Origin of the sequence: Paenarthrobacter sp. TYUT067 (genome assembly GCF_023656375.1) — a bacterium.
In the GTDB taxonomy this organism is placed as follows: Bacteria; Actinomycetota; Actinomycetes; order Actinomycetales; family Micrococcaceae; genus Arthrobacter.
This window is the reverse complement of record NZ_JAMOIT010000018.1, coordinates 1-55,555: the sequence shown is the minus strand read 5'-3', so window position 1 is coordinate 55,555 and position 55,555 is coordinate 1. Positions and strand designations below refer to the sequence as shown.

Here is a 55,555-nt window from a genome sequence, read left to right as displayed (position 1 = left end):
CACGCCGGCTTCAGCAAGCTTGCGGCCCACATCCACGGCCATCTCGTAGTACTCGGATCCGGGTTTGGTCCGCGCGGAGCCAAACACACTAACGGCAGGACCCAGATCAGCCAGGGCTCCGAAGCCCTCTACGAACTCACTCTGGATTCGCAGGACACGCCACGGATCGGTGTGGATGAACTGCCCGGCACCGCTGGTATCCAGCAAATGCTGGTCCGACATTCCCGTGTCAGCCTGTTTGCGCCGAAGCTCAAGGGAGCCTTTGTGCTTGGCGGGGGCGACCTCCGAAGGGAGGGGCACATGGGTGCCCGTGACGCGGCCGTTGGCATCCGGACGGGGAACGTGGTGCTGGCTCATGCTCATTGCCCAAGGCTAGCGCGGATGAAGGCGCGCTCCGTGGCAGCGACCCGCATCTTGCATTGCAGTCTGGTATATCGCTGTGGGGCAGGTTTCTGTTCAGTCACGATCTTCAGGAAGTTGCCGTGACCGTGGTCATATTTGCTTCTTTGTTCGCTAGATTCGTCGTATGACTACTCAAGCGTCCGGCGATGCCCTCGTCTCCCTGAACGGCGTCAATAAGCACTACGGTCAATTGCATGTCCTCAAAGACATCAACCTTCAGGTTAAGAAGGGTGAAGTGGTGGTGGTTATCGGACCATCCGGATCCGGTAAATCCACTCTCTGCCGTGCGATCAACCGCTTGGAAACCATCGACGACGGCGACATCGCCATCGACGGGAAGAAGCTTCCCGAAGAAGGCAAGGACCTCGCGCACCTGCGTGCCGACGTCGGCATGGTCTTCCAGTCCTTCAACCTGTTCGCCCACAAGACGATTCTTGAGAACGTCACGCTGGGTCCCATCAAGGTGAAGAAAGTGGCCAAGGGTACGGCCGACAAGGAAGCCATGGCCCTCCTGGAACGCGTAGGCGTTGGCCACCAAGCCCCGAAGCTTCCCGCCCAGCTCTCAGGCGGCCAGCAGCAACGTGTGGCCATTGCCCGCGCTCTTGCCATGAAGCCTAAGGTCATGCTGTTCGACGAACCTACGTCGGCACTGGACCCCGAGATGATCAACGAAGTGTTGGACGTCATGATCCAGCTGGCCAAGGAAGGCATGACCATGATCGTGGTCACCCACGAGATGGGCTTCGCCCGCAAGGCTGCCGACCGCGTGGTGTTCATGGCTGACGGCCAGATCGTCGAGGACGCCACCCCCGAGGAATTCTTCACCAACCCGAAGAGCACCCGCGCAAAGGACTTCTTGTCCAAGCTCTTGACCCACTAGCTCCTTACCGCCAGCACCCCCGGCCGTAAGGCGGCCACCCATATGAAAGGAACACCATGAAGTCTCTTATTACCCGGAGGAAGTCACTCCTGGTGGCCGCATCGGCTGCGCTTGCTCTCTCGCTGAGCGCTTGCGGCGGCGGCAGCACCACAACTACTCCCCCGGTTGCTTCGGCAAGCTTCGAAGCCGGCACCACCATGGAGAAGCTCAACAAGGCCGGGACCATCAAGATCGGAACCAAATTCGATCAGCCGTTGTTCGGCCAGAAGGGCCTTGATGGCAAGCCTGTCGGTTTCGACGTTGAAATGGGCAAGGCAATCGCCGCAAAACTGGGCATCGCCGCGGACAAGATCGAGTGGGTAGAGACGGTCTCCCAAAACCGCGAGTCGTTCATCGAGCAGGGTCGCGTGGACCTCGTTATCGCCACGTACACCATCAACGATGCCCGTAAGGAAAAGGTCTCCTTCGCCGGACCGTACTACGAAGCTGGCCAGGCTCTGCTGGTGAATAAGGACGACAACTCCATCACCAAGCCTGAAGATGTTGCCGGCAAGAAGGTCTGCTCCGTTACGGGTTCCACCCCGGCCAAGACCATCGCCGAGAAGTACAACGCAGAGGTAGTCCCCGCGGCCACCTACACCGCTTGCCTGGAACCGCTGCGCAACAAGCAGGTCGTCGCGGTCACCACTGACAACGTGATCCTTGCCGGCTATGTGGACAAGGAACCGGATGCTTTCAAGCTCGCCTCGGATGAAACCTTCACCAAGGAGCCTTACGGCATCGGTCTGAAGAAGGATGACACTGTCTTCCGCAACTGGATCAACGATCAGCTTGAGGGCTTCGCCAAGGACGATACCTACAAGAAGGCTTGGGAAGCCACAGCAGGCAAGGTCATCAAGACCGCACCTGAACTTCCTACGATCAACCGCTACTAGTCGGGACCCGTCAACTGCCGCCGCCCCCTCCGGGCGGCGGCAGTTGACGAATCCAGGACCCTGTTCCCTGATTAGCTGCAGCCAAAGGAAGCCATGGACGCCGTCATAGCAAGCCTCCCCGAATACTGGGACGGATTTCTCCGAACCCTGTATCTCTCCGTAATTTCAGGAATCATTGCCCTCATTGTCGGCACACTCCTGGCGGCCATGAGGGTTTCCCCCGTGGCAGCACTTCGCGGTTTCAGCATGTTCTATGTTGAAGTGGCGCGTAACACCCCGTTGACCATCATTTTCTTTTTCGCCGCCATTGTTTTGCCCCGATTGGGCGTCAAGTTCGAACAATTCGAAGTTGCTGCCATCATCGCGTTGAGCAGCTACACGGCCGCCTTCATCGCCGAAGCGGTCCGTTCCGGTGTCAACAGCGTGCCTGTGGGCCAGGCAGAAGCTGCCCGCAGCGTCGGCATGACCTTCACCCAGGTCCTCGGCTTCATCGTCCTCCCCCAAGCCGTGCGGACCGTCATACCCCCGTTGATCAACATCCTGATTGCCTTGGTCAAAAACTCCTCGGTGGCCGGCGCATTCTTCGTCCTGGAGCTTTTCGGTTACGGCCGGCAGCTCTCCAACGACTACGGCAACCAGGTCCTCTGGATCCTCCTCGGGGTGGCGTTCTTCTACCTCTTGATCACAGTTCCCTTGGGACTCCTGGCGCACTTTGTTGAACGAAAGGTGGCGATTGCCCGATGACATCGGTCCTTTACGACGTCCCCGGGCCCAAGGCCCGCCTCTATTCGCTCATCGGCTCTGCCGCCGGCGTTCTGATCATTCTTGGCATCCTGGCTATCGCTGTCATAACGCTGGCGCAGCAGGGTATCTTCGATGCCGACCGCTGGGAGATTTTCTACGGCCCCATGGCGCCGGACGTCTGGAACCTGATCGGCCAGGGCATCGTTTCCACCCTGACCGCTGCTGCCGTTGCAGCCGTGATCGCGTTCCCCCTGGGTATCGCGCTCTGCCTCCTGCGCATCTCCCTGATTCCCTGGGTCCGTATACCAACGCAGGTAGTGCTGGAGTTCCTCCGCGGCATGCCTGTGGTGCTCATGATGTTGTTCGTCCTGCTGGTTTTCGCCACGGGACAGTTCCAAGCCGTTGTTGTTGGCCTGGTTCTCTACAACGCCGCTATCTTCGCTGAAATTCTCCGTGCCGGCATCCAGTCCCTCCCCAAGGGACAACGCGAGGCTGGTTTGGCCATTGGCCTCCGCAGCTTCCAGTCACGGATGTCCATCGAATTCCCGCAGGCTGTGCGCCGCATGCTTCCCTCATTGGTTGCCCAGTTGGTGGTTCTGCTCAAGGACACCTCGCTGGGCTACATCGTCGGTTACGAGGAACTGCTCCGGAAGATCCAGATCATGGCCGACTTCCTGGGCCCGGACTTCCTGTTCCCGGCGTTCTTTGTGGGCGCGGCCATCTACATCCTGATCAACCTGACAGTGTCGCGGATTGCCATCTGGATTGAACGCCGCGGTTCCAAAAAAACCGCTGGCGGCACGGCCAAGGCGACCGCAGCCGGAGCGGTTCCCACCGCCAAGTAGTTCTCTGGCAAGCAAACGGCGGGTCCGGTTCCAATGGAACCGGACCCGCCGTTTTTGATTTCTTGAACGTGCTCGGGACTACGGCGCCAGCCACGTCCTCAGTGCACGGAGGCACTCACGGATGGCATCGGCGTCGACGTGCTCGTTGTCCTTGTGCGCCAGCAAAGGATCGCCGGGGCCGAAGTTCACCGCCGGGATGCCCAGTTCACTGAAACGCGCGACGTCGGTCCATCCGTATTTGGGTTTGGGCTCGGCACCCACTGCGGCGACGAAGGACGCGGCGGCGGGGTGACTAAGTCCGGGCCTCGCGCCGGCAGCAGCGTCTGTACGGACGACGTCGAATCCTTCCAGAAGCTCCCTGACGGTGGCCTCTGCCTGGTCCGGATTCTTGTCCGGAGCGAAACGGTAGTTGATCTCCACCACGCAGCGGTCCGGGATGACGTTCCCTGCCGTGCCCCCGTTGATTTTCACGGCGTTCAGGCTTTCGCGGTAATCCAGGCCGTCCACGTTGATGGTCTGTGGCTCGTAAGCGGCGAGCCGCGCCAGGATGGGTGCCGCGGCGTGGATCGCGTTGACGCCCATCCAGGCACGCGCAGAGTGGGCTGTTTCGCCGATAGTGGTGGCCTCGAAACGGCTGGTTCCGTTGCAACCACCTTCCACCGTGCCGTGGGTTGGCTCCAACAAGATTGCGAAGTCACCCTTCAGCAGATCTCCGTGGTTCCGAACCAACCTGCCGAGTCCGCTCTTGACCGCTTCCACCTCTTCATGGTCATAAAAGACGAAGGTGACGTCCTTGTCCGGCTGCCTACCGTCGTCGAACAGTGTTGCCGCAAGCGCCAGCTGCACCGCCACGCCGCCCTTCATGTCCGTGGTTCCACGGCCATACAGCACGCCTTCACCAGGAACGCCGGACTCCCAGGTGGCCGGAACTGTACCCAAGGAGCCCTCAACCGTGGGCAGGGGCACGGTGTCCAGGTGTCCGGCCAGGATGACACGCTCCGAGCGCCCGAGTTCGGTCCGTGCAATGATGGCGTCGCCGTCCCGGATCACGGTATAGGCAGGAATGGCGCGCAAAGCTGCCTCGACGGCGTCGGCGAGTTCGGTCTCGTTGCCGGAAACGCTGTTGAAGTCGATGATCGCAGCCGTCAGCAAGGCAACGTCCTGGCGCAGGTCAAGGAGGGCGGGGGCAGGGTTCAAAGTCACCCGTCCAGCCTAATGCCCGCAAATGCGACTTCTGTGGTGTGAGACAGGTTTTAACCGACCTCCGCCTGCTGGATAGACTTGGCGCATGACTGAAACTGCTTCCTCTGCTGTGCCCGCAACCGCGCCCGCCAACCCCCGATCGGCTTATGGCTTCGGCCTGGCCACCATCGCCACCTCGGCTTCCGGGGAAGCAACCGTGCTGGACGTCTGGTACCCGGCACCCGCACTTGGCGTTGCGGCCGAAACCCTCCGTGACGTTGAGAATGCCGACCCCGCGCTCACTGCACTGGCCAACGACGGCAAGGATGCCGCCCGCGGGACGGAGCAGAAAGTGGTCTTCGCGCAGATCGACCTCGACGCCGCCCCGGCAGACACTGCCGATGCTTACCTGCGTTTGCACCTCCTCTCCCACCGCCTGGTCAAACCGAACAGCATCAATCTGGACGGCGTCTTCGGCAAGCTGCCCAACGTGGTGTGGACCAACTTCGGCCCCGCCGCCGTTGACGGCTTCGAGTTGACCCGCGCACGCCTTCGCAAGCGCGGCAACGTTGTGGTGTACGGCGTGGATAAGTTCCCGCGGATGGTTGACTACGTGGTTCCCACGGGTGTGCGCATTGCCGACGCCGACCGCGTCCGCTTGGGTGCCCACCTCGCCGAGGGCACCACTGTGATGCACGAAGGCTTCGTGAACTTCAACGCCGGCACCCTGGGCACCTCCATGGTGGAAGGCCGCATCTCTGCTGGCGTTGTTGCCGGCGACGGTACAGACGTTGGCGGCGGAGCATCCATCATGGGCACGCTCTCCGGTGGCGGCAAGGAAAAGATCGCACTGGGCGAGCGCGTCCTGCTCGGTGCCAACTCCGGCGTAGGCATCAGCATTGGTGACGACTCCGTGGTGGAGGCCGGACTCTACGTCACCGCCGGTACCCGTGTCCGCGTTCCGGGCCCCAAAGACGAAAACGGCGAGGACACCACCAAGATCATCAAAGCCGTGGAACTCTCCGGCGTTCCCAACCTGCTCTTCCGCCGCAACTCCACCACCGGCGGCGTGGAAGTACTTCCCCGCAAGGGCCAAACGGTGGAGCTGAACGAGGCTCTCCACGCCAATTAGCAGGAGAGAATCAATGCGCCGGTTCCGCCGCGCCATAGTTGCGGTGCTGGCTTTGGCCCTCGTAGCAGGTGCCATTTACGCGATAGTTGCAGTGCTGCAGCGCTCCGAGACACTTGTCACGGAGCGCTGCCTCGCCATGGTCGGTCCCGAAAGCCACGAGCTCGCCACGGATCAGACAGCCAATGCTTCACTCATCTCCGCAATCTCCGTCCAGCGAGGGCTTCCACCACGGGCAGCAACCATTGCCCTGGCCACAGCCATGCAGGAATCCAGGCTGCGGAACATCAACTACGGCGATGACGCCGGCCCGGACTCCCGTGGACTGTTCCAGCAAAGGCCCTCGCAGGGATGGGGAACCGAAGAACAGGTCATGGACCCCGTCTACGCATCAAACGCGTTCTATGACGGCTTGGTGAAGGTCCCAGCCTACGAATCCATGGAAATCACGCAGGCAGCACAGGCTGTCCAACGTTCGGCGTTTCCTCGCGCTTACGCCCAACACGAAGGCATGGGCAGGGCCTTCGCTTCTGCTCTCACCGGGCACTCCGAGGCTGCCCTGCACTGCGAACTGCGCATGCCCGAGGCGGCTGGTGACCCTGCCGCCGTCGTTGATGAACTCACGACGGCGTTCGGCACCCAAGCGGCCACCGTACAGGGCCGCTCGGTGCAGCTGGACATCGATGGAACACTGGCCTGGGCTGTGGCCCATTGGGCAGTGGCCAACGCCAAGACGCTGTCCATTACCCAGGTGGACGTTGCTGGCCAGACGTGGAACCGGGAGAAACGGGACGGCTGGCAACCTTCTGCCGCCCCACCTGAGATGGTCACCATCACGGTCTCCGCCCCCGCCACCTGAGTTTTTGTACAGCTCCCGCCCTTATACGCGCGTCTTAAGGGCCGTATCTGTCCAAAAACTCGCTCAGGCGAGAATCTCCACCACAGGTTGGACGTAGCTGCGGAACACATCGGGCTCGGAGAGCAGCTGGTGGCTCATGATCATGGTGCTCGGTTCCAGATACCAGGCACGGGGTTCATTGAGCGGCAACTCAATAATGGTGAGTTCGAAGTCACGGGAACTGCGGCCAACTTCAAGAAGCCTGTCCTCCACCATTTCGCTCAGCACCTGTGTCATCCCGTTGGCTTCACGGGTGGCCTCAAGGTTGGCATACTCATCGATCCTGTCGGTGGCCCACCCCAAGGCAGAGCCAAAATGAGCTTGCAGAACGCGTTGAAGGGCCGGTGAGTTGCCAAAAGCCTTGAAGCTGGGCGGCGAGAGCTCCGGGGCCGGATGGGGATAGGACTTCACCAGACTCTCCCACCAAGCCTCCCACTCGGTCTTCAGTGCAGGGAGGCCACCCACATCAGAGGTGAGGTGTTTATGGTCTGCATGCCGGACTTTTGGTGTTGCGTGCGAGAGTATGGGTTTTCCGGCGCCATCAAGTCCGGCTACGTCGCGCAAGTACAGGGCGATGAGCATCGGCCCCGACGTATCCATAGTGATGCGCCATCCCGGGCCGCCTGACTCGTGCATGCGAATTCCTCCCTTTGGCAGGTCCCCGACACGTTCCAGTCTATTCCCGATGACTCCGCACGGTAATGGCGTCATCCGCCTCTTATGGGGCTCGGCCGACGCAATGACGCTTAGCGGCTGGATGGCGCGGCCCTGAGGGACCGCAGGTGAGCCGTGAGGACGTCGCTGCACATCTCTGCGGTCATCCACTCGGGCTGCAGCAATGCGTGCATGCACAAGCCGTCCATGGTGGCAAGGAGCCTCTCCGCTTCAGTCACAAGGGTTTGCCGGGCGTCAGCTTCACCGGGGTTAAGGATCAGGATGAGGCGACCGACGACGGCGGCCACGGTGCGGTGGCTGCGCTCGGCTTCAGCGGCCAGGACCGGCCTGATCCGGGCAGCCTGCCGGAACGCCATCCATACACAAGCGTCTACCGCCAGTTCCTCGTCCAACGGCAGGAACTGGCCGAGGAGGTATAGCACGGCGTCGTGTTGTTCGGCGCTGTCCGGCGACGCATCCTCGACCGATGCAAGTGCCGCTTCAAGGCGGCCTACGATGCGATCGATCACTGCCCCGAAGGAGAAGACCAAGAGCTCATCGCTGCTTGCGAAGTAGTGGCGCACCGAACCAACAGCCAGTTCTGCTTCGTCAGCCACTTCCCTCAGTGATGCCCGTTCCAAGCCATCGCTGGCAATGATCCGGAAGACGGCTTGGACAACTTCATGGCGCCGGGCTTCGGCATCAACAATTTTGGGCACTAATTGTTTTTAGCACGAACGTGCTTCAACACCGCTCAACAGAGAGCGGCGTGGCTCCAATTTCCGATAGCGTAGGAACCATGAAAATTCTTGTCACGGGTGGCACCGGCTACATCGGTTCCCACACCGTTTTGTCCCTCCAGGAAGCCGGCCACGACGTCGTTGTGCTCGACAACCTCGTGAACTCCAGCGAGGAATCCCTCCGCCGCGTTTCCGAGCTCACCGGCAAGACCGCCGCCTTCCACAAGGTTGACCTGGTAGATGAGCCCGCAGTTGAGGCGGTCTTCGACCAGCACCAGATCGACGCCGTGATCCACTTCGCCGGCCTGAAGGCCGTGGGCGAGTCCGTCCAGGAACCCCTGGCCTACTACTACAACAACATTGTGGGCACCCTTAACCTGCTCCGCGCCATGGACAAGCACAACGTCCGCTCCATCGTCTTCAGCTCCTCCGCCACGGTCTATGGTGAGCACAACCCCATCCCGTACATCGAGAAGATGGAAATCGGCGCCAACAACCCGTACGGCCGCACCAAAGAGCAGATCGAGGACATCCTCTCTGACCTTGGCAACGCGGACGACCGCTGGCATATCGCACTGCTGCGCTATTTCAACCCCGTGGGAGCACACCCGTCCGGCCGCATTGGCGAGGACCCCCAGGGCATCCCCAACAACCTTGTCCCCTTCATCGCGCAGGTAGCCGTGGGACGCCGCGAGAAGCTCATGGTCTTCGGCGGAGACTACGACACCCCCGATGGCACAGCCCAGCGCGACTACATCCACGTGGTTGACCTGGCCGATGGGCACGTAGCAGCCCTGAACTACATCGCTGAGCGTGCCGGCGTCCGCCGCTGGAACCTTGGCTCCGGCCGTGGCTCCTCCGTCCTGGAGGTCCTGCGGTCCTTCGAGAAGGCCGTGGGCCAGCCCATCCCCTACGAGATCACCGGCCGCCGGGCCGGCGATCTCCCCGCTTTCTGGGCGGACGCTTCCTCCGCCCTTGCAGACCTCGGTTGGTCCACCACCAAGACGGTGGACCAGATGTGCGAGGACCACTGGCGCTGGCAGAAGAACAACCCCTACGGCTACAACTCTGCTCAGCCTGCAGCGGCGAACAACGCCTAGTCTGCAAGCACCGCAACCAACGACGGCGGCCGTGTCAGTTGGCCGGGTAGTTGCGCTCCGGCTCCCCTGTGTAGAGCTGCCGCGGACGGCCGATCTTCGTCTGGGGATCGTTGATCATTTCGCGCCACTGGGCAATCCAGCCCGGGAGGCGTCCAATGGCGAACAGTACGGTGAACATCTTCTCCGGGAAGCCCATGGCCTTGTAGATGAGGCCGGTGTAGAAGTCGACGTTCGGGTACAGCTTGCGCTGGATGAAGTAGTCGTCAGCCAGGGCCTTCTCTTCCAAGCGCATGGCGATGTCCAGCAGTTCGTCGTTGCCGCCGAGCTTGCCCAGAACTTCGTGTGCCGTTGCCTTAATGATCTTGGCGCGGGGATCGTAGTTCTTGTAGACACGGTGTCCGAAGCCCATGAGGCGGACGCCGTCTTCCTTGTTCTTGACCTTCTCCATGTAGTCCTCGGGCTTGATGCCGTCGGCCTGGATCTGGCGGAGCATCTTCAGCACGGCCTCGTTGGCGCCACCGTGTGCGGGGCCGAAGAGGGCGTTGATGCCGGCGGACACCGACGCGAAGAGGTTGGCGTTGGACGAGCCCACAAGACGCACGGTGGACGTGGAACAGTTCTGCTCGTGGTCTGCGTGCAGGATGAGCAGGAGGTCCAGTGCCTTGACCACTACCGGATCCATTTCGTACTGCTCGGCCGGAAGGCCGAAGCTCAGGCGCAGGAAGTTCTCCACCAGGTTCATGGAATTATCCGGGTAGAGCATCGGCTGGCCGATGGACTTCTTGTGCGCGTAGGCAGCAATGACCGGCAACTTGGCCATCAGGCGGATGGTGGAAACTTCCACGTGCTCCGCGTTGAAGGGATCCAGCGAGTCCTGGTAGAACGTGGACAGCGCAGAAACAGCCGAGGAAAGCACCGGCATGGGGTGGGCGTCACGCGGGAACCCGCCGAAGAAGCCCTTGAGCTCTTCGTGCAGGAGCGTGTGGCGACGGATCTTCTGATCAAACTCTTCCAGCTCCGTGGGAGTGGGAAGGTTGCCGTAGATCAGCAGGTAGGAAACCTCGAGGAAGCTCGAGTGCTGCGCGAGCTGCTCAATGGGGTAACCGCGGTAGCGCAGGACACCTGCGTCGCCGTCGATGTAGGTGATGGCCGAGGTGGTGGCCGCTGTGTTCATGAAGCCGGGGTCATAGGCAACGGCGCCCGTCTGCTTCAGCAGCTTGGAAACGTCGTAGCCTTCGTTTCCTTCTACAACCTTGATGCGCGGCAGTTCGAGTTCGCCGCCGGCATGGCGCAGTGTCGCGCTGGTGGTCTCAGTCATGGAGTCCCCTTCATGAGGCCTCAGGGCCTCTATCGAACGCTTGTCCAACCACCTTCTGGTGTCGCCGCCTTCGGCCCTACTGTTGCAGGGCTCCAACGGCCGAAGTGCTTTCTTAGAGAAGGCCACCATTGATAGTCAGTTAAAAAGCTACCGCCAGTAACCCTGCGGAACTAATCCGTACCGTCCGGTTACTGGCGGAATGACGCTATAAGTGGCGCAAGTCACAGCATTGTTATGAGGCTGTGGCAAGCCGTTCAACTGCGGCATCGATTCGTTCGTCACTGCCGGTGAGGGCCACCCGGATGAATCCGTTACCGGCGTCTCCATAGAACACGCCCGGGCCCACCACAATGCCGAGGTCAGCGAATCGAGCCACGGTGTCCCACGTGGCTTCTCCGGCCGTGGACCACAGATAGAGCCCGGCCTTGGATTCGTGGATGGTCAGCCCGAACTTCTCCAGCGCAGGCACAATCCTCTCGCGGCGTCCGCGGTACAGATCCTTTTGGGCCAGCACGTGGCTGGCATCGCCCAGTGCAACGCGCATGGCTTCCTGCACGGGGTAGGGAACAATCATGCCCGCATGCTTACGGCTGTTCACCAGGTTGGCCATAATGGCCGAATCCCCGGCAACGAAGGCTGCCCTGTATCCGGCAAGGTTGGATTGCTTGCTCAGCGAGTACACGCACAGCAGGCCGTCCGTGGAGCCGCCGGTGACGCGGGGATCCAGGATGCTGGGCACAGCTTCTCCCCCGCGTTGGGCATCCCATACGCCCCAACCCAGCTCGGCGTAGCATTCATCCGAAGCCACCACCGCGCCGAGCTCGCGGGCCTGGCCCACGATCCGCTGCAGTGACTTAACATCACGGACGCTACCTGTGGGATTGCCGGGCGAGTTGATCCAGATCAAACGAACCTTCGCGCGGGTGGCTGCATCAAGTTCGTCGAGGTCATCCGCAGCAACCGCCGTGGCACCTGCAAGTGAGGCGCCGATATCGTACGTCGGGTAGGCAACGGTAGGCCTAACAACAACATCGCCGGCGCTCAAACCGAGCAGGAACGGCAACCAGGCCACGAGCTCCTTGGAGCCGACGGTTGGCATGACGTCCTTGGGGTCCAGCCCCGGCACACCGCGGCGGCTGGCGAACCAGTCCACTACGGCTTGGCGCAGGGCCTCGGTGCCGTGCACCGTGGGGTAGCCATGGGCGTCCGAGGCCGCAGCAAGGGCCTCACGGATGAGTCCGGGAGTGGGGTCCACCGGCGTGCCGATGGAAAGATTCACTGCGCCACCGGGGTGTTTAGCGGCTGTGGCAACATACGGCGCCATAGCCTCCCACGGGTAGTCAGGCAGGTTCAGGCCGAAAGCCGGCGCCGCGGAAATCAAGGAAACAACCGCCCTTAGTGGTCTTGGTTCTGCGGGGGCAGTGCAGCGATATACGGGTGGTCCTTGCCCGTGTTTCCGATCTTGGCGGCTCCGCCAGGGGAACCCAGGTCATCAAAGAACTCAACGTTGGCCTTGTAGTAGTCGGCCCATTCTTCCGGGGTGTCATCCTCGTAGTAAATGGCCTCAACAGGGCACACAGGTTCACAAGCACCACAGTCGACACATTCATCGGGGTGGATATAGAGGGAACGCTCACCTTCGTAAATGCAGTCGACAGGGCACTCTTCAATACATGCCTTGTCCTTGACATCCACACACGGCTGCGCGATTACGTACGTCACGTCCCAGACCTCTCCACGGTTTGTCCCGGCGATGGCCGGGGTAACACTGCCGGCATCATGCCGGGCACTCAACTTCCGAGCCTATTATCCAACAGTGCGCTAACGCCAACCTAGCCCGCGTCTTAGTATGAAACGGTGACTCCCCCGAATGTGCCGCCCCAACAGTTCCTCCTCAACGCAGAGCCAGGAATCCGGGTAGTGGTCCGGTACAGGATCGAGGACGGTTTGACGGACGCACTCGGCTATCTGGTAGGAACCACCGAAGGCGCCTGTACAGTCCGGACCCGCACGTCCGACGTCGACATTCCGCTGGCAATGGTTATCGCCGCGAAAGAGGTTCCACCTCCGCCGCCGCGCCGGCAATCCGTGCGCGCCGCGTCCGACTGACGGGCAGCCGACTGATGACCACAAGCATGATTAACGTCACTCCGCCGATGCCGAAAACCCAGACGTTCCCCACGGCGTCGCCCGGAATCAACTGCTTGGCCGGACCGGCTGAGGACAGGATTCCGACGACGGCGTAGCTCACCACGCCTGCCACCGCCGCCGGTACCACCGAGCGGCACCAGGCAGCGAGCCACAACTGTACGGACGCCACGAGCAGCAGAGCTGCGGCCACGCCCCATGGGAGCTCAACGCCGGACCACAGTACGGTCTGCCGATGGAGCGCTGTTCCGGCGAGGGCAACAAAAAGAGCCGCCGGCACGGCCGCAGCAATGCTGCGTGCCATACCGGCGGCTCTCTTCTTCATTCAGCTGTTCCTGACTGCGTCAGAAAGTCCAGGCTAGGACTTGGCGCGGGCGCGGTTGGCCTTGGCGCGCTCGTTCGAGTCCAGGATGACCTTGCGGATCCGGATGGATTCCGGGGTGACCTCAACGCATTCGTCCTCACGGGCGAATTCCAGGGACTCTTCGAGGGTCAGGTCGCGCGGCGGCGTCAGGTTCTCGAAGGTGTCGGAGGAAGCCGCACGCATGTTGGTGAGCTTCTTTTCCTTGGTAATGTTCACGTCCATGTCATCAGCGCGGGAGTTCTCGCCCACGATCATGCCTTCGTAGACCTCGGAGGTGGGCTTCACGAAGAAGGAACCGCGTTCCTGCAGGTTGATCATGGCGAACGGCGTAACAACACCGGCACGGTCGGCGATCATGGAACCGTTGGTACGGTACTCGATCGGGCCGGCCCACGGTTCGTAGCCTTCGGAAATGGAGGCAGCAATGCCGGCGCCGCGGGTGTCCGTGAGGAACCGGGTGCGGAAGCCGATCAGGCCACGTGCAGGAACGATGAACTCCATGCGGCACCAGCCGGTCCCGTGGTTGGCCATGTTGGTCATGCGACCCTTGCGGGCAGCCATGAGCTGGGTGACGGCGCCGAGGTATTCTTCCGGCACGTCGATGGTCATGTGTTCCATCGGCTCGTGGAGCTTGCCGTCGATGGTCTTGGTAACAACCTGCGGCTTGCCAACGGTCAGTTCGAAGCCTTCACGGCGCATCTGCTCAACCAGGATGGCCAGCGCGAGCTCACCACGGCCCTGAACTTCCCAGGCGTCGGGACGCTCGGTGGGGAGAACCTTGATGGAGACGTTACCGATCAGTTCCTTGTCCAGGCGATCCTTCACCTGGCGGGCCGTAACCTTGGCGCCCTTGACCTTGCCGGCCAGCGGCGAGGTGTTGATACCGATGGTCATGGAGATCGCGGGATCATCCACGGTGATCAGCGGCAGCGGCTGCGGGTTCTCGGCATCCGTCAAGGTTTCACCGATGGTGATCTCCTCGATACCGGCAACGGCAACGATTTCACCCGGGCCGGCGGACTCGGCTGGAACACGAGTCAGAGCCTTGGTGGCCAGCAGTTCGGTGATCTTGACGTTCTTGAGCTCACCGTTTGCGCGCGCCCAGGCCACGGTCTGGCCCTTGCGGAGCGTGCCGTTGTAGATGCGGAGCAGGGCGAGGCGACCAAGGAACGGCGATGCGTCCAGGTTGGTCACGTGTGCCTGCAGCACGCCGTCCGGGTTGTACGTGGGAGCGGGGATGTGCTCGATGATGGTCTTGAAGAGCGGCTCGAGGTCCTCGTTCTCCGGAGCGGAACCGTTATCCGGCTGCTCCAGGGAAGCGCGGCCAACCTTGGCGGCAGCGTAAACGACGGGGACTTCGAGGACCTTGTCCAGGTCCAGGTCCGGAACTTCGTCAGCGAGGTCGGAAGCGAGGCCGAGGAGCAGGTCCATCGACTCGTGGACAACTTCGTCGATGCGGGCATCGGGACGGTCCGTCTTGTTGACCAGGAGGATCACTGGCAGGTGTGCGGCAAGGGCCTTACGCAGCACGAAGCGGGTCTGGGGCAGGGGACCCTCAGAGGAGTCGACCAGCAGGACGACGCCGTCAACCATGGACAGGCCGCGCTCTACCTCGCCACCGAAGTCGGCGTGGCCGGGGGTGTCAATGACGTTGATGGTGATGGTCTCGCCGTTGGACGACGGGCCGTTGTAGGCAACCGTGGTGTTCTTGGCGAGGATGGTGATGCCCTTTTCGCGCTCCAGGTCACCGGAGTCCATGACACGGTCCTCAACCTCACCATGGGAAGCGAAGGAGTTGGTCTGCTTGAGCATGGCGTCGACCAGCGTGGTCTTGCCGTGGTCAACGTGTGCGACGATCGCGACGTTGCGCAGATCGCTCCGCGACGCAGTGTTGGTGATGGTTTCAGACATGCGTTAATGACTCGTTTCAGTGGTGAAGTCAGCTGTTTGTATCCGCGCGCATACCTGATCGACTTGATCGGAACACACAGCGAAAAGACCCCGGGACACAGGGCACCTGCATCCAGTCTAAACGCAGTTGCATTTATGAGCCTAAAAAGCAAGCCATTCACCCCCCGAATGTGGCACTGCTCACACTCCCGCGTTGTGACGTAAACGCAAGTCAAGATGCTGGATTTTCGCGGTCGCGTGCAGCATGATTGGCTCCAGAACCAGTGCCACGTGGAGAACAATAGATGCGACAAGCTCCGGCCGCGTTCCGCATGCTCGCACCACTGATCGCCTCCGGCGTTCTCCTGGTGGGCTGCGGATCAAACCCAGCGCCAATCACCGCCCCCTCTGGATCAGTCGCGCCCGTGCCCGCGCAGACAGCGGCCGCCGATAAACCGCTACGAGTGGCCCCTGCCCCCAGTTCCCTCAACCTACCGGTGGGCTCGCTGTACAAGAACCCGGCGAATAACCGCAGCGAGCTGGTCCTGGCGGACGTTCGCCACACCGCTGTACTCATCGGCGATTCCCAATCCATGCCGAAGGATTCATGGCCGCAGCAAGGAATTGCTGCGATGGGCTACAAACTGCACGTCGTGGGCATGGGCGGCACAGGATACGTAGCAACCAACGGGAAAACCGGCAACTACATCGATGCGTTGCAACGCGGAGACTGGGTGTTGCCCTTTGGCGATCCACCGTTGATCGTGATCCAGGGTGGCGGCAATGACGCCACCCAACGCGCCACGGACGCGCAGATCACCAGCAATGCCGAGCGGCTCCTCGCTGCCCTCAAGAAGCGCTACCCGGGAACCACTTTCGCCATGATTGGAACCCTGGCCAGAGGCGTGAGCAATGGCGGCGGACGCCGTACGGAAATTGACGCCCTCTTGGGACGTATCGCGGCCAAGCACGCCATCCCGTTCGTCAGTGCAGGCGACTGGCTCACCCGCTACGACGCGATCGCGGATCTCCAGGATGGCGTGCACCTGAAGCCTGCCGGGCACGCGAAACTGGGCGCAGCATTGGCTCGCGAATTCGCGGCCCTTGGCCTCACGGCCCGCCCGGATACCGCCCCGCCGGCGAAGTAGCCCGCGCCGTCGTCAACCCGAGCGTTGTGAGGCCCGCTTTGCATGCTTTGTGAGCGCCTTGGCATGCAGAGCGGGCCCCGCAACACGTGCCTTAAACGGCAAGAGCCGGTGGTTCCCTTCGCAGGGAACCACCGGCTCTGTTGCGTTACGGCGAAGAGAACGTACGACGCCGGTCAGGCCACCTCTGGCGGCAAGAGCAGCGAACCACCCGGAATGGCGTCCAGGAGTGCCTGGGTGTATGCCTCTCGAGGGTTGTCGAAGACATCATCCGTGCTGCCGGTCTCCACGAGCTTGCCCTTCTGCATGACACAGACGTGATCGGCAATTTGCCGGACCACGGCGAGGTCGTGGGTGATGAACAGGTACGTCAGGCCGAGGTTGTCCTGAAGATCAGCCAGCAGGTTCAGCACCTGTGCTTGGACAAGCACGTCCAATGCTGAGACCGCTTCATCGCAGATGATGACTTCAGGGTCCAAAGCCAAGGCTCGTGCAATGGCAATACGTTGCCGCTGGCCACCCGAGAGCTCGTTGGGGTACCGGCGCATGGTGGACTGCGGCAGGGCCACCTGGTCCAACAGCTCACGGACCTTCTTCTCACGACTGGCCTTGTTGCCGATCTTGTGTGTTCTCAACGGTTCTTCAATGGTGCGGAAGATGTTGTACATGGGATCGAGGGAACCGTAGGGATCCTGGAAGATCGGCTGGACCCGGCGACGGAACTTAAACAGGTCCTTGCTGCTGAGCGTCGACGTATCCACGCCGTCAAAGATGATCTTTCCCGACGTCGGTTCCAACAGGTTGAGAACCATTTGCGCCACAGTCGACTTGCCGGATCCGGACTCGCCAACAATGGCCGTAGTGGTTCCGCGCTTAACGGCAAAGGAAACAGAGTCGACTGCAGTGAAGTCCGTGGACTTGCCAATGCCGCCACGAAGTTTGAAGACCTTCGTCAAGTCCTCAACTTTCAGAACCTCCTCCGGCAGGGCTGCCTCGACGACCACCGGTTCTGCAGGAGCCAGCAGCTCCTCAGATTCGATCCCCTGCTCCTTAGCCACTTGGATACGACGTGAAGCCAGCGACGGCGCCGAAGCGACCAGTCGCTTCGTGTAGGGGTGCCGTGGGTTGCGGAGCAGCTCCAGCGAAGGCCCGGACTCCACAACCTGGCCCTTGTACATGACAACCACCTTGTCCGCACGCTCGGCGGCGAGGCCGAGATCGTGGGTGATGAGAAGCACGGCTGTACCCAGCTCGGACGTCATCTTGTCCAAGTGATCCAGAATCTGCCGCTGGACCGTAACGTCAAGTGCCGACGTCGGCTCATCCGCGATCAGCAGGCGCGGCTGGCATGAAAGTCCGATGGCAATGAGCGCACGCTGACGCATGCCTCCGGAGAACTCATGCGGGTACTGCTTGGCTCTGCGCGAAGCGTCGGGCAAGCCTGCCTCGGAGAGGACCTTGGCGACGTCCTCGGGCCCTGAGGGGAGCCCGTTCGCTTTCAAAGTCTCCTTGACCTGGAATCCGATTTTCCACACGGGGTTCAGGTTGGACATGGGGTCCTGAGGAACCATGCCAATGGAATTGCCGCGGAGCTCGATCATGCGCTTCTCGCTCGCGTGGGCAATGTCCTCGCCGTCAAAGAAAATTTCTCCGCCAGCCACCCGGCCATTTCCGGGAAGTAGTCCAATGGCAGCCAGGGCTGAGGTTGATTTTCCTGAGCCCGACTCCCCCACGATTGCGACAGTCTCGCCGGGCATGACCGTCAGATGAGCGTTCCTTACTGCGTTGACCTCACCATTACTGGTGGTGAAGTTGATTGCAAGGTTTCTGATCTCCAGCAGCGGACGCTCAGAGCCGGCGACTTCTTCCTTGATGTGAACTGAAGAGTTCATGGCTTCGCCTTTCATCGTTTACGCGCCTTGGGGTCCAGCGCATCCCTCAGGGCGTCGCCCAGCATGATGAAGCTCAAGACTGTGATGGATAGAGCTATTGCCGGGTAAAGCAAGGGCATCGGATTGGATCGCAAGGATGCCTGTGCGGCCTGAATATCATTGCCCCACGACATGACACTCGGTGGCAACCCGATTCCAAGGAAGGAAAGGGTCGACTCGGCAACGATAAAGGTGCCGAGGGAGATGGTTGCCACGACGATGATCGGAGCCAGCGAGTTCGGCAGCACATGGCGCAGCAGCGAACGGAAACGCGAAACACCAAGGGATCGCGCGGCCACCACAAAGTCAGCATTTCTGACCTCGATCACTGCGCCTCGGGTGATGCGGGCAATCTGCGGCCACCCGAAGACGATAAGAATCAACACCAGCGTCCATACCGTACGGTTCGCACGGAAAACGGGGAGCTGCATCATCACGATTGCGCCAAGGATCAGCGGCAGTGCGAAGAAAATATCCGTCAGGCGGGCCAGCAGTGCATCCGCCCAACCGCCGTAGTATCCGGCGAGGGCACCAACGATGCCCCCGAACAGGACGACGCCGATGGTCGTGAACAGGCCGACGGTCACCGACGATCGGGTACCGAAAATGACGCGAGCGTAAACGTCGCAGCCCTGTTGCGTGAAGCCAAGAGGGTGACCCGATGCAGGTCCGCCGTCTGAGTTGGACAGCTGGCAGGCTTCGTTGGAGGGATCAATTTGAGAGAACAAACCCGGGAAGAGGGAAACCACTACTACGGCCAGGATCATGATGGCCGAGATGATGAACAATGGCTGCTTGCGCAGGTTCTTCCATGCCTCACCCCAAAGGCTGGAGGGAGCGCTGTCTTCCTTGACCTTGTCGGTTGCCTGCAGCGGCGTTTCGTCAAGATCGGCAACGAAGTGCTCAATGTGTCGCCGGGTGGTGTCCTGCCCGGTCAGGTTACTTTCAGGCGTCATAGCGGATCCTCGGGTCAAGCCAGGCGTAAAGGAGGTCAACAAGCAAGTTGGAGAGGCAGTAGATCAACACCAACACCGTGACAATGGAGACCACCGTGGGTCCCTCACCCGACAGGACGGCCCGATAAAGCCTGTTGCCTACGCCGGGAACGTTGAAGATACCTTCTGTGACAATCGCTCCTCCCATCAGGGTGCCAAGGTCTGCGCCCAGGAACGTCACCACTGGAATAAGCGAGTTACGCAAAATGTGGACGTTGACCACCCTGAAACGGGACAACCCCTTTGCCGTGGCTGTCCGGACGTAGTCGGCATTCATGTTCTCGATGACGCTGGTCCGGGTCAAACGGAGAACGTAAGCGAACGACGCGAGGCCAAGAACGATTGCAGGCAGGATCAAGTCCTGCACTGTCGCGGCCGCACTGACAGTTGGTTTAGCCCACCCCAGCTGCACACCGATGAAGAATTGAAGAATGAAGCCGAGCACGAAGATCGGGATACCGATGACGATTAGCGAGGCGATCAGGACGGTGCCGTCGAAGAGCTTTCCCTTGCGAAGACCGGCGATGAGGCCGAAGGCGATGCCGAAGACCGCTTCAAAAATCAGAGCCATCACGGCAAGCCGGGCTGTGACTGGGAAGACCTCGCCGAGGACGGCGGCAATGGGCCGGCCGGAGAAGTCCTGGCCAAGGTCGAAGGTGAAGATGCTCTTGAGGTACAGCAAATACTGGATGAAGAAAGGCTGGTCCAGATTGTACTGAGCCCGTAGTTTCGCAGCAACCGCTTCGTTAACCGGTTTATCACCGAACAAGGCGGCAATGGGGTCGCCGGGAAGGCTGAAAACCAGGAAGTACACCAGCAGTGTGGCCCCCAGGAAAACTGGAATCAGCTGGAGGAATCGTTTGAGGATGTATGTGGCCATCAGCGCATCACACCCCGATCAGCAGGCACCCTGTCCAGGGGTGCAGCGGAGTTGTTCATCAAAGAACCTTTTCGTCTGATGTGCAAACGTTCCCTGCCGGGGCAAGTAGGCCTGCACAAGGACGCCCAACCGTAGTTGGGCGTCATTGATTTGCAACGTGATACGGCGGCGGACATGCTCAGCTGAGCACCCCCGCCGCCGTTTCGCGGTTACTTGCCAGTGATGTTGTAGTACAGCGGAACGCCGTCCCAGCCGTAGTCAACATTGGAGACGCCAGTGCTCCAGCCACCCTGTGAAACCTGGTACCACAGCGGGATGGCGGGAAGATCCTGCAGAAGGATTTCCTGTGCCTTGTTCATTGCCTTGTTACCTTCGGCAACGGAAGGTGCGGAGAGTCCGTCAGAGATAGCCTTGTCAAAGGTGGGGTTCTCATAGCGGGCATCGTTCGAGCCAGCGCCGGTCTTGTAGATCGGGCCGAGGAAGTTGTACAGCGACGGGTAGTCTGCCTGCCAGCCTGCGCGGATGGCGCCAGTGAGCTTGCCGGTGGTTGCAAGATCGCGTGCTTCCTTAAACGTTGCGAAGGGAAGTCCCTCGGCCTTGATGCCGAGGTTGTTCTTCAGCTGGTTGGTGAGAGCCTCAACCCAAGCCTTGTGGCCGCCCTTGTCAGCGTTGTACGCAATGGTGAAGGCCGTGTTCGGGTCCCACTTCTGGATGGCATCTGCCTTGGCCCAGAGGTCCTTGGCCTTGGTGGCGTCGAACTTCAGGTTATCCGAGCCCGGGATGCTGTCGCTGTAACCGTCGAGGACGGGGGCAGTGAAGTCCTTGGCCGGCTGGCGGCCACCGCTGAAGATCACCTTAGTGATCTCTTCCCGGTTGATGGCCATGGAGATTGCCTGACGGCGGAGCTTGCCAGCCTCGCCACTCCATTCCGGAAGGTACTCCGGGATAGCAATGGTCTGGTTGCCTGCGTACGGCTTCTCAATGAATCGATCGCCAAGATCAGACTTGAAGTTCTTGAGGGCGCTCGTGGGGATGACCTGCAGAATGTCCAGGTTGTTGGACAGCAGATCCTGGTAGGCAGCGTCATCGTTCTGGAAGATCTTGAACGTCACGCCACCGTTCTTTGCCTTACGGGGACCGTTGTAATCGGGGTTCGGGACCAGTTGGATCTGCACGTTGTGCTGCCAACCGTTCTCCGCCATCTTGTACGGGCCGTTGCCCACGGGCTTCTCGCCGTAGGTCTTGGGGTCGGCAAGTGCTGCCGCCGGAACCGGCATGAACGCCGTGTAACCGAGACGGAGCGGCCAGTCAGATTCCGGCTGCTTGAGTTCGACGGTGAAGGTGGTGTCATCCACAACCTTCAGGCCGGACAGCGTGTCCACCGTGGAACCCTCTGCACTGGCTTCGTCGTAACCCTTGATGCTCTCAAAGAAGGTGGCGCTCAGTTGCGCGTTCTTTGCCGCTGCACCGTAGTTCCAGGAGTCAACAAAGGTCTTGGCCGTGATGGCGTCACCATTGGTGAACTTCTGGTCCTTCTTGATCTTGATAGTGAAGTTCTGCGCGTCAGGCGCCTCAATGGACTCCGCCAACTCGTTCACCGGCTTGCCGGAAGGGTCATAGCTGACAAGGCCAGAGAAGATCAGCGTGGCAATCTTGCCACCGCCGACTTCGTTGATGTCAGCCGGCATGAGCGGACGCTGCGGCTCGGAGCCGTCGGCAATGATGACCTTGTTCGGGTCGCCCGCGGATGTACCGGAGTCGTTGCTGCCGCCGCCACCGCAACCGGTAGCTGCGAGGGCGATGATCGCCGCTACGCCTAGAGCTTTGGAAGTGCGCGAGAAACGCATTCCGCCTCCTATGAGTCGTGGAGTTGAGCAGGGAAAATTCGTGATTTCCCCCAGGCACAGGCACAGTTTCCTACTGTGACGTTGCCTACATGTGAGTGTAAGCCTACCCACATTGTGTCCAGATGATGGGACATGCTGGCCAAACTGTAACCGTTCCGCAACCTACACATGCCTAATTTGCCGCGGATTTCAAGTCAAACGTTACTCGGTGGTAGCATACGCTGTCTGACAGCAGGACAGGACGATTTTCAGACGAAAAAGGAGCCCCGGTCCGCGCTGAACATACAGTGGATCGAGGCTCCTGATAGAGGAACTAGTTGATCGATCGGATAAGGTGCTCTATCGTCGGTAAGTCAGCGTCGAGGGTGTCCCAGACCGCGTCGTAGTCTGTCCCCTCATAGTGATGCGCGAGCCGATCCCGCATTCGCTTGATCAGAGACCACGGAACTTCGGGGTACCGATCGGTCGTCTCGATGCTCAAGCGAGCGACATTTTCTCCGATTTTGATGATCAACGACTCCGCCGCCAAGCCCGGCACATTGTCAGCGTCGCCGACGTACCAGGCACGGCCGCGCTTGACGAGGGCAGCCCCGACGCCACACAAACGGACGATCTCTCTGAGTGCGGCTGCGTCCCTTTGATTCATAGGGCGACCGCGGTGGTCAGGATTTCGTGATCTTCCCGCAAGCCGCCATCGGTGACGACGTCAACTTCTACCCCCAACAATTCACTTGCTTCGGCGGCAAACGCCGCGACAGTCAATAACCCGACGCCGGGTGATCGTGTGACCAGGATGTCCAGATCGCTTCCTGGGCGATCGAGTCCGCGGGCCACAGAACCGAAGACGCGAACATTGCTGAAACCATAGCGCAGTGCCAGCTGAAGCAATTCCTGGCCCCGCGATGCAAGGACTTCATGCGGCAAAGGGCGCGCTGCTGCACGAAGACGGTCCAACATCACCGGGGATGCCGTGCGCCGACCAGCTTCGTAAGCAGCAATGTTTGGCTGGGCCACCCCAGAGCGCCGAGCCAACTCGCCCTGGCTGATGCCAGCAGCCTCACGGACTTCCCTCACCGCGTTTCCCATGCAGCCATGATATCGCGTGATATGTCGTCGCTGGCTTTTAGCCAATCAGGTAGACCAGCCCGCGACCGACGGCCGCCAGATCCGTGACGAAAACCCGGGCCTGTTGGAGATAGCCAACACCGTACGGGACATTCGAGTCCCTCTCGGTCGGCAAGTACTCCTGCAGCCAGTCGCCGAACTCCGAGTCAGATACATCGTGCAGATCCTCGGCAATGGCCACCACGTCGGACGGAGGAAGGACGCGCACCCATGATTCCCACCCGTCATGATGCATGGTCACTGCACCTTCAAACATGCGAAACGCAGGCCTTGCTTCGCCTCCGGCCCTTGAGGGCGCGGAGAAGGCCTGCAAGTAGCGCCATGCTTTGTCCAGGTAGAGCATGTCGCACTCCGGTACGGCTTGTTCGAAGGTGGCGATCTCAAACCCGTCGGCAGCTTTGAGACCCCAAGCGTCAGCAATTGGGTCTGTCGATAAAAAGCGTCTCGGATCGGCGAGGACTAAGTCCGTGACGTCAGCGTCGAAGGCATATGCGTAGTATCTGATTCCCATTTGCCAAGTATGGCCACTGGCTGACCTCGGAAGGCCCGGCCAGTGGCCATATGTGGATAACGCATGGTCTGCGAGCGGACCAAGGATTTTTTGGCTGTGGACCTACACGTTGAAGCGGAACTCCACCACGTCGCCGTCGGCCATCACGTACTCTTTGCCTTCAATGCGAACCTTGCCGCGGGACTTGGCCTCAGCCATGGAACCGGCGTCGATGAGATCGTCGAAGGAGACAACTTCAGCTTTGATGAAGCCGCGCTGGAAGTCGGAGTGGATCACGCCGGCGGCCTGAGGCGCAGTGTCGCCTTGGCGAATGGTCCATGCACGGGTTTCCTTGGGACCGGCTGTGAGGTAGGTCTGCAAGCCAAGGGTGTGGAACCCAACGCGGGCCAACTGGTCCAGGCCGGATTCGCTTTGGCCGTTCATTTCCAGCATTTCGCGGGCTTCTTCCTCGTCCAGTTCAACTAGGTCGGATTCGAGCTTGGCATCAAGGAACACCGCATCAGCAGGGGCCACCAAAGCACGCAGCTCATCCTGCTTTTCCTGGTCACCAAGGATGCCCTCATCGGCATTGAAGACGTAGATGAAGGGCTTGGCAGTCAAGAGCCCGAGCTCCTTGAGGTGCTCCATCTCCAGTTTGTCGCTCTTGATCGAGGAGAAGATGGTGTCGCCGCGTTCCAGGACTGCCTGGGCTGCCTTGATGGCGGCCAGTTCAGCTGCTTCGCGCTTTTTGATCTTGACTTCTTTTTCGATACGCGGGATGGCGTTTTCGATGGTCTGAAGGTCTGCCAGGATCAGCTCGGTGTTGATGGTTTCCATGTCCGAGCGCGGATCAACCTTGCCATCAACGTGGATGACATCCGGGTCATCAAAAACGCGAACCACCTGTGCAATAGCTTCTGCTTCGCGGATGTTCGCAAGGAACTTGTTGCCCAGGCCTTCGCCCTCGGAGGCGCCCTTCACGATGCCGGCGATGTCCACGAAGGACACCGGAGCGGGAAGCAACTTCTGTGAACCGAAGATCTCCGCCAGCTTCGCCAGACGGGGATCAGGAAGGTTGACCACTCCGACGTTGGGCTCGATGGTTGCGAACGGATAGTTCGCAGCGAGCACCTGATTGCGGGTCAGTGCGTTGAAAAGAGTTGATTTGCCGACGTTGGGCAGTCCGACGATGCCAATAGTAAGAGCCACGAGCATTGATTCTACCCGTTGCAACCACGTGCGGGGTTGTCAGGGCCCGCGAAAGGGGCGCACGCGTACAGCCTCGCTAAAACTGTCGTACCCCTGTGACAGGGTTGCCACATGGATGGATTTGGATTGGTATTGGCCCTGCTCATGCTGCTGATTGGCGCCGCGGTTGGGCTTGCGGCCGGCTATATTGTCTTCCGACGCCGGGGCGCTGGCTTGGAGGAGGACTTCGATGCCGTTTCGTCACGGCTTTCGGAAGTGACGGCACAGCTGGCAGCCGCCGACGCCGAGCGCAGGCTTTTGTTTACACAGAACCGCGAGTTGAGCGCAGCAAGGAACTCCGACGGCAGTGTTTTGCGCGCGCTCGCTCCCGTGGCCGAAAAGCTCACGGCGGTGCAGCAACAGGTATCGCTGCTCGAGCGGGACAGGGTGGAGCAGTACGGCCAACTGGCCCAGCAATTGCAGGATGCGCGTTCATCCGACGAACAGCTCTTGCGGTCAACGCACGCCTTGGCCTCAGCACTCCGTTCCAACAGTGCGCGCGGCCAGTGGGGCGAGGTTCAGCTCCGCAGAGTGGTGGAGGCCTCTGGAATGCTCAAGCACGTGGATTTCCATGAGCAGGTTCATTCGGGCCGTAACGACAACACGCTGCGGCCGGACCTGGTGGTTCAGCTTCCTGGTGGTAAGCAGCTGGTAGTAGATGCCAAGGTGCCCTTGGCTTCCTACCTCGCTGCGCAGGAACAACTCCACGGAGACGGATCCTTCGGTGAGTCCGTAGGTCCTGCCATCAGCCATGACTCCAAGACGCTGCTGGCACAGCATGCAAAGGCTCTCAAGGCCCATATCGATGCGTTGGCGGCCAAGAAGTACTGGGACATTCCTGGGAACTCCCCCGAGCTGGTGATCTGCTTCCTTCCGGCAGAGTCCATTCTGGCGTCAGCCCTTGAAACCGACCCTGCCCTGCTGGAACACGCTTTGTCCAGGAATGTAGTTCTCGCCTCGCCAGGCACCCTGCTGGCGGTCCTCAAGTCCGTAGCCTTCACTTGGCGACAGGATGTCCTCACCGACAGCGCCCATGAGCTGTTCGAGCTCGCCAAGCAACTGTACGAACGCATGGGCACCCTAGGGGACAATGTCAGCAAGCTGGGAAGCTCATTGAAGACCTCCGTGGATCGCTATAACGCCATGGTGGGCACGTTGGAGGCCCGGGTTCTCCCGACGGCGCGAAAGCTCAACACCATGGACGATGCCGGCCTGTCCGCACCGATATCCGTCGAGGTTGTCCCCCGCGCGTTGGCAGCCCCGGAGTTGCTGGCGGATGACACCCTCGGACATCAGGAGACAGCCCGCGACCAAGATGACAGCGACGACCGGGAGTCGGCAGCCTAGAAGATATGCCGCTTAACTGAACTGGCCCGCAGTGGAGATTTTCCCGAAGGAAGGTAACCACTGCGGGCAAGTTGTCTAGCAACTGTTTGCTAGGACGTTGTGCGGTTTCCGCGACCACCAAGGGCGCGTGTGACGTCGCCGGCCTTCTTCAAGGTGGCCCGCAGTTCCTTGGGAAGCGAGAAAAGCAGGTCTTCCTCTGCTGTCACCACTTCCTGGACCTCACCGTAACCGTAGTCAGCCAGAAGCCGCAGAACATCCTTGACGAGCACTTCAGGAACGGAAGCGCCGGAAGTCACGCCCACGGTGGCAACGCCCTCGAACCAGGACTCGTCCACTTCATTGGCAAAATCCACGCGGTACGAGCTCTTGGCACCATATTCCAGCGCTACTTCAACCAAGCGCACGGAGTTGGAAGAGTTGGCCGAACCAACAACGATCACGAGGTCAGCCTGCGGGGCGATCTTCTTGATAGCCACCTGCCGGTTGGTGGTGGCATAGCAAATGTCATCGCTGGGCGGATCCTGCAGGGTGGGGAAACGGTCCTTGAGGAGGCGAACGGTTTCCATGGTTTCGTCCACGCTGAGCGTGGTCTGAGAAAGCCAGATGGTTTTCTCAGGGTCACGGACGGTGACCTTGTCCACTTCATGGGGCCCGTTAATGATCTGGATATGCTCCGGAGCTTCGCCGGCTGTTCCTTCGACTTCCTCGTGGCCTTCGTGGCCAATGAGCAGGATGTCGTAATCTTCCTTGGCAAAGCGCACAGCTTCCTTGTGCACTTTGGTGACCAGAGGGCAGGTTGCATCGATGGTGCGCAATCCGCGATCCTCGGCTGACTGCACCACTGCGGGTGAGACGCCATGTGCGGAGAAGATGACCAGTGCGCCTTCGGGGACCTCGTCGGTTTCCTCAACGAAGATGGCGCCTTGCTCCTCCAGGGAGCTAACAACGTGCACGTTGTGGACGATCTGCTTGCGTACGTAGACGGGAGGCCCGTAGTGCTCCAAAGCCTTTTCCACAGCAATGACAGCCCGGTCCACGCCGGCGCAATAACCTCGAGGGGCTGCCAACAGGACCTTCTTGGGACCCGTGACGGGCGCCGCTGCCTGGACCTCTTTCGGAGAACGGCGTCTGCGGGGCACCGTGGGCATAGGAATGGAAACTGCTGTGCTGGTCATTCCTCCATGCTACCGGCCCGGCCTTTACCCGGGGGCCGAACGTGACCGTCGTCGCCCTGACACGAAGGATCCTATGACGCCTGCCACAAACAATGCACCGGATGTCACCGCCGCGATCAGGATCCATTGCCCGAAGCTTGTCTTTGCGGCCGTGAGGAACTCTTGTTTGAAAAGCTCAGCCACACCGTTTGCGCTGGACAGGTTACCCACTACTCCTCCGGCCAGGTCCGCGCCCGCGGTCCAGAGCGCAGCCAGCGCCAGGCCGCCAAGCCCAACGAAGATCAGCACCAGGGAACGCCTGCGTGCAACCACAAGAGCCAGCAATAAGGAAATGAGAGCGCCGAGTGCGGCCACCCACCATAGGGGCGCAAACGCAGCCACCCGCTCCACCAGTTGGCGGTGGGAGGGCTCCCCCAGAGAGACCCGGCTTTCCGCTGGAACATCAATCCGGATCCGGGTGGCCTCGGCGAAATGATCGCGAATGAGTCTGACCATGGGGCTGATATCAAGGACCAGCGCAGAGGTGGTGGCTGCTTCCTCTGATTGGTTCGCCGCGCCGAAGTTCAACCTGTGGCTGTTGCGCACTGTCTCTTCCCACGCCCGGGGGTAGTCGCTCCACGATTGCATTCCAGACGCAGCGCTGCGGAGTGCGTCAGCAGCCAACGATTGGATGGGCCCTGGGAGATCCACGGATGACTCGAAGGTTCCAACTGCGGCAGCGGCCAGTTTGCTTTGGAATTCCGGATCATTGCCCAGCGCACCTGCCATCCGGACAAAGCCCTCTTCTTTGACGATGTTCTGGTCAACCCACGCGGTAGGAACGGCGACGGCTGTGAGGAGTAAAGCGAGGATCACTCCCAATGCTGAAACAAAACTACGCAAGGTCATCCTCGGGGTTCGGGGGCTATGCCACCATCCTAGGTGTGTCCACATAGCAGAAAAAATGTCGGAGGCCTCGCCCAAGCTATGGATAGAGTTGGAAGGCCGGTTGGCACCACAGCCGCACCCCTGAGCGAGGACAATGACAATGCAGGTACAAACACGGCGCTTGAACCAGGCATGGACCACCCATGTCCGCTGAATCAACGCCGGAATCGACGCTGCCTGGGACCGCTGCTGAGACCAGCCCGGACAATCCTTGGCCCCTGCAGTTGCTCTCCCGCAAGCTCAAGGCACACATAGAGCGGGCGCCGGCTGCGTGGATTGAGGGTCAGGTCATCGAACTGAACCGCAGGGGCGGTAACGCTTTTCTGACCTTGCGTGATGTGGACGCGGAGATTTCACTCCCTGCATCTGTGTGGTCAACGGTGCTTGACCGCCAGAAGATACCCCTGGAACGTGGCTCCCGCGTGGTTGCCTTGGTGAAAGCGGACTTCTGGGTGAAGACAGGGCGCCTGAACATGTCTGTGAAGGACATCCGTCCGGTAGGCCTCGGCGATCTGCTGGCAAGAATTGAACGGCTGCGCCAGGCGCTGGCGGCCGAGGGCCTGTTCGCTGACTCCCGGAAGCGGAAGCTTCCTCTTCTCCCCCACCGCATCGGCCTCATTACCGGCAGGGATTCCGATGCCAAGAAGGACGTCATGCGCAACGCTGCTTTGCGTTGGCCGGCGGTGGAGTTTGACGTCCGCGAAGTGGCTGTCCAGGGCAACACCGCCGTTTCACAGATCATAGCCGCCTTGAAGAAACTGGATGCCGACCCGCACGTGGATGTGATTGTCCTCGCTCGCGGCGGCGGCGCTTTGGAAGATCTCCTGCCTTTCAGCAATGAGGACCTCATCCGTGCCGTGTCTGCGGCCACTACACCGGTTGTTAGTGCGATCGGCCATGAAGCCGACCGTCCTATCCTGGACGACGTCGCGGACCTCCGGGCGTCAACACCCACTGATGCGGCCAAACGAATCGTTCCGGATGTGGCCGAGGAACTGGCCATGGTCCGGCAGGCCAGGGACCATCTTCGCCGAAGCATCGGCCGCATGGTGGACCGGGAGACTGATCGGCTCCACGCATTGAGGTCCCGGCCCGTCCTGGCCACCCCCTCTTCGATGGTGGATGCCCGTTCCGAGGACATCCACCGCCTCCAGCGACGAACTCATTCAGCGGTCAGCACCGCGGTTCTCCGGGCCTTGGACCAGGTCCACCACCTCCGTGCGCAGGTTCGCGCCCTGTCACCCCAGAAGACGCTGGACCGGGGCTACGCCGTCGTTCAGCTCATTGGCCAGGACCAAGCGGGTCACCACGTGGTCAGCAGCCCCGAAGAAGCTCCGGACGGAACACCACTGAGCGTTCGGGTAGCTGAGGGTCGTTTCAGGGCAGTCTCGGCTGGATCGGGTCAGCTTATGGAACGCTGACAACCCTCCCAGCACCCACCTCTCACCCGAACTTGATGCGCCGGTTACACCGTCACCACCACGAAGGACCACCATGACTGAGAACAACCAGACAGCACCTACCCCGGAATCCCTTGACGGGCTGAGCTATGAGGAAGCCCGCGAACAACTTGTGGCGGTGGTGGGACGCCTGGAGGCAGGCGGAGCCAGTTTGGAAGAATCGCTGGCTCTCTGGGAACGCGGCGAGGCATTGGCCAAGCGCTGCGAGGACTGGCTTGAAGGAGCCCGTCAGCGCCTGGCAACCGCCCGCGATGCAAGCAACGACGACGGCACTTCGGCACCCGGCAACCGGACCGTTTAGGACTCCTCCACGAGGGCGCGTTCCTCGGCGACGTCAAAGTCAGCCTTGGGCCAGTCCAGCTGCAGCCCACCGAGGGCATCCAACAGGAGTTGCTGCACTGCGATGCGCGCGTACCACTTCCTGTTGGCCGGCACCACGTGCCAGGGAGCAATCTCCGTGGAGGTCTTCTCGAAGGCAACGCGATAGGCGTCCATGTAGTCGTCCCAGAATGCACGCTCCGCGAGGTCACCGCGGCTGTACTTCCAATGTTTGGTGGGATCGTCGAGCCTGGCAATGAGGCGTTTCTTCTGCTCGTCCTTGCTGATGTTGAGCATGACCTTCACCACGGTGGTTCCCTGCTCGTTAAGGCGAGCCTCGAAGTCATTGATCGCGGCATACCTGCGTTCCAGCTCGGGAGCGTCAGCCCAGCCGTGGACGCGGTGGATCAGGACGTCTTCGTAGTGTGACCTGTCGAAGACCCCCACCATCCCGGCGTCGGGAACCCGCTTTTCGATCCTCCACAGGAAGTCGTGCGCCTTTTCCTCGTCAGTTGGGGCTTTGAAAGCGGACACTTGAACGCCTTGCACATCCATGGCCCCCACCACGTGGCTGACGATGCCGCCCTTGCCCGCAGTGTCCATGGCTTGGAGTATCAGCAGGAGCCGTTTTTGGCTGCCGGCCCTACCAACGGCAAAGAGCTTCTCCTGCAGCTCCGCCAGCTGCGCGTCCTGCGCCCCCAGCAGTTCTGTGCCATCCGCTTTCGCGCCTGTGTAGCCGGGGGTGGATTCAGGATCCACTTCTGCCAGCGAAAACCCTGATCCCACTCTGAGGGCTTCGGCCGGACTTGTGGCGAACTCAACTGCTGCAGCCATCGGCATGCCTTTCTGCCCTGCCGCGCCTCCGTGGCGCGGCTATGGACCTCAGGCTAGTTGCCCGGGTACCTCGACAGGAAGTCCGCCATGCGGCCAATCGCTTCTTCAATGTCCTTGACGTTGGGCAAGGTCACCATTCGGAAGTGGTCCGGTCGAACCCAGTTGAAGGCACGTCCGTGGGAAACCAGGATTTTTTGTTCCTTCAGCAAATCGAGGACGAACTTCTCGTCATCCCGAATGTGGAAGACCTCCGGGTCCAACTTTGGGAACAGATAGAGGGCACCCCGAGCCTGCTGGGTGCTGACGCCGGGAATCTCGTTCAGGAGGTCGTACGCCTTATTGCGCTGCTCCAGGAGCCTGCCGCCGGGCAGGATGAGGTCGTTGATGCTTTGGTAGCCCCCCAGCGCAGTTTGGATGGCATGCTGTGCAGGAACATTGGCGCACAACCGCATGTTGGCCAGCAGGTTGATGCCCTCAAGATAGTCCGCAGCATCTTTCTTGGGACCGGAAATGGCCATCCAGCCGGCGCGGTAACCGCACACACGGTAGGCCTTGGACAATCCACTGAACGTCAGGCACAGGACGTCGTCCCCGGTGAGCCCGGCGAGATTCACATGGACGGCGTCTTCGTAGAGAATTTTCTCGTAGATCTCATCTGCGAAGAGAACCAGTCCATGTTTCTCCGCCAAAGCCACGATCTTCTTGAGGGTCTCCTCCGGGTAGACGGCTCCAGTGGGGTTGTTGGGGTTGATCACCACAATGCCCTTGGTCCGCGGCGTGATCTTGGATTCCATATCCTCAAGATCGGGTTGCCATCCGGAATCTTCGTCGCAGAGGTAGTGCACGGGACGGCCCCCGGCAAGGGCCACCGAGGCGGTCCACAGCGGGTAATCAGGAGTGGGAATCAGCACTTCGTCGCCGTCGTCCAGGAGCGCCATGAGGGACATGGTGATGAGCTCACTGACCCCGTTGCCGAGGTAGATATCGTCAACGTGGATGTTCTGGATGCCACGCGTTTGGTAGTACTGCGAGACCGCGGTCCGGGCAGAGAAAATGCCACGGGAGTCGCTGTAGCCCTGGGCATTAGGCAAGTGCCGGATCATGTCCACCAAAATGGCGTCGGGCGCTTCAAAACCAAAAGGTGCCGGGTTTCCGATGTTCAGTTTGAGGATCCGATGACCCTCTGCTTCCATTTGCTGGGCGGCCTGAAGAATCGGTCCACGGATGTCGTAAAGGACATTATGAAGCTTGGTGGACTGCTTGAAATTCGCCATCCCTCAAATATGCCATACGGGTGATGGAGTTTAGCTGAGACTTAACTCACAGAAACGACGACGGCGGTTTTGTTCAGGTGTTACTTGACGATTCCCTTGTCCTTCAGCCAGGCTGCGGCTGCGTCCTTGGGGGCCTGCTTCTGGTCGCCACTGACTGCGCGGTTCAGGTTGATCAGGTCCTCGGTGGTGAGGATCTTGGAGACGTTGTTGAGTGCTTCCTTGGCCTTGTCCGTCATCTTGGCTTCCTTGACCAACGGCAGGACCTGCTGGGCCTTGAAGTTGTTCTTCGGATCCTCCAGGACCACAAGGTCATTATCTGCGATGGACGGAGTGGTGGTGTAAATGTCCGCCACCTGGACCTTGTCTTCGAGGAGGGCCTGGAGCGTCAGATTGCCGCCACCGTCATTGAAAGGCTGCAAACCCTTGAGCTCACAACCGTAGTTGGCCTTCAGTCCCGGGAAGCCGTAGGCGCGGGTCTCGAAAGTGGCCGGTGCAGCCATGGTGAAGTCCTTGCACACCTTCGCCAGGTCCTCGATGGACTTCAGCTGGTACTTCTCGGCGGTGGCCTTGGTGACAACCATGGCGTCCTTGGACTCGGCCTTGGCCGGCTCCAGGACTGCAAGGCCTTCCGGAAGCTTGCCTGGGAGTGCCTTGTAAACGTCGTCGGCGGAGACCTCGGTAGCTTCCGTGTCCACATAGGACAGGAGGTTGCCGGAGTAGTCCGGGACGAGGTCTATGGAGCCGTCCTGGACCGCCTTGAAGTAGATCTCGCGCGAACCGATATTCGGCTTGGACGTTGCCGTCAGACCAGCAGCGTTGAGGGCACCCACATAGATCTCTGCGACAACCTGGCTCTCCGGGAAGTCAGCGGAGCCAACCACCAACGAGCCGCCTTCGGCGGAGCCACTGGCTGCGGAGGTGGACGGGGTGGCCAAGGGGCTGCCGCCGCACGCGCTCAAAGCGAGGGCCACGCCCAGTCCAGCGGCGAGGCCGCCGAGACCACGGCGCGTCAGGGTCATGGGGACGGGGTTTTTCATGGTGTACCTCCTTGAACGGCAGCCTCGGCGGGAGCCGCGGCTGTGAGATCGTCGGCTGCCTTCTGGCGGCCGCGAGAGTCGAGGGTGAGTCCTGGCGAAATAACGAGCCGTTGCACTCCGGCGAGGACCAGGTCCACGGCAATGGCCAGCCCCGCTATGAGCAAGGAACCACCGAGCATCCTGGGGAAATCCTGCAGGACCAGGCCATCGAATAGATACCGGCCCAGCCCGCCCAACGGTAGGTAGGCAACCACGGAGACTGTGGCAATGACCTGCAGAACGGCGGTGCGAATACCGCCGAACATCACCTGCAACCCGTTGGGTACTTCCACCCGAAACAGGATCTGAAGTTCGGTCATCCCCATGGCCCGGGCGGCGTCCACCACAGTGGCGTCAACGCTGGAAATGCCGGCATAGGTCCCGGCCAGCAGCGGCGGCACAGTGAGAATGACAAGCGCCCACACAGGAGGCATCAGGCCACTACCGGCAAGCAACGCAAAAAGGACCAGCAACCCGAGCGTGGGGAGAGCACGCAGAGCGCCCGCCACGGCAACCGCAACTACGCGGCCACGGCCGGTGTGCCCAATATAGAGGCCGATGGGTATGGCGATCGCAGCGGCGATAACCAGGACCAACGCGCTGTACTGCAGGTGCTCCAGCAAGCGGGTGGGGATTCCCCCGCTACCGGTCCAGTTTTTGGGGTTGGTCAGCCAGGCGATGGTTTCGGCAAAGATGTTCATGCAGACGCTCCCGGGTCCGGGCGTACTGCCGCGACGGGCTTGGCAGCCCCGGTCTTGGGCTCAGTTACCAGGGCGTTGGTGTCCGGACGCGGCGACTTTCCACCAGCTGCCCGGGTCCACGGGGTCAACAGCCGCTCCAAGACCACCAGCACTGCATCCATCAATAGCGCCAGCACCAGGATGGCGATGATGCCCACCACCACTTCGGTAATGAAGGTGCGCTGCAAGCCATCCGTGAAAAGGACCCCCAGGTTACCCACCCCCAGCAGTGCCGCCACGCTCACCAGGGAGATATTGCTGACCGAAACCACACGGAGACCTGCGAACAGCACTGGCAGGGACAGCGGAAGGTCCACCTGGAAGAAGCGTGCCAAGGGTTTGAAACCCATGGCCACCGCAGCGTTCCGGAGGTCGTCGTCCACGGAGTCGAAGGCATCCATCGCAGCACGCACCAGCAGGGCCACCGCATAGATTGTGAGCGCCACCACCACATTCAGGGGATCCAGGATCCGCGTGCCCAGGATAGTGGGAAGAATAATGAACAGGGCCAGTGATGGAATGGTGTAGAGCAGCGACGTCGCAGTGGCCACTACTGACCTGAGCGTGCTGTTACGTCTGGCCAACTGGGCCAGGGGAACCGAAATCAGCAGGCCAAGGATCATGGGGATGACGGCCAAGACAATGTGCTGACCGGCCAGTCCCAGGACCATGCCACTGTTGGCAAGGAACCACTCCATCAGGTGGCATCCTCCCTGTGGTGGCGGACTTCTTCGATCAGTGCCAAGACTTCCGGGGCCTTCAGGACTCCGGCCACCCGGCCGTCGTCGTCTACCGCAACGCCAAGGCCGGACGGCGACGACAACGCCGCGTCCAGCGCCCGCCGCAAAGTGTCTCCCTTGCGAAAGAGTGACCCTCCGGGGATCAGTCCGGCGCCGTCGCGCGGCGAGGACCAGCCCAGTGGCCTCGAATCGTCATCGACCACCAATGCCCACTCCCCCGATTGGCGTCCCGCGTGGTGGCCGTCGGAGGGACTCACCATGGTCACCGGGTGCAAGGTCACGGCATCTGCGGCGTTGAAGGCCAAGTGCCGGAAACCGCGGTCACGTCCCACGAAGGAGGCAACGAAGTCGTTGGCGGGTGCGCGCAGAATCTCTTCCGGCGCCGAGTACTGTGCGAGCTTTCCCCCGACGGCGAAAACAGCCACTTTGTCACCAAGAACGGTTGCCTCGTCGATGTCGTGGGTGACGAACACGATGGTCTTGGCCAGCTCCCGCTGAAGTCGAAGAAGTTCCTGCTGAAGTTCGTCACGGACCACAGGATCCACGGCACTGAAGGGCTCGTCCATCAGCAGTACCGGCGGATCAGCAGCGAGCGCCCGGGCAACCCCCACACGCTGCTGCTGACCACCCGAAAGTTGCGACGGATACCGTTTGCCCAGAACGGAAGCCAACCCGACGACGTCGAGCAGTTCCGCAGCGCGTTTCCTGGCCGCCGCTTTGGGAACGCCGTTGAGCCGCGGAACCGTAGCGATGTTGTCCAGTACGGAACGGTGCGGCAGCAGGCCTGATGACTGCATCACGTAACCCATGGAACGACGAAGCTGGGCTGCGGGAACCCGTGAGACATCTTCCCCGGCAACGGTGATGGTTCCGCTGGTGGGCTCCACCATCCGGTTGATCATGCGCAGGGAGGTTGTCTTGCCGCAGCCCGAGGGGCCGACGAACACAGTAATAGCGCCCTTGTCGATGGACATGGTGAGGGCATCCACCGCCGGTTGCCCGCCTTGGTATTGCTTGGTGACGCTCTTGAACTCAATCATGGCTTCGGCCATACCCGGGCTTACCTATCTGTGGAGGAGAACATCGGTAGAGCCTGATGATCATATGCACTCTTATTACTTGGCTGCAAAGCAATCTTCACCCAGCGTAGCCAGCACCACCGACGATGTCAGCGCCGCCACGAGTTCCGTAATGAATCGGCAATGTTCAGCGTTTCCGTCGTTTGCCGCCTTTTCCGGCCCGCTCCTCAGCTTGATCGTGCCTGTACCGCTCCGCGGCGCGCTGGCCCCGGTCAGCCGACATCACCTTCTGGTGCCATTCACGCTGGTAGGCGCGGCGTGCAGCCGCATCGTGTTTTCTGGCCAAGGCTGCCAATTCGCGTTGCAGCTTGAGGTAACTGGCCCAACGCCGGTGATCAAGGGTTTCCTCCGCGAGCGCCTCCTGAACCGCACATCCCGGCTCTGCTTGATGCGCGCAGTCCGTAAAGCGGCACTTGGAGAAAAGTTCCTCCAGATCGCCGAACATTTCCTCCATGCCCTCATCGGCGTCGAAGAGCCCGAAGCCACGGACTCCCGGGGTATCCATGAGTACGGCGCCACCGGCTAGAGGCACCAGCTCCCGCGAGGTGGTGGTGTGCTTGCCTTTGCCGTCACCGGCTCGGACGGAACCTGTCTGTTGGATGTCACGCCCGGCGAGGGCGTTAATGAGTGTTGACTTACCGGCGCCGGAAGGACCCAGTAATACCAACGTGGCACCTTGGGGTATGTGCTGCATCAGTTCCTCCAGGCCGTCGCCCTGCTCCGCGGAGGTAGTGACAACGTCCACGCCGGCGGCCTGCAGGATAACCTCCCCTACAACGTCGTCCGCAAGGTGGGCGAGGTCTGCTTTGGTGATGACCACCAGCGGCGTGGCACCGGAATCCCATGCCGCCACCAGCGTCCGCTCGAGCCGGTTATGTGTCAGCGGACGATCCACGGGGACCACAACGGCAACAATGTCAATGTTGCTGCCCAGGATTTGTTCCTCCGAGGAGGCCTCAAAGGCACGCTTACGGCTTAGAGCGGAATGGCGGGGCAGGACCTCGACGACGGCCGCCTCACCGGCGTTGTTGTGGCCGAGCCGGACCCAGTCCCCTGTGGCCGGCACAAGGCCGTGGTGTGGATACGGCAGATGCAGGAGGCCTTCTGCCGAGGCTACGAGGACCCGATTCCGGTCCAAGCGGACTACGCGGCCGGGGACGGCCGTTTCCTGGCCGTCAGGAGCGGCATGGGCACGGAACAGGTCCGCGGTTTTGTCTGTGAAGCCGTACTCCACAGGCCCCTGCATTTGTTCTGACGTGGTGCTGAAAAATGGTTCGCTTGAAGAAGCGTAAGTGTTCAATGAAATGCCTCTGATGAGGCCCGGCCGCCTAGTTTTGGCAGGCTGACGCCGGGACAGGAATGGTGGGCTGATGACGGCGCGCCGCAACTGAGTGCGGGGCGCGCAAGGTCTCGGCAATCATCAAATCCACCTCCTTGGCATCCGCGCCGGCAACTGGTGAGCCGGCAACGATGTATAGCGTAGCCAAGGCGAAGTGCTCTTGGCTAGGCTTTAGCTCAGTTTTCCGTTGGCAGGACGCTCCCGGTGTAGGCGGAGTGCTGTATCCACCAAGGAGACGCGGTTGAGTTTCTGTACGTCCTCCAGCGGGATCCATGCTGCGTGGGTGGTGCTGCCATCCACTTCGTGTGTCAGTTCGCCGCCCACGACTGTGGCCTCGTAGACCAGCCTGAGGGCTTGAAAATCCTTCACCGAACCGTCGGGGCGGATCTCGCCCGGCCAGTGTCCGACATCGATACCCAGCATTCGTTCAATCCTGGCTTCGTATCCGGTTTCCTCAAAGACCTCACGCCTGCAACCATCCACAGGATGTTCTGCCAGATCCAAGCCGCCGCCCGGCAATGTCCAACCTTCTTTGCCGTCCTGCTTCCAATACGCCAGCAGGATCTTCCCTTCATGGATCATCACGGCGTAAGCGGCTGGGCGGGTATCGAACTGCAGGGTCATGGTGTCAGCATAAATCCTTGCGTCGAACGCTAGGGAAGTTCGGCGGCCTCGATGAGACCCGCTTCTTCGGGACCCAGGTCCGGCGCCTCACGAAGTTCGACGACGGTCCCCGGCTTCACGAGTTCAAGCACCTTGATGCTGTTGCGGCCTTCTTTTAGCAACGGAGCGGGTGCGTAGAGGGTCACCTGTGGGCCCTTCTCCCAGTAGCGGCCCAGGAGGAAGCCGTTGAGCCAGACGAAGCCCTTTCCGGAATCCGGCAAGGCGATATAGGTGTCGGCCGGCTCGTCCACCTCGAAGTCGGCTCCTGCCAAGCTTTCAAGGTCTTCAAGCTTCCAGTCGGCGAGCGCCACGGGGGTCTGTGTCCAGTGGAAGGTGTAGCGCTGGTTGACCAGAACGCCGCCCAGAATTCCTTTGCCGTGACCCGTCAGGGGGCCGTAATTGATGCGGCCCAGGTTCTCTACGAGGATCTCCAGCTTGGCGGCGACGCCTGTGCCCGTAACGGCGAGACCCTCCGCTCCTGTGACGTCATCAAGGACCCCGGCGAAGGTGCCGTCCACCCACACGTAGGCACGGTCGTTAAGCCCTGTGATCTTCAACCGGCTCTCTGTGGGAGCATCGGCGCGCCCGGGAAGGATGGCTTCGGAGGCGTAGAGGACCATGCCGGTGTCGAGTCCCAGCTGCTCGAAGCCCAGTGGCTTGACACTGGTTATCGGCGTTCCGGCGGAGCGCGCCAACTCCAACAGGTCCAGGCCATCGCTCAGAGGCAAGGACTGGGCGGGCAGTACGGGAGCGTCAGCCAGCAATTCAGCGGGCAGCTCGGGCAGCTCTTCGATTCCCTGGGCGCGGAAGAACTCTTTGCGGAAGGCATGGAACTTGGCCGTCAGTGCGCCGTTCTCTGCGATGGGCGCGTCCGAGTCGTAGCTGGTGACCGTCGGCTGCAGCATGGTGCCATCGTGGTTACTTCCGGAGCTGAGGCCGAAGTTGGTCCCGCCATGGGCCATGTAGACGCAGAGTGAACCGCCCGGATCCAGCATCTTGCGTGCTTCCAGTGCGGCGTCTTCGGCATCCCGGCGGTGATGGTGTTCACCCCAGTGATCGAACCAGCCTCCCCAGAACTCAACGTTGAAGAAGGGTTCGCCGGGCCGGCGTCGCTGCCATGTGGCCATCGCTTCGTCGCCCCGGCTTCCCAGCGTCGCCGTCGCCCAAGTTCCCTCTATGGAACCGCCGTCGAGGAAGTAGTCCGTGCCGCCGTCGGCGGTGAAAAGGAGCTCAGTGATGCCGCGGTCCTCCAGTGCGCGCCGGTTCCAGCGAATGTACTCGTGGTCATCGCCGTAGCTGCCGTACTCATTCTCGATTTGTACCGCCACCACCGGGCCACCCGCGGACGCCTGCCGTGAGGCGACGATGGGAAGCAAGTGATCGAACCATTCCTCGATGGCAGCGGTAAACACCGGGTCCATGCAGCGCAGGCCGATGCCGGGGATGCCGGTCAGCCAGGCGGGGAAGCCGCCGTTGTCCCATTCGGCGCAGATATAGGGGCCGGGGCGGACGATGACATCCAGCCCTTCCTCGGCGGCGAGGTCGATGAACCGGCCCAGGTCGCGCCAGTCGCTAAAGTCGGGCGCCTCATCGCGCTTAGGCTGGTGGAAGTTCCATGCAACGTACGTGTCCACCGTGTTGGCGCCCATCGCTTTGAGGCGACGCAACCGGTCCTGCCACAGGGCCGGGTGAACACGGAAGTAGTGGATGGCTCCGGCGAGGATGCGATACGGTTCACCCGAACGGTAAAGGACAGCGTCACGGTAGCTCAGGAGGGCGTTGTTCACGTGCAACAGATTAGCTCAATTTCCAACATTTATGCACAGGCGATGATCACATGACCAATCTTGATACTTCCCCCGCCCAAGAAGTCTGCCCCGCGGCTCCGGAAGGTCAAGGTCCCTGCGTTCAACTGTGGCCCGAGCGCGAGGTTCCTTTGGGTGGAGTGCGCGCCATGAACGTGATGCGGACACTGCCCCAGCGGGGACTGCCCACCGTAGGTGCGTGGTGCTTCCTGGACAGCTTCGGTCCGGATCGGGTGGCCATGAGCGTACTCCCCCACCCGCACTGCGGGCTTCAAACCGTCACCTGGCCCATGGAAGGCTCGGTCCGGCACCGCGACAGCGTGGGTAGCGATGTTGTAGTCCAGCCCGGTGAGCTGAACATCATGACAGCAGGCCATGGCATCTCCCACTCCGAGTTCTCTGTCCTTACAGCCGGGCCCCAGGGCGGCTCCGCTGCGTTGGTGGAAGAAATTCCCATGTCCCGCGGACTCCAACTGTGGGTGGCGCTACCGGACGAGCACCGGCACCGGGCGCCGTCCTTTGAACAAGTGAAGAATCTGCCGGTGGCAGTAGGCGATGGGTTCAGGGCCACCGTTATGGTGGGAGAGTTTGCCGGTCACCGTTCCCCCGCCACCATGTTCAGCCCCATAGTTGGAGCGGACATCACCGGAACAGGCTCCCTTGAACTGCCGTTACGGCCGGACTTCGAGCACGCAGTGTTGGTCCTTGACGGCCACCTCTTGATCGATGGTGAGGACATTGAAGCGGGCCCCCTGGCCTACCTGGGAGCCGGAAGGTCCAGCCTTTTTGTGGAAGCGCAGCCGGACACCCGCTTCATGCTCCTCGGCGGCGAACCGTTCGGTGAAGACCTGCTCATGTGGTGGAACTTTGTAGGCAGGACGCACGAAGAAGTGGAGAAGGCCCGTGAGGAATGGGAAGCCGAAGGGCTGCTCGACGACGATGCTGCCGCCAGCTCACGCTTCGGTTTCGTTCCCGGCCATGGCCCTGACGCAGGTCCGGAAGCCGGCCGCATTCCGGCCCCGCCCCTGCCGGGTGTAAAGCTGCGTCCACGAACCCGCGGCTGAGATTTTGTACAGCTAATGCCCTAAAGAGGCCCCTTTGAGGTCATTAGGTGTACAAAAACTTCGCTAGGGTCGCTGCTCCGCTACAAGCCGCGGGACACCAAACACGGGGTCCTGCTGGAGGATGCGCACATCAGTGATACCGCCCTCGGCCAGCTTGGCCTTGAATGCTTCCTGAAGCCGGGGGACGTTCATGCCGAGTCCGCTGCCGAGGATCACCGGACCGTCGAGGCCGAGTTGACGGACGGCTTGTTCGGCAAGGTCAGCCAGGTCACCACCCGCCTGATCCACCAATGCCCGGCAGGTTTCATCACCGGCATCGGCGGTTTCCACCACCAACCGGGCCTGCTGGGCCCAATAGCGACGGCCCGTGTCCGGGGAGTGGAACAATGCGATCAGCTTGCCCGGCTCGTCCACACCGACGGATTCCAACAATGCCCGGCTGAGCCGATCAGGCTCCAGGCCCTGGTTCATCCGGCGCAGGCTGTGCCGGACAGCTTCCCGTCCAAGCCAGTAACCGCTACCTTCATCCCCAAGGAGGTAGCCCCAGCCGCCAGCCCGGGCTTCCTCACCGGCGTCGTTCCGTCCCCACGCGGCCGAGCCGGTGCCGGCGATGACCGCAACGCCCGTGCTCGCTCCCCCTGCTGCCAGCAACAGGCGCGAATCGTGCACCACAGTGATGCGCGCGCCCGGCGCATGCGGTGCAATCAGATCAGCCAGCGCCTGGGCGTCTTGGTCGGTATCGATACCGCCGGCACCGGCGTACACCTGATCGACATGGCCGCCACCGATCTTCCCGAACAGCTCAGCCAGGTTGGCTGCGGCTTGCTCCCGGCTGACGTTCTGGACGTTGGAACTGCCTGCATTCTCATCACGGACCGGCGTACCGTTTTCGAACCGAACGCCGCGGGTCTTTGTGCCGCCAATGTCGAGCCCTATGACGGTGCCGCTCACGGCTTCCGGGCGGGCGTGGGAATGCTGGCCAGAGTCAGGATTGTTCACCGTGAAAGACTAGCTTGGAGCGTCCGGAGGAGAAACCGCACATGTCCGAATCGTTGTTTGGAACACCGTTTATTGCAGCTCCCATGGCTGGGGGAACGTCCACACCGGCGTTGGTGAAGGCAGTTCATGAGGGTGGTGGGCTGGGTTTCATCGCAGCCGGATACAAGAGCCCCGAAGCCATGACGGCCGAAATCGCTGCCACGCGGGCCCTCAACGTTCCGTTTGGCATGAATGTGTTCGTACCGGATGCAAGTCAGCTCCCTCCAACTCCTCAAGCCCAGGCAAGCCTGGAGGCGTACCGTGCCGCATTGGAAACCGAGGCAGCCCGCTACGGTGTATTGATTCCGCCCCTTCGGCTCAATGACGACGACTCATGGCAGGACAAGATCGACGCCCTGCTGGCCGACCCGGTGGAGTTTGTAAGCTTCGCGTTTGGCCTCCCGGGAAAGCCGGTGGTCCGGGCCCTGCAAAAAGCCGGCAGCCGGGTCATCTCCAGTGTCACCAGTGTGGAGGAAGCTCTAGCTGCGGCAGAGGAAGGCCCTGATGCCATCGCCGTGCAACATAGCTCCGCGGGGGGACACGCGGCAGCCTTTCTGCCTGGCGGCCGGGAACCATTAGCCCGTACGACGGCGGAACTGGTCGCCCAGGTGCATGCCGCCGTCGGGCTTCCGCTCATTGCGGCAGGCGCCATCATGGACAGTTCCGCGCTGCGTGAAGTGCTGGCAGCGGGTGCGGAGGCCGCGCAGGTGGGTACCGCTTTGGTGCGCACCGAGGAGAGCGGTGCACGGAAGCCGCATAAGGACGCGCTGGGCGATCCGGCATTTACGGAGACGGCAATGACGCGGGCTTTCACGGGACGATGGGCCCGTTCCCTGGTTAACGACTTCGTCCGGGACCACCGGGACGCGCCGGAAGGCTATCCCGCGATCCACCATCTCACCAGCCCTGTCCGGAGTGCAGCATCTGCTGCCGGAGATCCTCATCGCCTCAACCTATGGGCCGGGACCGGCTGGCAGCAGGCCAGAGGAGGATCCGCGACGGACGTGGTCAGGGAGTTCCTGAACGGGCTCTGACGAGTTCGGCGAGCAACTCCCCGCCCTCATTGACCACGAGTTCGCGGAACAGCTTGACGGCGTCCGGCTCAAAGCTTCGCTCCCGCCAGGCAAGACCAATCTGCCGGAAGGCCAGGTCCGATTCGATGGCTACTTCCACGAGCCCGAGTTCGGCCTTCGGAAGGAACTGCCCTGTCCCGGCCCCGGGGCCTGCCGGGGGCAGGATGCTGAACCCCAGCCCGGCGGAGACCAGGCCACGGGCTGAGGTGGACTCCTGGACTTCAAAGGCAATCCGCGGACGAAAGCCGGCTTCCCGCAGCAGCGCCTCCCCAAGCGCCCGCAGGCCCACTCCCTCGGGCAGGGTGATGTAGGGATCGTGCCGGAGCTCGGAGAGGTGCACGCTGCTCCGCTCCGCCAAGGGATGCCTGTAGTGAAGGACGGCCCGCAACGGTTCGCGGTACAGCGGCATGGCACGAACGCCCCGCCCCTCCGGTGCAATAGGCGCCGTGAGGGCGAAATCCATGTCCCCGCTGGCCAGCTGCGTCAGGCAGTCGTCGCGGGGACCCTGCCAGAGTTCGAAGACCGTATGCGGGTACCGGCTGCGGAAGGCACTGATGAGAAGGGGCAGCGTCGCTTCGCCAAAGGTGTGCTGGAAGGAGACCCCTATGCGCCCGCGCACCACGTCCGATTCGTGCCGTACCTTGTCCAGCCCCGACTGAAAATCCTGGAGTGCTGCCTCAATGTAGGGCAGCAAGGTCCTGGCTGCTGACGTAAGCCGGATCCCCCTGCCGTCCCGGATGAGCAGATCCACGCCGACTATGGCGCTGGCCCGTGCCACAGCCCGGCTGACCGTTGACTGGGGCACGCCGAGGATCTCCGCCGTTTCAGTCATGTGTTCCGTACGTCCCAGTTCAGCCAGGACGGGCAACAGGGGCAGAAGCTGGACGAGTTGCTGATGATTCGGCTCCACAGCATTCCTTTGCCATTCACTATTGATGCGTCAATGCATTGATCCTAGTAGACCTATGCATTGGAACGGTGAGTGTGCTCCCTCCTAATCTGGCCCAGTGAGCAAAACAACCTCGGTGACCAGCACCGTAGCCTGGGACGGGCATGCGAAGGGATCCCGCGGTTACAGCCGCGTATTGGCCGCGTTGGCCCTCGCCGGCGTTGCGACCTTCGCCCAGTTGTATTCCACCCAGGCCGTGCTTCCCCTCATGGCGGCTGAGCTGCAGATCACGGCCGCCGAAGCCGCCTTGAGCATTTCCCTCGCCACCGTAGGCCTGGCCGCCACCGTGCTTCCGTGGTCATTCCTGGCCGACAGGATTGGGCGGGTCCGCGCCATGACCTTGGGAATCGCCACCGCCACGCTGTTGGGGCTGCTGGTGCCACTGGCCCCCACAGTGCCTGTGTTGCTGGGACTGCGCACCTTGGAAGGCATGGCCTTGGGCGGCATCCCCGCAATCGCCATCGCGTATCTCAACGAGGAAGTCACCAAGGTCCACACGGCGCTGGCAGCCGGCACCTATGTTGCCGGAACTACACTCGGCGGACTGGCCGGACGCTTGGTGGCCGGGCCCGTTGGAGAACTATGGGGATGGCGTGCCGCAGCCTTGGCGGTGTCCCTGCTCGCCACGGTCTCAGCCGTCTTGTTCCTGGTGATTGTTCCCAAACAACGCCGGTTCAGTCCGGCCCCGGCCTTGGGATTTCGCGGAGCGGTCCGCATCCTGGGCGGGCACGCAGGCAATCCCAAACTGCTATCGCTGTATCTGCAGGCGTTCCTGCTCATGGGTGGCTTCGTGGCCGTCTATAACTACCTTGGCTTCCGTTTGCACGCAGAACCCTTTGGGCTTCCTGCCACCGTTGTGAGCCTCATTTTCCTGGCGTACTTGTCCGGGACGGTCAGTTCGCGCTGGGCAGCGGGCCTGACCACCAGGTTTGGACGGCGGAACGTCCTGGTGGCAGGTATCGCCATTATGTCGGCAGGTTTGGCCATGACGTTGGTGGAGAACCTGGCAGCCACCTTGGTGGGGCTGGTGATCTTCACCGGCGGTTTCTTCGCCGCCCATAGCGTGGGTTCAGGGTGGACCGGGGCCATCGCCACAACAGGCAGGGCGCAAGCAGCGTCCTTATACAACCTGTCCTATTACCTGGGTTCCAGCGTCATTGGCTGGGCGGGCGGTCTTGCCTTTCAGGCTTTTGGCTGGCCGGCTTTGGCGTTGAGCGTGATCGCACTGTCTTGCACGACGGCGGCCGTCACTTTGATTGTTCACCGCCCACCGCGCCACTCCCGCTGATTCAAGGCGGTCTGCCCCTACAATCGGAGGCATGACACAGGTCACGAAAAACCGGGAGCTGTCGTCACCGGAGCGTTTGCAGGCGTTTACGGATGCCGTGGTGGCGATTGCATTGACGTTGTTGATCTTGCCGCTCATGGAGAGCGTGGGTGAACTGGCGGACCATGACGGCACTACGGCTGAGTGGTTGGCGGAGGAACAATACGCCCTTCTCGGTTTTGCCCTGAGCTTCATCCTCATCGCAGTTTTTTGGGTGCACCACCATAAGCTCTTTCGCAGCGTCAAGCAGGTGGACGCGGGTTTGTTGTGGTTGACCGTGGCGTGGATGTTCACCATTGTGGTGATGCCCGTAGCGACGTCACTATCCACCCAGATGGAGTCTGATTGGGCACAGCCACTGGTCTATATAGGAACCTTGTTCGCCACCAGCCTGATGCTTCTTCTGGCCCGCATCTACCTCCGGTCCCACCCTGACCTCCACGACATGGCTGACGACGACGCCGTGATGGGCATTCGAGCAAGTTGGATCGTATCCGGGCTCTTCCTCGCAGCACTCGTTCTGGCCGTAGTCATTCCCGGCGCCGGAAACTGGCCCCTGCTGTTGATGCTGCTCAGTGAACCGCTCCAGCGGTTGGACCGGCGGCGAGGTCGTCGCTCGCCCGCGAAGCGATAGTCACCTGAAGATTTCACGGATTAGGATGGGTGAAAGGCAATTTCAGGAGGATCCGTGAGCAACCCCACGAAGAATGTTCGGTCAACCACGGGCAGCGCAGAGCCCCTGGACGCGATCGATGAACGGATTCTCGCAGCGTTGGTGGACGACGCCCGCATCTCCAATAAGCAATTGGCTGAACTTGTGGGGATCGCCCCCTCCACGGCCCTGATGCGCACCAGGGCACTCTCCGAACGCGGAATCATTGAAGGCTTCGAAGCAGTCTTGAGCCTGCCGGCAATCGGCCGCTCTGTTCAGGCCCTCATCGCTGTACGCCTGCGCGCCCATGACCGGGACCAGATTGACCGTTTCACGGCGCGCGTCCCCAAGCTTCCGGCGGTCATTTCCACGTTTCACACCACCGGCTCAGTGGACTACCTTCTCCACATTGCCGTCGCCAACACCGACGACCTCCGTAACTGGCTCCTAGACAACCTCGCCACGGACCCCGTGGTCGGCCACACCGAAACCACCATGGTCTTCCAGCACATTCCCGGCAATCGCGGACCGCTACCCGAATAAACCTCAGGAACCCGAAGAACCTCGAAGAGACAGGGCGCTACGGCGAGACACTGAACTCCGCAGGGACACTGCCGCGAGGATCATGGCTGCCACGCCGCACAGAGCAGTGAAAACTACGACGGCGGTCTGCAGGCCGAGTGCGGTGACTGCCAGTCCCAGCCCAATCACCGGAGCAGCACTGCCCAGGTAGGTGATGACGTAGACGGTGCTGATCACCTGGGCGTGACGCGCTGCTTCGACCTTTCCGGCCACCTCGTTGAAAACCTGCCGGAAGGCAATCCCTTGGCCTACCCCGGCAGTTATGCTGGCAGCCACCAGCAGCCAAGGGCTGGACCACGCCGCCGCGGCTCCCACCAGAACCACCGAGACCCCCAGCACGCCAAGGGACACAGGAACAACCAAGCTTCCACGGGCACCCAGCAGCTGGCTCAGGGCCGAGGCACCCAAAGTGACACCGGCAAGCAGCCCGATCAGGGGCCTTGAATCGGCGTGGACCACGCTGGCGAAGTATCCGGGTGCCAACGAAAGGCAGAACCCGAATACCGCGAAGCTGAGGAACCCCGTTGCCGCAGCCATCCAGAACGCTCCGCGGGCATCCCGGGAGATGGACGGCTTCCGGGGAGCCAGGACCTTGAGGGGTTTGGGGCCTTCCGCCGGAGCGATCGCAGGCCTGGCCTTCAGGAGCCACAGGGGAATGAGGGCAGCAATCAACACTGCCGAATGGACGAAGTACGGGGTGCGGGTGGGGTCCGGCAAGAGCGACAAGAGGCCACCGATGGCGGGGCCTGCCGCTACACCTCCGGCTGAGGACAGCAATGTAAAACGGGAGGCCCAGTCAGGTCGCAGGGGAAGCAGTTCGCGCAGCGCCGCGGAGCTGGCTCCCGTAGCAAGCCCTACGGCCACGCCCTGCAGCGCCCTGCCAAGGCACAACCAGACCAGCGAGTCCGCATTGGCGAAGATGATCCCGCCTGCCAAACCGACAAGCACAGCCAGGACCAGCGCAGCCCTCCGCCCTATGTGGTCGGACCAGTGGCCAGCCACCATGAGGACGGCTACCAGGGCAAGGACGTAGCTTGAGAAAGCGACAGTGACGCCCAGCGATGACATTCCGAGCCTGGCTTGGAGCAAGGGATACAAGGGCGTAGCGAGGTTGGCGCCAACCAGCAGCGTAAAGATCACAACCCCGGCCAGGACCAGCCTGGCGGTGGTGGAGGCATCCCATCCCCAGCGCGCGGCTGTGGCCGGGCGCATGCGGAGTTCGCTCAAGACAGTCATTTCATTGCCTTCGGGCTCGGTGGCCGGGCTGTTGATCTCCTTGTGGGAAGCGCAGTCCGGCTAAGTATTGATGGCAACAGAATGCAATGGCATTGACCTCGAAGAGCTATGGAGATGCAAGAATTGAGCAAAATACTCAAAGTACTGCGAGCCAAATGAGCTGGAGTGACCATTTGAACACCCTTGACCCCATGGACCTGAAGATCCTCCTGGAACTCATCAAGGATCCACGCATCCAGATCGCCGAGTTGAGCGAGGAACTGGGCATAGCGCGTAACACTGCTCAAAGCCGGGTCAAGCGCCTTCTCCGGTCCGGGGTGCTTCATGCAGCCGGGCGGGAAGTAGACCTCGAAAAGGTGGGGTACGACGTCGTCGCCTTTGTGACCATTGAAGTCACCCACCGGGAACTCGACGGCGTTATTGGCGCCTTGCGCCTGATCCCCCAAGTGTTGGAGGTCCACGAAATTTCCGGTCGCGGCGACCTGTGGTGCCGGGTGGTGGCAACGGACACCCACAACCTGCAGTCTGCATTGCGCTCGGTGCTTCGCACTAAGGGAGTCATCAGAACCGAAACGGTGCTTGCTCTGCACACCCACATCCCGTACCGCACGGAGCCATTGATCGGCAGGATGGCGGCAACGCCAACACGGCCCCGGCAAGAGGGCCGGAGCGCCGGCTCGGAGGGCTAAACGGACTAGGCTTTTAGGCATGGATTGGCTCTCACACATTTCCCAGATCAACTGGCTCGCCGTACTTCTGGCTTTCGTTTCATCCATGGTGATCGGCTTTGTCTGGTACATGCCGGCCGTTCTGGGCCGCAGGTGGATGCAGGCAATCGGTAAGACCGAAGACGACCTCAAGAACATCGAAGGCGGAGCGGGCATCTGGGTTCCCATGATGGTGGCAGCGGCCGTGACCAGCATTCTCCTGGCCGTCCTCATCAGCGCCCTGGATCTCAATACTTTTGTTGCAGGCGGTTTCCTTGCCCTCATCCTTGCCTTGGTATTCCGTGCCGGGGGCCACGTCATTCACAACGGGTTTGCCGGCCGTCCCACCGCAGTAACCGTCATTGATTCCGGCCACGACCTCCTGGCAATGACCGTTGCGGGCGCCATCATCGGTGCCATGCAGTAGCGTTCAACCAGTGACCATTATCGACAACGCCGTATATGTAGACGGCGTGCGCACAGCCACCCCTCATAACCTTGAACAGACGTTTGAGACGCTCTCCGAGCATGGGGGCATGGCTTGGATTGGGCTGTACCGTCCCACCAAGGATGAGATGGCCGCCGTCGCTCACGAGTTCGGGCTTCACCACCTCGCCGTGGAAGACGCCGTATCGGCGCACCAACGGCCCAAGCTGGAGCGCTACGACCACAACCTGTTCACCGTCCTAAGGCCGGCCCGGTACCTGGACGAAACCGAGACGGTTGAATTCGGCGAGCTCCATGTCTTCACCGGACCAAACTTTGTGGTGACCATCCGCCATGCCGAAACCGGTGGCGTGGCTCGAGTGCGCAAACGGCTTGAGGAGCGCCCCGATCTCCTTCGCCATGGCCCCGAGGCTGTGCTGTACGCCCTCCTGGACCAAGTGGTGGATGATTACGCTCCCGTGGTCGCAGGCCTGGAAAACGACATCGACGAGATCGAAGACCAGCTCTTCAGCGGCGACAGCGCTGTTTCACGTCGTATCTATGAGCTGGCCCGTGAAGTGATCCAGTTCCAGCGTGCCATCCACCCTCTGCCGGACATGATGGTGCTACTGGAAAAGGGCTTCGAAAAGTACGGCGTTGACATCGAGCTCCAGCGCTCCCTCCGCGACGTGGAGGACCACGTCCAACGGGTGATCTCAAGGGCCAACTCGTTCAGGGACCTCCTCCAGAATGCGCTCACCCTAGATGGAACGCTAACGGCCAACCGCCAAAACGAGGCAAGCGCCGCCCAAAACGAGCAGGTCAAGAAGATCTCATCCTGGGCGGCCATCTTGTTTGCGCCGTCCTTCGTAGCCGGCGTCTACGGAATGAACTTCGACCATATGCCCGAACTCCACTGGGACTTCGGTTATCCCCTGGCGGTAGGGCTGATGTTTGGCGCAGCCCTCCTCATGTACGCCATCTTCAAACGCAAAGGTTGGCTGTGACGCCTTCCTTGGGACGTCCTCAAAGTCAACGCGACATTGCCAGGACTTTACTCGAGGGCATGGCACACGACGCCGGGCAGTCCGGTTTTGCCTTTGAACCCAGCCAGCGGCAAGCAGCTGAGCGGTTGGCGACCTTTGGCGCCCAGGTGACAGGCCGCCGTCGGGCGCTTCCCCGAAAGCCGCCACGAAGCTTCCCGACTCTTGCGGACCGCCGCGCAGCGTCGCGTCTCCCTTGTGGTGACATCAAACTACGCCCCGGACGATTTGCTGCCCAATCCCCTATGGCATGACCATTTCCTGCCCACCATTGAAGCCATCAAGGACATGATGGACGTGGTGGAGATCAACGGCAGCACGGACTTTCGGCGCTATCCAGCCACTGGAACCCGCCCTGCCAGGAGACCGGGGCATTTAGATCCGGACGCATCATTTCCCCCGGTACGCGCGGACAATTGGGCCGCCTCGGACTTTTCCGGCCGCCGCCAGCCCGGGGACGTGTTGTGCAACCGACAACCCAGCCGATAGTGGTCAAGAACTCCGACCCGGACCTTCTATGGGTTGGTTTTGCGGAACTGTGCGGTGGCTTGACCTCGACGTCGGACTTTCTGGTCCTGGCCGAAACATTCAGGACGTGGGTCATCGACGACGTCCCTTCGCCAGCGGTAGGTGACGCTGCGTCCGCGCCGGCCTGGCAGCGCTTCAGCAACGTGGTGGATGTGCTCTACGACCAGGACATCACCCTCTTCCTGATCGGCAACGGCCCCCTCGACTGGGACATCGAGCCAAACGGCAACGCTCTACCCGTGGATCTCGCGCGCATCGCCAGCCGGTTATCCCCGCTGAGCCGATCCCATCCGGACCAGGCCTTGGAACGCGAAGAGGCCGCCGGAAGGTAAGGTTCCAACGGCCTCCTGTAGTAAATACCCCGAGGCTGGCAGCTAAATGACGCCGCCGGCCGCGGAGGGAGCACTGGCGTCGTGACCGCCGTCGCCAACGGTTTCGCGGGCTACATAATTCTCGATGTCGAAGAGGTTCTCGGCGCGCTCGGTGATGTTCAGCAGCGTGGTCATGGAGGCAACTTCCTCAACCTGCTCCTTCAGGAACCACAGCATGAACTGCTCACCCAAGGCATCGCCCTCTGAACGGGCAACACGGAACATCTCCTCGATGTTGCGGGTGACTTCCTTTTCCTGCTCCAAGGCGAGCGCAATGGGCTCCTTGGCGTTGGCGAAGTTATTGCGAACCGGGGCGATGCCCGGAATCTCCACGTGGACGTTGCGGTCCAGCATGTACTGGACCATCATCATGGCGTGGTTGCGCTCTTCCAGGGACTGGCGATAAAAGTGGCGGGCCAACTGTGGCAAGTCTTCGCCATCAAAATACACAGCCACGGCGATGTATTGCTGGGAGGCCGCAAACTCATTGGCAACCTGGGCGGACAACAGCTCATTGAAAGTCTTCTTAGCCATGGCTCGATCCTACAGCCGGGGCATGACACTTTTATTGGTGAGGTTGGCCACTACTCAAGGCAGCAGAAGGCTGATCCCAACACCGGCCGCAGCAGAGATAACGCTCGCCACCATGGATCCCAATCCATTGATGAGCGCCAAACCCACCCTTCCACTCTGTACCAGTCTGATGGTCTCCAGACTCGCCGTGCTGAAGGTCGTGTACCCGCCCAGGAAGCCCGTCCCCAGTATTAGCAACAGGGACTCCGGCGCCTGGCCCCGCATTACCAGTCCGGCAAGGAACCCGAGAGCAAACGAGCCCGTGACATTTATCAGGATGGTTCCCCAGGGAAGTGCAGTCCTGAGGCGCTGGCGGATCAATCCGTCCACCATAAACCTGACCGCTGCACCGACTCCGCCAGCAAGGGCGAGAAGTATCACCGTCACGGCACACGCCCGGTAACGCGACGGTGATGCCAGGCACCCAACCAGATGCCGGCAGTAGTGGCAGCGGCCCCGCCGAACAAGCTCGCTGCGAGGTACCCGGCAGCCTCCGGGGCCGCATCCGCTCTGAATAAGTGGATGGCATCCAAAGCCAGTGTGCTGTACGTCGTAAACGCGCCCAGGAACCCCGTACCCAAGGCGAGGCGCACAACCCGGCGGCTGCCGACGTCGGGCCCCCTGCGCGAGAGTCCTTCCAGCAGGGCCCCCAGGGCCAAGGCACCTGAGAGGTTGATGACCAAGGTAGGCAGCGGCCAGGCATCCGGCGCTGGGATCACCAGTCCAAGGCTGTACCGGGCGAGCGTTCCGAACACGCCGCCTGCCGCCACGATGCCGATGAAACCCCAGTGAAGGTGAACTGGCTTGCTTGCCTCAGTCCTCGTCATCGTCGTCCGGGACCCGGGGGTTCACGGGCACCACAAGGACCGGCACGTCCTGCCGATGAAACAGATGCCGGGCCACGGAACCAGCCGTCAGCTCCTTGATCGCGGCCGTCAGCTTATGCTCACGGGTGCCCACCACAATCATGGAGGCGCCGATGCTCCTGGCCTCGCGGGCCAAGGCGTGCGCTGGTTCCCCTGCAAGCGGGACAATGGACCACTCAACGTCTTGATCAGCCAAGAGTTGGGCAATGGTGGTCGCTAGTGATTCCGGGATCCCTTGGGCTCCATCAACGGTATCGGGGTCGATGGGCGCTGCCGGCCCTCCGGTGGTCCCATCGACTGGATACACCGTGACGTCGGCATACGCGCAAACAAGTGGCAGGCCCGCACGGGCGGCAAACCGTGCTGCCTGCTCCAGAACTGCGGGCTGCTGCCCGGGCATCACACCTACCAGGATGGGTCCGGACATCTTGCCGGAGGCCTCGGGATGGGGTGTAGGGGTCTCAGTCACAGCGCAATTCTACGACGACGGAGTCGGCTCACAGATTGCCGCGGCCGGGCCACAGACCATAGAGCAGCGGAACCGCCGACGCGATCATCACCACGTTGCCAAGTACGAGGTCGTCAGCTCTCATCACGGATCCAGCCACCAGGAGGGCTGCAAAGATCACGGCAGCTACTGCTCGCCGCGCCAGGATAATAAGCCGGGACATCTGTCGTTCCAGACGGCGGTTGGATACTTGGAGTGTTCCGTCTTCGAACCTGGTAACCAGCCCATCCAGCCGTTTCGGCAATCGCAAGGCGACCGCCGCGGCCTCGAATGCCTGCCCTGCGACGTCAGTTACCAGATTGCCGCGCTCATCCCGCAGCAGTTGCGCAGCGTATGGTTCCACCGAGTCCCACAAGTTGAACCGGGCATCCAGCGAACTACATACACCCGACGTCAGTGACATGGCGCGGATGATGAGCAGGAAATTCTCCGGCAGCTGAAACGGAAGCGACCTGATGACGCTGCCGAACTCCGTCCCAAAATCTCGAAATTCCCGTGGGTCCACTTCTCGAAGTTCGGCAAAGCCCATGCCGCCAAAGCGTGCGAAGAGCTGCGTCATGGCCCGCTCCAGCTCGGCCGTGTCAGCCGAAGGCATGAGAACGCCAACATCGCTGATGGCAGCCACGAGCCCCCTTCCATCCCGCGAAGCAGCCGCAATCAGGAGCTTGCGCAATCCGCTTCTGGTCTTCGCAGGAACCTCCCCCATCATGCCGAAGTCGATGAACGTCAGCTTCCATGGATGTTCCACTGACCCGGAATCGGGTGTGACAAAGATGTTGCCGGGGTGTGGATCGGCGTGAAAGAAGCCCTTGGTGAACAATTGGTCAAACATCACTGACGCGAAAACGGGGGCAACCTCCGCCGGGTCAATCCCCGCCATACGAAGCGACTCTGCGTCCGTGATCTTGATGGCTGTGACGTCTTCCAGGGTGAGCACCCGGCGTGTAGTCCGTTCCCAAACCACCCCCGGCACGGTCACCCTGCCATCGGCGGCGAAATCAGCTGCAAAGCGCTCTGAATTTGCGGCCTCATTAAGGTAATCGATCTCCTCAAGGCTGGTCTGCGCAAACTCCTTGATCAGAGCAGGAACATCGGCGCGGTTTGAGACGAGGCGGATGCGGCTAAGCCAGCCTCCCACCCGTCGCAGAGCGGCAAGATCGACGTCCACGATCTTGTCGATGCCCGGCCTTTGTACCTTGAAAACCACGCTGCTTAGGCCAGTATCCTCGGCATTGCCCGCGAGCAGCTTCGCCCGGTGCGCCTGCCCCAAGGATGCCGCGGCTATGGGCGACTCCTCTATCGAAGCGAACACTGATTCCAAGGGCGCCCCCAGCTCCGCCTCGGCAAGGGCCCTGATGGCGGGGAAGGGAACCGGCGGCACTTCGTCCTGAAGGCCCTCCAGTTCAGCCGTAATCTCAGGCGGTAGAACATCCAGCCGGGAGGACATGAACTGGCCTACCTTGATCATTAGCCCACCAAGCTCCACGGCGAGGCCATGGAATCGCCGGGCAAAGCGTTGCATCCTCCGCGAACGGCTGCGTTCAGTCAGTTTTCGCAGGCCCACACGAGGAAGGAACAGCTCAAACCACCAGGTCACCAGCAAATGCCATGCAGCAAACCTGAGGATTCGACGATAGCGGGCACGGGCTTCCCCGGCCATGGGATCTGTCCGGTCGCGTCGAAGCGACGTCACTCCCTTCAGTCCCGGGCGAGGATCGAATACAGCCGACGACGAGCCTCTTCCAGCACCGTCACGGCCTCTTGCACCTGTTTGGGGGTTCCTGTCCGCCCTACTTGCGCAGCAGCCTGGGCAAGCTCCACCCCCGCTTTGGGCAATGCCGCGAAACCTGAGGTGCTGCCTGTGGATTCCCAAGGCGCTGCCGTTTCGGCGCTTGCGACATCTTCGCGGCCCGCCTCAGTGAGGGAGTATATTTTGCGGCCATTGGATTCCTCAGTGCTGACGAAACCCTCATCTGCCAGCAGTTGCAAGGTGGGGTACACCGAGCCGGCGCTTGGCTTCCAGCTTCCGCCACTGCGCTCTTCGATTTCACGGATGATCTGATAACCGTGCATGGGTCGTTCAGCGAGGAGGGCCAGAATGGCTGTCCTCAACTCACCCCGTCCAGCACGGGTTCCGGAGCGCTTTTCAAACCGCGACCTGAACTCCTCCACGGCCTGCCACATGCCGTCAAGGTTGTTACCCATAAATCCGCTTGCAGGGAATGAATTGTGCATCAAGCTCACCTCGGTTGGTCGTGAACGATACTTAACGATATACATGCTGGATGCGCGAAACAATGGCTGCCTGGCAGGCTAACGCACCCTTCGTGTTCGTCATCCTTAGTTGATGATTTCGCCGCGTTCGTCCGCAACGATCGCCGCCAGTCGTACCCGCCACTCCTGCAGCGCCTCAGGAGTTAGGCGAGTCCACCCGTCAACTTCACCGATAACTTTGAGGGGGGCGCTGCTGCGATATGACCGGGTGGGGTTGCCAGGAAATTTCTTGTCCGTCACATTCGGGTCGTCCTCGAAAGCTCCGGTTGGCTCAACGGCATAGACGCGCGGTTCGCCGTCGCCGGCAGCGAGCTCGGCAGCGAGCCCCGCGCCATCCCGAAGAGCTGTGAAGTAGATGTGATTCATCACGACTTCAGGACGATAGTTGGATCTGAAGCCGGGACTCAGGAGATCGCCCTCCGTGAGGTCGGCCTTCGTCCCGTGATAGAAGGGACCCTCGTCAAGCGGTTGACTCATCAGCGGTTGACTCACACGTACAGCCTACTTCCAGGGGCAAAAGGATCGGAGTTCCAGTCTGGACCCGTGCGGGAGTCTTGAGGTTTTCCTGAGGAAGTGTTGCGGGTATGCAGGATTTGTTCTTGATCCGGGCCCGGCACAGTAGTTCTTGTCAGCCACACAGGCTGGAAACGAACGGCCGGCCGGTCTCACGG

Annotated in this window: 59 protein-coding genes (1 of these 59 cut by a window edge); 21 read left to right on the top strand and 38 right to left on the bottom strand. The window is 61.4% G+C overall.

Annotated features, from left to right (window positions below):
* Window positions 1-363, bottom strand: the 5' end (the start) of a protein-coding gene (locus MOD31_RS16355) for a TIGR00730 family Rossman fold protein (protein WP_187697133.1). The gene continues 477 nt to the left of window position 1, outside the view; only the first 363 of its 840 coding nucleotides appear in the window; its start codon is at window positions 361-363; its stop codon lies off the left edge, out of view.
* A 163-nt stretch (window positions 364-526) separates the two neighbouring features.
* Between MOD31_RS16355 and MOD31_RS16350 the strand changes: the two genes are divergently transcribed.
* The 4 genes from MOD31_RS16350 to MOD31_RS16335 all read left to right on the top strand — a co-directional run bounded on the left by MOD31_RS16350 (window position 527) and on the right by MOD31_RS16335 (window position 3,806).
* Window positions 527-1,282 carry an amino acid ABC transporter ATP-binding protein gene (locus MOD31_RS16350; RefSeq protein ID WP_062072913.1) on the top strand — a complete coding sequence of 252 codons (756 nt, stop codon included), beginning with the start codon at window positions 527-529 and terminating at the stop codon, window positions 1,280-1,282.
* Window positions 1,283-1,338: 56 nt separating this feature from the next.
* Window positions 1,339-2,217 (top strand): glutamate ABC transporter substrate-binding protein, encoded by an 879-nt coding sequence (locus tag MOD31_RS16345; protein ID WP_142938481.1) that lies wholly within the window; start codon window positions 1,339-1,341, stop codon window positions 2,215-2,217.
* A 93-nt stretch (window positions 2,218-2,310) separates the two neighbouring features.
* On the top strand, window positions 2,311-2,961 hold the full coding sequence (locus MOD31_RS16340; protein ID WP_011775440.1) for an amino acid ABC transporter permease: 651 nt from the start codon (window positions 2,311-2,313) through the stop codon (window positions 2,959-2,961).
* Window positions 2,958-3,806, top strand: coding sequence for an amino acid ABC transporter permease (locus tag MOD31_RS16335; RefSeq protein WP_142938480.1), 849 nt, complete (start codon window positions 2,958-2,960; stop codon window positions 3,804-3,806). The genes MOD31_RS16340 and MOD31_RS16335 overlap by 4 nt, the downstream gene beginning before the upstream one ends.
* A 78-nt stretch (window positions 3,807-3,884) precedes the next feature.
* On the opposite strand, the gene dapE is transcribed toward MOD31_RS16335, so the two are convergent.
* Window positions 3,885-5,009, bottom strand: coding sequence for a succinyl-diaminopimelate desuccinylase (dapE, locus tag MOD31_RS16330; RefSeq protein ID WP_166840054.1), 1,125 nt, complete (start codon window positions 5,007-5,009; stop codon window positions 3,885-3,887).
* 85 nt (window positions 5,010-5,094) lie between these two features.
* Between dapE and dapD the strand changes: the two genes are divergently transcribed.
* Together dapD and MOD31_RS16320 are read left to right on the top strand one after the other, a co-directional pair.
* Window positions 5,095-6,120 (top strand): 2,3,4,5-tetrahydropyridine-2,6-dicarboxylate N-succinyltransferase, encoded by a 1,026-nt coding sequence (gene dapD / locus MOD31_RS16325; RefSeq protein WP_142938478.1) that lies wholly within the window; start codon window positions 5,095-5,097, stop codon window positions 6,118-6,120.
* 13 nt (window positions 6,121-6,133) lie between these two features.
* The gene (locus MOD31_RS16320) at window positions 6,134-6,976 is read left to right on the top strand and encodes a hypothetical protein (protein WP_250821130.1); all 843 of its coding nucleotides are present in this window, start codon (window positions 6,134-6,136) and stop codon (window positions 6,974-6,976) included.
* A 63-nt stretch (window positions 6,977-7,039) separates the two neighbouring features.
* On the opposite strand, the gene MOD31_RS16315 is transcribed toward MOD31_RS16320, so the two are convergent.
* Both MOD31_RS16315 and MOD31_RS16310 read right to left on the bottom strand, forming a co-directional pair.
* Window positions 7,040-7,651 carry a hypothetical protein gene (locus MOD31_RS16315; protein WP_250821129.1) on the bottom strand — a complete coding sequence of 204 codons (612 nt, stop codon included), beginning with the start codon at window positions 7,649-7,651 and terminating at the stop codon, window positions 7,040-7,042.
* A gap of 110 nt (window positions 7,652-7,761) precedes the next feature.
* On the bottom strand, window positions 7,762-8,388 hold the full coding sequence (locus MOD31_RS16310) for a TetR/AcrR family transcriptional regulator (protein ID WP_250821128.1): 627 nt from the start codon (window positions 8,386-8,388) through the stop codon (window positions 7,762-7,764).
* An 80-nt stretch (window positions 8,389-8,468) separates the two neighbouring features.
* On the opposite strand from MOD31_RS16310, the gene galE reads away from it, so the two are divergent.
* Window positions 8,469-9,509, top strand: a complete 1,041-nt coding sequence (galE, locus tag MOD31_RS16305; RefSeq protein ID WP_166840046.1) for a UDP-glucose 4-epimerase GalE — start codon at window positions 8,469-8,471, stop codon at window positions 9,507-9,509.
* 34 nt (window positions 9,510-9,543) lie between these two features.
* Here the strand turns inward: galE and MOD31_RS16300 are convergent, their stop codons facing one another.
* From MOD31_RS16300 to typA, 5 genes are all read right to left on the bottom strand, one after another.
* A complete protein-coding gene (locus MOD31_RS16300; protein WP_142938473.1) occupies window positions 9,544-10,827 on the bottom strand; it encodes a citrate synthase in 1,284 nt (427 codons plus the stop codon).
* Between the two features lie 232 nt (window positions 10,828-11,059).
* A complete protein-coding gene (gene dapC, locus MOD31_RS16295) occupies window positions 11,060-12,208 on the bottom strand; it encodes a succinyldiaminopimelate transaminase (protein ID WP_284705463.1) in 1,149 nt (382 codons plus the stop codon).
* A gap of 14 nt (window positions 12,209-12,222) precedes the next feature.
* Window positions 12,223-12,549, bottom strand: coding sequence for a ferredoxin (gene fdxA / locus MOD31_RS16290; protein ID WP_017200392.1), 327 nt, complete (start codon window positions 12,547-12,549; stop codon window positions 12,223-12,225).
* A gap of 319 nt (window positions 12,550-12,868) precedes the next feature.
* Window positions 12,869-13,300 (bottom strand): hypothetical protein, encoded by a 432-nt coding sequence (locus MOD31_RS16285; protein WP_166840044.1) that lies wholly within the window; start codon window positions 13,298-13,300, stop codon window positions 12,869-12,871.
* A gap of 33 nt (window positions 13,301-13,333) precedes the next feature.
* A complete protein-coding gene (gene typA / locus MOD31_RS16280) occupies window positions 13,334-15,250 on the bottom strand; it encodes a translational GTPase TypA (protein ID WP_166840042.1) in 1,917 nt (638 codons plus the stop codon).
* 284 nt (window positions 15,251-15,534) lie between these two features.
* Here typA and MOD31_RS16275 point away from each other — a divergent pair, with 284 nt between their 5' ends.
* A complete protein-coding gene (locus tag MOD31_RS16275) occupies window positions 15,535-16,377 on the top strand; it encodes an SGNH/GDSL hydrolase family protein (protein WP_243753079.1) in 843 nt (280 codons plus the stop codon).
* A gap of 173 nt (window positions 16,378-16,550) precedes the next feature.
* Here MOD31_RS16275 and MOD31_RS16270 read toward each other — a convergent pair whose 3' ends face one another.
* The 8 genes from MOD31_RS16270 to ychF all read right to left on the bottom strand — a co-directional run bounded on the left by MOD31_RS16270 (window position 16,551) and on the right by ychF (window position 24,851).
* A complete protein-coding gene (locus tag MOD31_RS16270) occupies window positions 16,551-18,266 on the bottom strand; it encodes an ABC transporter ATP-binding protein (protein ID WP_223940589.1) in 1,716 nt (571 codons plus the stop codon).
* 11 nt (window positions 18,267-18,277) lie between these two features.
* Window positions 18,278-19,261: an ABC transporter permease gene (locus MOD31_RS16265; protein WP_062072945.1), complete on the bottom strand. Its 984-nt coding sequence runs from the start codon at window positions 19,259-19,261 to the stop codon at window positions 18,278-18,280.
* Window positions 19,251-20,180 (bottom strand): ABC transporter permease, encoded by a 930-nt coding sequence (locus MOD31_RS16260; RefSeq protein WP_142938468.1) that lies wholly within the window; start codon window positions 20,178-20,180, stop codon window positions 19,251-19,253. The genes MOD31_RS16265 and MOD31_RS16260 overlap by 11 nt, the downstream gene beginning before the upstream one ends.
* A 209-nt stretch (window positions 20,181-20,389) precedes the next feature.
* Entirely contained in the window at window positions 20,390-22,027 is a 1,638-nt protein-coding gene (locus tag MOD31_RS16255; protein ID WP_223940590.1) for an ABC transporter substrate-binding protein, read from the bottom strand.
* A 313-nt stretch (window positions 22,028-22,340) separates the two neighbouring features.
* Window positions 22,341-22,673, bottom strand: coding sequence for a DUF86 domain-containing protein (locus MOD31_RS16250; RefSeq protein ID WP_166840040.1), 333 nt, complete (start codon window positions 22,671-22,673; stop codon window positions 22,341-22,343).
* Complete coding sequence (locus MOD31_RS16245; protein ID WP_142938465.1) at window positions 22,670-23,113, bottom strand: XRE family transcriptional regulator; 444 nt, start codon at window positions 23,111-23,113, stop codon at window positions 22,670-22,672. Before MOD31_RS16245 ends, MOD31_RS16250 begins: the two co-directional genes overlap by 4 nt.
* A 37-nt stretch (window positions 23,114-23,150) precedes the next feature.
* Window positions 23,151-23,663: a DUF1877 family protein gene (locus MOD31_RS16240; RefSeq protein ID WP_142938464.1), complete on the bottom strand. Its 513-nt coding sequence runs from the start codon at window positions 23,661-23,663 to the stop codon at window positions 23,151-23,153.
* 102 nt (window positions 23,664-23,765) lie between these two features.
* Window positions 23,766-24,851 carry a redox-regulated ATPase YchF gene (ychF, locus tag MOD31_RS16235; RefSeq protein ID WP_026546223.1) on the bottom strand — a complete coding sequence of 362 codons (1,086 nt, stop codon included), beginning with the start codon at window positions 24,849-24,851 and terminating at the stop codon, window positions 23,766-23,768.
* A gap of 111 nt (window positions 24,852-24,962) precedes the next feature.
* Between ychF and MOD31_RS16230 the strand changes: the two genes are divergently transcribed.
* Window positions 24,963-26,237, top strand: coding sequence for a DNA recombination protein RmuC (locus MOD31_RS16230; RefSeq protein ID WP_250821127.1), 1,275 nt, complete (start codon window positions 24,963-24,965; stop codon window positions 26,235-26,237).
* 89 nt (window positions 26,238-26,326) lie between these two features.
* Here MOD31_RS16230 and MOD31_RS16225 read toward each other — a convergent pair whose 3' ends face one another.
* Both MOD31_RS16225 and MOD31_RS16220 read right to left on the bottom strand, forming a co-directional pair.
* Window positions 26,327-27,412, bottom strand: coding sequence for a 4-hydroxy-3-methylbut-2-enyl diphosphate reductase (locus MOD31_RS16225; protein ID WP_250821126.1), 1,086 nt, complete (start codon window positions 27,410-27,412; stop codon window positions 26,327-26,329).
* Window positions 27,413-27,436: 24 nt separating this feature from the next.
* Entirely contained in the window at window positions 27,437-28,300 is an 864-nt protein-coding gene (locus MOD31_RS16220) for a hypothetical protein (RefSeq protein WP_250821125.1), read from the bottom strand.
* A gap of 182 nt (window positions 28,301-28,482) precedes the next feature.
* Here MOD31_RS16220 and xseA point away from each other — a divergent pair, with 182 nt between their 5' ends.
* Together xseA and MOD31_RS16210 are read left to right on the top strand one after the other, a co-directional pair.
* Window positions 28,483-29,760 (top strand): exodeoxyribonuclease VII large subunit, encoded by a 1,278-nt coding sequence (xseA, locus tag MOD31_RS16215; RefSeq protein WP_250821124.1) that lies wholly within the window; start codon window positions 28,483-28,485, stop codon window positions 29,758-29,760.
* Between the two features lie 73 nt (window positions 29,761-29,833).
* A complete protein-coding gene (locus tag MOD31_RS16210) occupies window positions 29,834-30,100 on the top strand; it encodes an exodeoxyribonuclease VII small subunit (protein WP_142938459.1) in 267 nt (88 codons plus the stop codon).
* Here the strand turns inward: MOD31_RS16210 and MOD31_RS16205 are convergent.
* The 9 genes from MOD31_RS16205 to MOD31_RS16165 all read right to left on the bottom strand — a co-directional run bounded on the left by MOD31_RS16205 (window position 30,097) and on the right by MOD31_RS16165 (window position 39,649).
* Complete coding sequence (locus tag MOD31_RS16205; RefSeq protein WP_250821123.1) at window positions 30,097-30,951, bottom strand: polyphosphate kinase 2 family protein; 855 nt, start codon at window positions 30,949-30,951, stop codon at window positions 30,097-30,099. The two genes, MOD31_RS16210 and MOD31_RS16205, sit on opposite strands and share 4 nt — an antisense overlap.
* A 53-nt stretch (window positions 30,952-31,004) precedes the next feature.
* On the bottom strand, window positions 31,005-32,225 hold the full coding sequence (locus tag MOD31_RS16200) for a pyridoxal phosphate-dependent aminotransferase (protein WP_142938457.1): 1,221 nt from the start codon (window positions 32,223-32,225) through the stop codon (window positions 31,005-31,007).
* A gap of 80 nt (window positions 32,226-32,305) precedes the next feature.
* Window positions 32,306-33,262: an ABC transporter substrate-binding protein gene (locus MOD31_RS16195; RefSeq protein ID WP_142938456.1), complete on the bottom strand. Its 957-nt coding sequence runs from the start codon at window positions 33,260-33,262 to the stop codon at window positions 32,306-32,308.
* Window positions 33,259-34,002, bottom strand: a complete 744-nt coding sequence (locus MOD31_RS16190; RefSeq protein ID WP_166840032.1) for an ABC transporter permease — start codon at window positions 34,000-34,002, stop codon at window positions 33,259-33,261. The genes MOD31_RS16195 and MOD31_RS16190 overlap by 4 nt, the downstream gene beginning before the upstream one ends.
* Entirely contained in the window at window positions 33,999-34,739 is a 741-nt protein-coding gene (locus tag MOD31_RS16185; protein ID WP_166840031.1) for an ABC transporter permease, read from the bottom strand. The genes MOD31_RS16190 and MOD31_RS16185 overlap by 4 nt, the downstream gene beginning before the upstream one ends.
* The gene (locus MOD31_RS16180; protein WP_284705461.1) at window positions 34,739-35,833 is read right to left on the bottom strand and encodes an ABC transporter ATP-binding protein; all 1,095 of its coding nucleotides are present in this window, start codon (window positions 35,831-35,833) and stop codon (window positions 34,739-34,741) included. Before MOD31_RS16180 ends, MOD31_RS16185 begins: the two co-directional genes overlap by 1 nt.
* A gap of 154 nt (window positions 35,834-35,987) precedes the next feature.
* Window positions 35,988-37,106 carry a ribosome small subunit-dependent GTPase A gene (gene rsgA / locus MOD31_RS16175; RefSeq protein ID WP_374206994.1) on the bottom strand — a complete coding sequence of 373 codons (1,119 nt, stop codon included), beginning with the start codon at window positions 37,104-37,106 and terminating at the stop codon, window positions 35,988-35,990.
* A 264-nt stretch (window positions 37,107-37,370) separates the two neighbouring features.
* Entirely contained in the window at window positions 37,371-37,823 is a 453-nt protein-coding gene (locus MOD31_RS16170) for an NUDIX hydrolase (protein WP_142938451.1), read from the bottom strand.
* Window positions 37,824-37,852: 29 nt separating this feature from the next.
* The gene (locus MOD31_RS16165; protein WP_250821122.1) at window positions 37,853-39,649 is read right to left on the bottom strand and encodes a beta-galactosidase family protein; all 1,797 of its coding nucleotides are present in this window, start codon (window positions 39,647-39,649) and stop codon (window positions 37,853-37,855) included.
* A gap of 50 nt (window positions 39,650-39,699) precedes the next feature.
* Here MOD31_RS16165 and MOD31_RS16160 point away from each other — a divergent pair, with 50 nt between their 5' ends.
* On the top strand, window positions 39,700-40,731 hold the full coding sequence (locus MOD31_RS16160) for a pirin family protein (protein WP_142938449.1): 1,032 nt from the start codon (window positions 39,700-39,702) through the stop codon (window positions 40,729-40,731).
* 63 nt (window positions 40,732-40,794) lie between these two features.
* Here the strand turns inward: MOD31_RS16160 and MOD31_RS16155 are convergent, their stop codons facing one another.
* Entirely contained in the window at window positions 40,795-41,730 is a 936-nt protein-coding gene (locus MOD31_RS16155; RefSeq protein ID WP_142938448.1) for an N-acetylglucosamine kinase, read from the bottom strand.
* 41 nt (window positions 41,731-41,771) lie between these two features.
* Between MOD31_RS16155 and MOD31_RS16150 the strand changes: the two genes are divergently transcribed.
* A complete protein-coding gene (locus tag MOD31_RS16150) occupies window positions 41,772-42,803 on the top strand; it encodes a nitronate monooxygenase family protein (RefSeq protein WP_250821121.1) in 1,032 nt (343 codons plus the stop codon).
* Here the strand turns inward: MOD31_RS16150 and MOD31_RS16145 are convergent.
* Entirely contained in the window at window positions 42,778-43,752 is a 975-nt protein-coding gene (locus MOD31_RS16145) for a LysR family transcriptional regulator (protein ID WP_166840017.1), read from the bottom strand. The genes MOD31_RS16150 and MOD31_RS16145 overlap by 26 nt on opposite strands.
* A gap of 97 nt (window positions 43,753-43,849) precedes the next feature.
* Here MOD31_RS16145 and MOD31_RS16140 point away from each other — a divergent pair, with 97 nt between their 5' ends.
* From MOD31_RS16140 to MOD31_RS16130, 3 genes are read left to right on the top strand one after another with little or no spacing between them, the layout of a single operon-like run.
* Window positions 43,850-45,079, top strand: coding sequence for an MFS transporter (locus MOD31_RS16140; protein ID WP_250821120.1), 1,230 nt, complete (start codon window positions 43,850-43,852; stop codon window positions 45,077-45,079).
* Window positions 45,080-45,110: 31 nt separating this feature from the next.
* On the top strand, window positions 45,111-45,752 hold the full coding sequence (locus tag MOD31_RS16135) for a TMEM175 family protein (protein ID WP_011775478.1): 642 nt from the start codon (window positions 45,111-45,113) through the stop codon (window positions 45,750-45,752).
* Window positions 45,753-45,806: 54 nt separating this feature from the next.
* Window positions 45,807-46,313: an Lrp/AsnC family transcriptional regulator gene (locus MOD31_RS16130; RefSeq protein WP_024817495.1), complete on the top strand. Its 507-nt coding sequence runs from the start codon at window positions 45,807-45,809 to the stop codon at window positions 46,311-46,313.
* A 3-nt stretch (window positions 46,314-46,316) separates the two neighbouring features.
* On the opposite strand, the gene MOD31_RS16125 is transcribed toward MOD31_RS16130, so the two are convergent.
* Window positions 46,317-47,588, bottom strand: a complete 1,272-nt coding sequence (locus MOD31_RS16125) for an MFS transporter (RefSeq protein WP_223940605.1) — start codon at window positions 47,586-47,588, stop codon at window positions 46,317-46,319.
* Between the two features lie 155 nt (window positions 47,589-47,743).
* On the opposite strand from MOD31_RS16125, the gene MOD31_RS16120 reads away from it, so the two are divergent.
* The 5 genes from MOD31_RS16120 (at window position 47,744) to zapE (MOD31_RS16100) (ending at window position 50,624) form a co-directional block, all read left to right on the top strand.
* Entirely contained in the window at window positions 47,744-48,277 is a 534-nt protein-coding gene (locus MOD31_RS16120; RefSeq protein ID WP_223940606.1) for an Lrp/AsnC family transcriptional regulator, read from the top strand.
* A 19-nt stretch (window positions 48,278-48,296) separates the two neighbouring features.
* Window positions 48,297-48,722, top strand: coding sequence for a DUF1761 domain-containing protein (locus tag MOD31_RS16115; RefSeq protein WP_142938441.1), 426 nt, complete (start codon window positions 48,297-48,299; stop codon window positions 48,720-48,722).
* Window positions 48,723-48,732: 10 nt separating this feature from the next.
* Window positions 48,733-49,728, top strand: coding sequence for a magnesium/cobalt transporter CorA (gene corA, locus MOD31_RS16110; RefSeq protein WP_142938440.1), 996 nt, complete (start codon window positions 48,733-48,735; stop codon window positions 49,726-49,728).
* Window positions 49,729-49,962: 234 nt separating this feature from the next.
* Window positions 49,963-50,253, top strand: a complete 291-nt coding sequence (gene zapE / locus MOD31_RS16105) for an AFG1/ZapE family ATPase (RefSeq protein ID WP_308196383.1) — start codon at window positions 49,963-49,965, stop codon at window positions 50,251-50,253.
* Entirely contained in the window at window positions 50,229-50,624 is a 396-nt protein-coding gene (gene zapE, locus MOD31_RS16100; RefSeq protein WP_250821119.1) for an AFG1/ZapE family ATPase, read from the top strand. Before zapE (MOD31_RS16105) ends, zapE (MOD31_RS16100) begins: the two co-directional genes overlap by 25 nt.
* A gap of 42 nt (window positions 50,625-50,666) precedes the next feature.
* On the opposite strand, the gene MOD31_RS16095 is transcribed toward zapE (MOD31_RS16100), so the two are convergent.
* The 7 genes from MOD31_RS16095 to arr form a co-directional block, all read right to left on the bottom strand.
* Window positions 50,667-51,197 carry a ferritin gene (locus MOD31_RS16095; protein WP_142938439.1) on the bottom strand — a complete coding sequence of 177 codons (531 nt, stop codon included), beginning with the start codon at window positions 51,195-51,197 and terminating at the stop codon, window positions 50,667-50,669.
* Window positions 51,198-51,251: 54 nt separating this feature from the next.
* Complete coding sequence (gene crcB / locus MOD31_RS16090; protein WP_166840004.1) at window positions 51,252-51,623, bottom strand: fluoride efflux transporter CrcB; 372 nt, start codon at window positions 51,621-51,623, stop codon at window positions 51,252-51,254.
* A complete protein-coding gene (locus MOD31_RS16085; RefSeq protein WP_142938437.1) occupies window positions 51,620-52,063 on the bottom strand; it encodes a CrcB family protein in 444 nt (147 codons plus the stop codon). Before MOD31_RS16085 ends, crcB begins: the two co-directional genes overlap by 4 nt.
* Entirely contained in the window at window positions 52,050-52,571 is a 522-nt protein-coding gene (locus MOD31_RS16080) for a universal stress protein (RefSeq protein WP_142938436.1), read from the bottom strand. Before MOD31_RS16080 ends, MOD31_RS16085 begins: the two co-directional genes overlap by 14 nt.
* 28 nt (window positions 52,572-52,599) lie before the next feature.
* The gene (locus MOD31_RS16075; RefSeq protein WP_250821118.1) at window positions 52,600-54,303 is read right to left on the bottom strand and encodes an AarF/ABC1/UbiB kinase family protein; all 1,704 of its coding nucleotides are present in this window, start codon (window positions 54,301-54,303) and stop codon (window positions 52,600-52,602) included.
* Between the two features lie 5 nt (window positions 54,304-54,308).
* Window positions 54,309-54,845 (bottom strand): PadR family transcriptional regulator, encoded by a 537-nt coding sequence (locus tag MOD31_RS16070; RefSeq protein ID WP_142938434.1) that lies wholly within the window; start codon window positions 54,843-54,845, stop codon window positions 54,309-54,311.
* 105 nt (window positions 54,846-54,950) lie between these two features.
* Complete coding sequence (arr, locus tag MOD31_RS16065) at window positions 54,951-55,361, bottom strand: NAD(+)--rifampin ADP-ribosyltransferase (protein ID WP_223942658.1); 411 nt, start codon at window positions 55,359-55,361, stop codon at window positions 54,951-54,953.
* Window positions 55,362-55,555: the final 194 nt, after the last annotated feature.

Excerpts from the sequence above, each read along its gene's own strand:
- MOD31_RS16300 (WP_142938473.1), bottom strand. The coding sequence starts at position 10,827 with ATGACTGAGACCACCAGCGCGACACTGCGCCATGCCGGCGGCGAACTC.
- MOD31_RS16190 (WP_166840032.1), bottom strand. The coding sequence starts at position 34,002 with ATGAACATCTTTGCCGAAACCATCGCCTGGCTGACCAACCCCAAAAAC.
- MOD31_RS16150 (WP_250821121.1), top strand. The coding sequence starts at position 41,772 with ATGTCCGAATCGTTGTTTGGAACACCGTTTATTGCAGCTCCCATGGCT.
- MOD31_RS16195 (WP_142938456.1), bottom strand. The coding sequence starts at position 33,262 with ATGAAAAACCCCGTCCCCATGACCCTGACGCGCCGTGGTCTCGGCGGC.
- MOD31_RS16220 (WP_250821125.1), bottom strand. The coding sequence starts at position 28,300 with ATGACCTTGCGTAGTTTTGTTTCAGCATTGGGAGTGATCCTCGCTTTA.
- MOD31_RS16120 (WP_223940606.1), top strand. The coding sequence starts at position 47,744 with ATGAGCTGGAGTGACCATTTGAACACCCTTGACCCCATGGACCTGAAG.
- MOD31_RS16340 (WP_011775440.1), top strand. The coding sequence starts at position 2,311 with ATGGACGCCGTCATAGCAAGCCTCCCCGAATACTGGGACGGATTTCTC.
- MOD31_RS16225 (WP_250821126.1), bottom strand. The coding sequence starts at position 27,412 with ATGACCAGCACAGCAGTTTCCATTCCTATGCCCACGGTGCCCCGCAGA.
- typA (WP_166840042.1), bottom strand. The coding sequence starts at position 15,250 with ATGTCTGAAACCATCACCAACACTGCGTCGCGGAGCGATCTGCGCAAC.
- MOD31_RS16240 (WP_142938464.1), bottom strand. The coding sequence starts at position 23,663 with ATGGGAATCAGATACTACGCATATGCCTTCGACGCTGACGTCACGGAC.
- MOD31_RS16160 (WP_142938449.1), top strand. The coding sequence starts at position 39,700 with ATGACCAATCTTGATACTTCCCCCGCCCAAGAAGTCTGCCCCGCGGCT.
- MOD31_RS16285 (WP_166840044.1), bottom strand. The coding sequence starts at position 13,300 with ATGAAGAAGAGAGCCGCCGGTATGGCACGCAGCATTGCTGCGGCCGTG.
- MOD31_RS16135 (WP_011775478.1), top strand. The coding sequence starts at position 45,111 with ATGACACAGGTCACGAAAAACCGGGAGCTGTCGTCACCGGAGCGTTTG.
- MOD31_RS16125 (WP_223940605.1), bottom strand. The coding sequence starts at position 47,588 with ATGACTGTCTTGAGCGAACTCCGCATGCGCCCGGCCACAGCCGCGCGC.
- MOD31_RS16320 (WP_250821130.1), top strand. The coding sequence starts at position 6,134 with ATGCGCCGGTTCCGCCGCGCCATAGTTGCGGTGCTGGCTTTGGCCCTC.
- MOD31_RS16095 (WP_142938439.1), bottom strand. The coding sequence starts at position 51,197 with ATGGCTAAGAAGACTTTCAATGAGCTGTTGTCCGCCCAGGTTGCCAAT.
- MOD31_RS16070 (WP_142938434.1), bottom strand. The coding sequence starts at position 54,845 with ATGCACAATTCATTCCCTGCAAGCGGATTTATGGGTAACAACCTTGAC.
- MOD31_RS16115 (WP_142938441.1), top strand. The coding sequence starts at position 48,297 with ATGGATTGGCTCTCACACATTTCCCAGATCAACTGGCTCGCCGTACTT.
- MOD31_RS16275 (WP_243753079.1), top strand. The coding sequence starts at position 15,535 with ATGCGACAAGCTCCGGCCGCGTTCCGCATGCTCGCACCACTGATCGCC.
- dapD (WP_142938478.1), top strand. The coding sequence starts at position 5,095 with ATGACTGAAACTGCTTCCTCTGCTGTGCCCGCAACCGCGCCCGCCAAC.
- MOD31_RS16350 (WP_062072913.1), top strand. The coding sequence starts at position 527 with ATGACTACTCAAGCGTCCGGCGATGCCCTCGTCTCCCTGAACGGCGTC.
- galE (WP_166840046.1), top strand. The coding sequence starts at position 8,469 with ATGAAAATTCTTGTCACGGGTGGCACCGGCTACATCGGTTCCCACACC.
- MOD31_RS16200 (WP_142938457.1), bottom strand. The coding sequence starts at position 32,225 with ATGGCGAATTTCAAGCAGTCCACCAAGCTTCATAATGTCCTTTACGAC.
- MOD31_RS16085 (WP_142938437.1), bottom strand. The coding sequence starts at position 52,063 with ATGACGAGGACTGAGGCAAGCAAGCCAGTTCACCTTCACTGGGGTTTC.
- MOD31_RS16170 (WP_142938451.1), bottom strand. The coding sequence starts at position 37,823 with ATGACCCTGCAGTTCGATACCCGCCCAGCCGCTTACGCCGTGATGATC.
- xseA (WP_250821124.1), top strand. The coding sequence starts at position 28,483 with ATGTCCGCTGAATCAACGCCGGAATCGACGCTGCCTGGGACCGCTGCT.
- MOD31_RS16315 (WP_250821129.1), bottom strand. The coding sequence starts at position 7,651 with ATGCACGAGTCAGGCGGCCCGGGATGGCGCATCACTATGGATACGTCG.
- MOD31_RS16250 (WP_166840040.1), bottom strand. The coding sequence starts at position 22,673 with ATGAATCAAAGGGACGCAGCCGCACTCAGAGAGATCGTCCGTTTGTGT.
- MOD31_RS16180 (WP_284705461.1), bottom strand. The coding sequence starts at position 35,833 with ATGGCCGAAGCCATGATTGAGTTCAAGAGCGTCACCAAGCAATACCAA.
- MOD31_RS16265 (WP_062072945.1), bottom strand. The coding sequence starts at position 19,261 with ATGACGCCTGAAAGTAACCTGACCGGGCAGGACACCACCCGGCGACAC.
- MOD31_RS16255 (WP_223940590.1), bottom strand. The coding sequence starts at position 22,027 with ATGCGTTTCTCGCGCACTTCCAAAGCTCTAGGCGTAGCGGCGATCATC.
- MOD31_RS16345 (WP_142938481.1), top strand. The coding sequence starts at position 1,339 with ATGAAGTCTCTTATTACCCGGAGGAAGTCACTCCTGGTGGCCGCATCG.
- MOD31_RS16230 (WP_250821127.1), top strand. The coding sequence starts at position 24,963 with ATGGATGGATTTGGATTGGTATTGGCCCTGCTCATGCTGCTGATTGGC.
- arr (WP_223942658.1), bottom strand. The coding sequence starts at position 55,361 with ATGAGTCAACCGCTTGACGAGGGTCCCTTCTATCACGGGACGAAGGCC.
- rsgA (WP_374206994.1), bottom strand. The coding sequence starts at position 37,106 with ATGCAGGGGCCTGTGGAGTACGGCTTCACAGACAAAACCGCGGACCTG.
- MOD31_RS16210 (WP_142938459.1), top strand. The coding sequence starts at position 29,834 with ATGACTGAGAACAACCAGACAGCACCTACCCCGGAATCCCTTGACGGG.
- MOD31_RS16245 (WP_142938465.1), bottom strand. The coding sequence starts at position 23,113 with ATGGGAAACGCGGTGAGGGAAGTCCGTGAGGCTGCTGGCATCAGCCAG.
- MOD31_RS16335 (WP_142938480.1), top strand. The coding sequence starts at position 2,958 with ATGACATCGGTCCTTTACGACGTCCCCGGGCCCAAGGCCCGCCTCTAT.
- MOD31_RS16205 (WP_250821123.1), bottom strand. The coding sequence starts at position 30,951 with ATGGCTGCAGCAGTTGAGTTCGCCACAAGTCCGGCCGAAGCCCTCAGA.
- MOD31_RS16270 (WP_223940589.1), bottom strand. The coding sequence starts at position 18,266 with ATGAACTCTTCAGTTCACATCAAGGAAGAAGTCGCCGGCTCTGAGCGT.
- MOD31_RS16260 (WP_142938468.1), bottom strand. The coding sequence starts at position 20,180 with ATGGCCACATACATCCTCAAACGATTCCTCCAGCTGATTCCAGTTTTC.
- MOD31_RS16185 (WP_166840031.1), bottom strand. The coding sequence starts at position 34,739 with ATGGAGTGGTTCCTTGCCAACAGTGGCATGGTCCTGGGACTGGCCGGT.